The 52,707-nt window shown below is 69.2% G+C and carries 46 protein-coding genes (1 of these 46 cut by a window edge); 34 read left to right on the forward strand and 12 right to left on the reverse strand.

Annotated features, from left to right (window positions below; translation table 11 throughout):
- The 7 genes from F4X11_24255 to F4X11_24285 form a co-directional block, all read left to right on the forward strand.
- Positions 1–1,134 carry the 3' portion of a GGDEF domain-containing protein gene (locus tag F4X11_24255; GenBank protein MYN68090.1) on the forward strand. It extends 21 nt beyond the left edge of the window, so only the last 1,134 of its 1,155 coding nucleotides appear in the window; its start codon lies off the left edge, out of view; the stop codon is at positions 1,132–1,134.
- Positions 1,135–1,145: 11 nt separating this feature from the next.
- A complete protein-coding gene (locus F4X11_24260) occupies positions 1,146–2,156 on the forward strand; it encodes a rod shape-determining protein (protein ID MYN68091.1) in 1,011 nt (336 codons plus the stop codon).
- Positions 2,157–2,252: 96 nt separating this feature from the next.
- Positions 2,253–3,089, forward strand: a complete 837-nt coding sequence (gene mreC, locus F4X11_24265) for a rod shape-determining protein MreC (protein ID MYN68092.1) — start codon at positions 2,253–2,255, stop codon at positions 3,087–3,089.
- Positions 3,086–3,622 carry a rod shape-determining protein MreD gene (gene mreD, locus F4X11_24270; GenBank protein ID MYN68093.1) on the forward strand — a complete coding sequence of 179 codons (537 nt, stop codon included), beginning with the start codon at positions 3,086–3,088 and terminating at the stop codon, positions 3,620–3,622. The genes mreC and mreD overlap by 4 nt, the downstream gene beginning before the upstream one ends.
- Complete coding sequence (gene mrdA, locus F4X11_24275) at positions 3,550–5,520, forward strand: penicillin-binding protein 2 (protein ID MYN68094.1); 1,971 nt, start codon at positions 3,550–3,552, stop codon at positions 5,518–5,520. Before mreD ends, mrdA begins: the two co-directional genes overlap by 73 nt.
- Positions 5,520–6,620, forward strand: coding sequence for a rod shape-determining protein RodA (gene rodA / locus F4X11_24280; protein ID MYN68095.1), 1,101 nt, complete (start codon positions 5,520–5,522; stop codon positions 6,618–6,620). Before mrdA ends, rodA begins: the two co-directional genes overlap by 1 nt.
- A 152-nt stretch (positions 6,621–6,772) precedes the next feature.
- Positions 6,773–8,353 carry an Rne/Rng family ribonuclease gene (locus F4X11_24285; GenBank protein MYN68096.1) on the forward strand — a complete coding sequence of 527 codons (1,581 nt, stop codon included), beginning with the start codon at positions 6,773–6,775 and terminating at the stop codon, positions 8,351–8,353.
- A 4-nt stretch (positions 8,354–8,357) separates the two neighbouring features.
- On the opposite strand, the gene F4X11_24290 is transcribed toward F4X11_24285, so the two are convergent.
- The 4 genes from F4X11_24290 to F4X11_24305 form a co-directional block, all read right to left on the reverse strand.
- Positions 8,358–8,831 (reverse strand): hypothetical protein, encoded by a 474-nt coding sequence (locus F4X11_24290; GenBank protein MYN68097.1) that lies wholly within the window; start codon positions 8,829–8,831, stop codon positions 8,358–8,360.
- 8 nt (positions 8,832–8,839) lie between these two features.
- Entirely contained in the window at positions 8,840–9,169 is a 330-nt protein-coding gene (locus F4X11_24295; protein MYN68098.1) for an MGMT family protein, read from the reverse strand.
- Positions 9,170–9,223: 54 nt separating this feature from the next.
- Positions 9,224–9,727, reverse strand: a complete 504-nt coding sequence (locus F4X11_24300; GenBank protein MYN68099.1) for a DinB family protein — start codon at positions 9,725–9,727, stop codon at positions 9,224–9,226.
- An 80-nt stretch (positions 9,728–9,807) separates the two neighbouring features.
- Positions 9,808–10,260, reverse strand: coding sequence for a hypothetical protein (locus F4X11_24305; protein ID MYN68100.1), 453 nt, complete (start codon positions 10,258–10,260; stop codon positions 9,808–9,810).
- Between the two features lie 100 nt (positions 10,261–10,360).
- Between F4X11_24305 and F4X11_24310 the strand changes: the two genes are divergently transcribed.
- The 14 genes from F4X11_24310 (at position 10,361) to ypdA (ending at position 23,913) form a co-directional block, all read left to right on the forward strand.
- Positions 10,361–11,683: a hypothetical protein gene (locus F4X11_24310; protein ID MYN68101.1), complete on the forward strand. Its 1,323-nt coding sequence runs from the start codon at positions 10,361–10,363 to the stop codon at positions 11,681–11,683.
- A 69-nt stretch (positions 11,684–11,752) separates the two neighbouring features.
- A complete protein-coding gene (gene mtnA / locus F4X11_24315) occupies positions 11,753–12,799 on the forward strand; it encodes an S-methyl-5-thioribose-1-phosphate isomerase (GenBank protein MYN68102.1) in 1,047 nt (348 codons plus the stop codon).
- Positions 12,800–12,813: 14 nt separating this feature from the next.
- Complete coding sequence (gene tsaD, locus F4X11_24320) at positions 12,814–13,944, forward strand: tRNA (adenosine(37)-N6)-threonylcarbamoyltransferase complex transferase subunit TsaD (protein ID MYN68103.1); 1,131 nt, start codon at positions 12,814–12,816, stop codon at positions 13,942–13,944.
- Between the two features lie 76 nt (positions 13,945–14,020).
- Entirely contained in the window at positions 14,021–15,367 is a 1,347-nt protein-coding gene (locus F4X11_24325) for a dicarboxylate/amino acid:cation symporter (protein ID MYN68104.1), read from the forward strand.
- Positions 15,364–15,933, forward strand: a complete 570-nt coding sequence (locus tag F4X11_24330; protein MYN68105.1) for an HD domain-containing protein — start codon at positions 15,364–15,366, stop codon at positions 15,931–15,933. Before F4X11_24325 ends, F4X11_24330 begins: the two co-directional genes overlap by 4 nt.
- 127 nt (positions 15,934–16,060) lie before the next feature.
- Positions 16,061–16,969 carry an ABC transporter ATP-binding protein gene (locus F4X11_24335; protein MYN68106.1) on the forward strand — a complete coding sequence of 303 codons (909 nt, stop codon included), beginning with the start codon at positions 16,061–16,063 and terminating at the stop codon, positions 16,967–16,969.
- A complete protein-coding gene (locus F4X11_24340; GenBank protein MYN68107.1) occupies positions 16,969–17,808 on the forward strand; it encodes a hypothetical protein in 840 nt (279 codons plus the stop codon). The genes F4X11_24335 and F4X11_24340 overlap by 1 nt, the downstream gene beginning before the upstream one ends.
- Positions 17,805–18,731 (forward strand): ABC transporter ATP-binding protein, encoded by a 927-nt coding sequence (locus F4X11_24345; GenBank protein MYN68108.1) that lies wholly within the window; start codon positions 17,805–17,807, stop codon positions 18,729–18,731. The genes F4X11_24340 and F4X11_24345 overlap by 4 nt, the downstream gene beginning before the upstream one ends.
- On the forward strand, positions 18,731–19,591 hold the full coding sequence (locus F4X11_24350; protein ID MYN68109.1) for an ABC transporter permease subunit: 861 nt from the start codon (positions 18,731–18,733) through the stop codon (positions 19,589–19,591). Before F4X11_24345 ends, F4X11_24350 begins: the two co-directional genes overlap by 1 nt.
- 49 nt (positions 19,592–19,640) lie before the next feature.
- Complete coding sequence (locus tag F4X11_24355; GenBank protein MYN68110.1) at positions 19,641–20,618, forward strand: hypothetical protein; 978 nt, start codon at positions 19,641–19,643, stop codon at positions 20,616–20,618.
- A gap of 169 nt (positions 20,619–20,787) precedes the next feature.
- Positions 20,788–21,636: a 3-hydroxybutyryl-CoA dehydrogenase gene (locus F4X11_24360; GenBank protein ID MYN68111.1), complete on the forward strand. Its 849-nt coding sequence runs from the start codon at positions 20,788–20,790 to the stop codon at positions 21,634–21,636.
- Between the two features lie 11 nt (positions 21,637–21,647).
- Positions 21,648–22,274, forward strand: coding sequence for a GTP cyclohydrolase I FolE (gene folE / locus F4X11_24365; GenBank protein MYN68112.1), 627 nt, complete (start codon positions 21,648–21,650; stop codon positions 22,272–22,274).
- The gene (locus F4X11_24370) at positions 22,271–22,894 is read left to right on the forward strand and encodes a hypothetical protein (protein MYN68113.1); all 624 of its coding nucleotides are present in this window, start codon (positions 22,271–22,273) and stop codon (positions 22,892–22,894) included. Before folE ends, F4X11_24370 begins: the two co-directional genes overlap by 4 nt.
- Positions 22,895–22,920: 26 nt before the next feature.
- Entirely contained in the window at positions 22,921–23,913 is a 993-nt protein-coding gene (ypdA, locus tag F4X11_24375) for a YpdA family putative bacillithiol disulfide reductase (protein MYN68114.1), read from the forward strand.
- Positions 23,914–23,932: 19 nt separating this feature from the next.
- Here the strand turns inward: ypdA and F4X11_24380 are convergent, their stop codons facing one another.
- The 3 genes from F4X11_24380 to F4X11_24390 are packed head-to-tail and all read right to left on the reverse strand — an operon-like array spanning position 23,933 to position 27,355.
- Complete coding sequence (locus tag F4X11_24380) at positions 23,933–24,574, reverse strand: Lon family ATP-dependent protease (protein MYN68115.1); 642 nt, start codon at positions 24,572–24,574, stop codon at positions 23,933–23,935.
- Entirely contained in the window at positions 24,575–25,846 is a 1,272-nt protein-coding gene (locus tag F4X11_24385) for a VWA domain-containing protein (protein MYN68116.1), read from the reverse strand.
- Positions 25,847–25,855: 9 nt separating this feature from the next.
- The gene (locus tag F4X11_24390) at positions 25,856–27,355 is read right to left on the reverse strand and encodes a magnesium chelatase (protein MYN68117.1); all 1,500 of its coding nucleotides are present in this window, start codon (positions 27,353–27,355) and stop codon (positions 25,856–25,858) included.
- Between the two features lie 176 nt (positions 27,356–27,531).
- Between F4X11_24390 and F4X11_24395 the strand changes: the two genes are divergently transcribed.
- Both F4X11_24395 and F4X11_24400 read left to right on the forward strand, forming a co-directional pair.
- A complete protein-coding gene (locus F4X11_24395) occupies positions 27,532–32,238 on the forward strand; it encodes an oxidoreductase (protein MYN68118.1) in 4,707 nt (1,568 codons plus the stop codon).
- 8 nt (positions 32,239–32,246) lie between these two features.
- Positions 32,247–32,492, forward strand: a complete 246-nt coding sequence (locus F4X11_24400) for a hypothetical protein (protein ID MYN68119.1) — start codon at positions 32,247–32,249, stop codon at positions 32,490–32,492.
- 80 nt (positions 32,493–32,572) lie between these two features.
- On the opposite strand, the gene F4X11_24405 is transcribed toward F4X11_24400, so the two are convergent.
- A complete protein-coding gene (locus F4X11_24405; GenBank protein ID MYN68120.1) occupies positions 32,573–34,153 on the reverse strand; it encodes a hypothetical protein in 1,581 nt (526 codons plus the stop codon).
- A gap of 124 nt (positions 34,154–34,277) precedes the next feature.
- On the opposite strand from F4X11_24405, the gene lpdA reads away from it, so the two are divergent.
- Positions 34,278–35,711, forward strand: a complete 1,434-nt coding sequence (gene lpdA / locus F4X11_24410) for a dihydrolipoyl dehydrogenase (GenBank protein MYN68121.1) — start codon at positions 34,278–34,280, stop codon at positions 35,709–35,711.
- Positions 35,712–35,744: 33 nt separating this feature from the next.
- Here lpdA and lipA read toward each other — a convergent pair whose 3' ends face one another.
- A complete protein-coding gene (gene lipA / locus F4X11_24415) occupies positions 35,745–36,674 on the reverse strand; it encodes a lipoyl synthase (GenBank protein ID MYN68122.1) in 930 nt (309 codons plus the stop codon).
- A 149-nt stretch (positions 36,675–36,823) separates the two neighbouring features.
- Here lipA and F4X11_24420 point away from each other — a divergent pair, with 149 nt between their 5' ends.
- The 4 genes from F4X11_24420 to F4X11_24435 all read left to right on the forward strand — a co-directional run bounded on the left by F4X11_24420 (position 36,824) and on the right by F4X11_24435 (position 39,837).
- Positions 36,824–37,087 (forward strand): ferredoxin family protein, encoded by a 264-nt coding sequence (locus F4X11_24420; protein MYN68123.1) that lies wholly within the window; start codon positions 36,824–36,826, stop codon positions 37,085–37,087.
- Positions 37,088–37,139: 52 nt separating this feature from the next.
- Entirely contained in the window at positions 37,140–37,676 is a 537-nt protein-coding gene (locus F4X11_24425) for an NADH-quinone oxidoreductase subunit B (GenBank protein ID MYN68124.1), read from the forward strand.
- Positions 37,677–38,153: an NADH-quinone oxidoreductase subunit I gene (locus F4X11_24430; GenBank protein MYN68125.1), complete on the forward strand. Its 477-nt coding sequence runs from the start codon at positions 37,677–37,679 to the stop codon at positions 38,151–38,153.
- A 97-nt stretch (positions 38,154–38,250) separates the two neighbouring features.
- Positions 38,251–39,837 (forward strand): tetratricopeptide repeat protein, encoded by a 1,587-nt coding sequence (locus tag F4X11_24435; GenBank protein MYN68126.1) that lies wholly within the window; start codon positions 38,251–38,253, stop codon positions 39,835–39,837.
- Between the two features lie 6 nt (positions 39,838–39,843).
- On the opposite strand, the gene F4X11_24440 is transcribed toward F4X11_24435, so the two are convergent.
- Positions 39,844–43,557: a hypothetical protein gene (locus tag F4X11_24440; protein MYN68127.1), complete on the reverse strand. Its 3,714-nt coding sequence runs from the start codon at positions 43,555–43,557 to the stop codon at positions 39,844–39,846.
- On the opposite strand from F4X11_24440, the gene F4X11_24445 reads away from it, so the two are divergent.
- The 3 genes from F4X11_24445 (at position 43,331) to F4X11_24455 (ending at position 45,317) form a co-directional block, all read left to right on the forward strand.
- A complete protein-coding gene (locus F4X11_24445) occupies positions 43,331–43,894 on the forward strand; it encodes a TlpA family protein disulfide reductase (protein ID MYN68128.1) in 564 nt (187 codons plus the stop codon). The genes F4X11_24440 and F4X11_24445 overlap by 227 nt on opposite strands.
- Before the next feature lie 389 nt (positions 43,895–44,283).
- Positions 44,284–44,529, forward strand: coding sequence for a hypothetical protein (locus F4X11_24450; protein MYN68129.1), 246 nt, complete (start codon positions 44,284–44,286; stop codon positions 44,527–44,529).
- A gap of 77 nt (positions 44,530–44,606) precedes the next feature.
- Positions 44,607–45,317, forward strand: coding sequence for a DUF72 domain-containing protein (locus tag F4X11_24455; GenBank protein MYN68130.1), 711 nt, complete (start codon positions 44,607–44,609; stop codon positions 45,315–45,317).
- Positions 45,318–45,338: 21 nt separating this feature from the next.
- Here the strand turns inward: F4X11_24455 and F4X11_24460 are convergent, their stop codons facing one another.
- Entirely contained in the window at positions 45,339–46,607 is a 1,269-nt protein-coding gene (locus F4X11_24460; GenBank protein ID MYN68131.1) for an alpha/beta fold hydrolase, read from the reverse strand.
- Positions 46,608–48,041: 1,434 nt separating this feature from the next.
- Here F4X11_24460 and F4X11_24465 point away from each other — a divergent pair.
- Entirely contained in the window at positions 48,042–49,016 is a 975-nt protein-coding gene (locus F4X11_24465) for a YvcK family protein (GenBank protein ID MYN68132.1), read from the forward strand.
- 3 nt (positions 49,017–49,019) lie between these two features.
- Here F4X11_24465 and F4X11_24470 read toward each other — a convergent pair whose 3' ends face one another.
- Positions 49,020–49,739 carry a hypothetical protein gene (locus F4X11_24470; protein MYN68133.1) on the reverse strand — a complete coding sequence of 240 codons (720 nt, stop codon included), beginning with the start codon at positions 49,737–49,739 and terminating at the stop codon, positions 49,020–49,022.
- Positions 49,740–49,761: 22 nt separating this feature from the next.
- Between F4X11_24470 and F4X11_24475 the strand changes: the two genes are divergently transcribed.
- A complete protein-coding gene (locus F4X11_24475) occupies positions 49,762–51,198 on the forward strand; it encodes a sodium:solute symporter family protein (protein ID MYN68134.1) in 1,437 nt (478 codons plus the stop codon).
- Positions 51,195–52,529, forward strand: coding sequence for a radical SAM protein (locus tag F4X11_24480; GenBank protein ID MYN68135.1), 1,335 nt, complete (start codon positions 51,195–51,197; stop codon positions 52,527–52,529). Before F4X11_24475 ends, F4X11_24480 begins: the two co-directional genes overlap by 4 nt.
- Positions 52,530–52,707: the final 178 nt, after the last annotated feature.

The raw sequence follows: 52,707 nt of genomic DNA on the forward strand, positions 1-52,707 counted from the left end.
GGCCCCGGGCGGCCCCCCCCGCCCCTCCCCGCCCCGCCCCCGCCCCCCCCCCCCCCCCCCAGCGCCCCCCCCCGCGCCCGCCGGGCCGCGCCCCCCCCCCCCCCCCCCGCGCCGCTTCTGGTCCGTCGTCTGGGTCGCGCGACCACCGTCGTCGAGTTGATGCGGGCGGCCGGCGCGGCTCCGGACCCGAGCCGCGTCGCCGACGTGGTGACCGCGCGCGCTGACGCCTGGCTGCCTGCGCCGTGCTGGGCCGTGGTGGGTCCGCAGGCGGGGGGGGCGCCGGTCGTGCTGGCCGGGCGCGGGCTGGGCCCCCGGGAGGCGCCGGCGGTCCGGGCCCTCGGCTCGTGGGTGCTGCGGCGATCGCGCGTTGCGAGCTCGGCCGATCTCAGCCGGGACGCTCGCGTGCCGCATGGACCGGCGGCGGCGGCGGTGGCGCTTCCGCTCGCGTGCCGTGCGCGTACCGTGGCCGCGCTCGTGGGTCTGGACAGTGGGGTGGCTTCGAGGGCGCCCCGCCTGCCCGGCGCACTCCGGCGCGCGTTGCGGCTGGTGCTCGAACCGGCTGCGTTCGCACTCGACGACGCCCGCCGACTCGAGCAGGCCGAGCGACTTGCCGGCACGGATGATCTGACGGGCCTCTTTAACGTGCGGGCACTAACTGATACGCTTCGCAGGGAGTCGGCGCGTGCGTCTCTCACCGCTCGGCCGCTGTCCGTGCTCGTCATCGACCTCGACGGTTTCAAGAAGGTCAACGACGAACATGGTCACTTGTGCGGCAGCCGTGTGCTCATCGAGGTGGCCGCGCTGCTCCGCGACGGCCTGCGGGAGACCGACGCCGTTGCCCGCTGCGGTGGCGACGAGTTCGCCCTCGTGCTCCCGGAGACTCGCGCGGAAGGCGCGGTCGCGGCCGGCGAGCGCCTGCGTGCACGCATTGCGGGCCATGTATTCCTGCGGCGGGCGGGGCGCGCCGTCCGGCTGACGGCCTCGGTGGGAGCGGCGACGACGAACGGCGCGGCCATGTCCGGAACCGGGCTTCTGGATCTGGCGGACAGGGCCTTGTACGACATGAAGGCGGCCGGGGGAAACCGTACCGGAATGCGGCCCGTCGGCTGCGTGGACGTGGAGCGGGCGAAGTGAGCCTGCGGTCGATGCTCTCTTTTCTGTCGAGCGATCTCGCCATCGATCTCGGAACCGCGAATACGTGCGTCTACGCGCGTGGGCAGGGCATCGTCATCAACGAGCCTTCCATCGTCGCGGTGAATCACGTCAGCGGACAGATCGAGGCGGTCGGGCTCGAGGCCCGGGACATGGTGGGGCGGACGCCGGGGAACATCACGGCCATCAAGCCGATGAAGGACGGGGTCATCGCCGACTTCGACGCCACCGAGAAGATGCTGACGTACTTCATCAAGAAGGCCCACAACCGGACCGTGTGGGTACGTCCGCGGATTATCATCGGCATTCCGTCCGAGGTCACCCAGGTGGAGAAGCGGGCGGTGAAGGACAGCGCCTACCGGGCCAAGGCCAGCGAGGTGCACCTGGTCGAGGAGGCGATGGCCGCCGCGATCGGCGCCGGAATGCCCATCACGGAGCCGTTCGGCAACATGATCGTCGACATCGGCGGCGGCACGACGGACATCGCGGTCATCTCGCTGGCCGGCATCGTCTACAGCCGGGCCGTGCGCGTGGCCGGCAACGAGATGGACGACGCGATCACCCAGTACATCAAGAAGGCCCATAATCTGCTCATCGGGGAGCGGACCGCCGAGGAGATCAAGACGAAGCTCGGGTCCGCCGCCGAGCTCGACGAGTCGTTGAAGATCGAGATCCGGGGCCGCCATCTGATCGAGGGCGTACCCAAGACTGCTATCGTGACCGACGGGGAGATTCGGGAGGCGCTCGCCGACACGGTTTCCGTTATCGTCGACGCGGTGCGCGTTGCGCTGGAGCAGACGCCGCCGGAACTGTCGGCCGACATCTTCGAGCGCGGCATCGTCATCACGGGTGGCGGGGCCCTGATGAAGAACATGGACAAGCGGTTGCGGGAAGAGACCGGCGTGCCGGTCGCGATTGCCGAGGATCCGTTGCACTCGGTGGTGCTCGGGACGGGCAAGATGCTCGCGGACTTCACGCTGCTGCGCAGGATTGCGATTGACTGATTGCCCGACAGTTCGCATGCTTGCGGGCGAAGCCGGCAGTCGGACGCTGCGCGCGGACGGCGCTGTCCGGTTGCCCGGGATCGGGGTACGTGCAGCATGAAGAGACAACGTGCCGGCTACCTGGTGCTGGGCGTGCTCGTGGCGCACCTCGTCGTCATCTCGGTGCAGGTGGATACCTCTCCCGGTACGAGTGTCCTGCACGCCGTCACCTTCGGCCTGCTGTCCGAGGCGCAGCGGCTGGTGAGCTCCACGGTGGCCTCCGGACGTGACCTGTGGGACGGCTACGTCTCGCTGCGGGGCGCGCACGAGGAGAAGATCGAGCTGCAGGAGCAGGTCGCGAGGCTCCGGTTGCGCCTGCAGGCGCAGGACGCCCTGGTTCAGCAGGCCCACAGCCTCGAGCGACTGCTCGAGCTCGACCGGACGGTCGAGCTGATGACGCTCAGCGCCCGCGTCATCGGCATCGACGCGACGCCCTGGTTCCGAACGATTACGGTCGACCGCGGCCTCCGTGACGGAGTGGAGGCCGAGTTGGCGGTGATCGCCCCCGGCGGCGTCGTGGGACGGGTGGTGGGCACGCCCGGAATGCGGGCGGCCAGGGTGCAACTGATCATCGATCGGAACGCCGCAGCCGGCGCGCTCATCGAGCGGACGCGCGTGCCGGGCGTGGTCGTCGGGACCGGCGACGGCGTGTCCCTGCGCATGGAGTACGTATCGAACCTCGAGGATGTGCAGGTGGGGGACGCCATCGTCACGTCCGGGGCCGACGGCATCTATCCGCACGGACTCACTTTGGGGACGGTCACCTCGGTGCGGCGCGGCCCCAGCCTGTACAAGACGATCGACGTCGAGCCGGCAATGGAGTTCGACCGCATGGAGCATGTCCTGATCGTCACCCACGACGAGCGGCTCGCGGCCGCCGGCGATGTCCGATGAGCCCCGCGCAGGTAGCGATCGCCGCTGCGGCGGCGGTGACGGTGCAGACCACACTGGCCTGGTCGGTCAGCGGCACCGTCGTCAACCTGGATCTGCCGCTGGTGGTCGTGGTCCTGGCCGCGCTGTCCGGTGGACCGCTGGCCGGGCTGTGGACCGGAACCGCGACAGGGCTCGCGCAGGACGTGCTGTCGGGCGGAATCGTCGGCGTGAGCGGCCTGTGCAAGTGCGTGGCCGGCGTTGCGGTGGGGCTGGCGGGTGAGAAACTGCTCGTGACGACCACCTGGCAGCGGAGCCTCGTGGCGGCGGGCGCGACCCTGCTCCACGCCGGTTGCTTCTTCGGGGCCTATGCCTTGATCCCCACGGCGACCCTGATCGGCGGGTGGACGGAGGTGGCGGCTCAGGCAGTCGCGAATGCGGTGGCGGCGAGCATCGTCATCGGCGCCGTGGGACCCGTGCGCCGATGGCAGAGACCCGCGCAGCGCCGGCGTCCGGGGCCGGCCGCCGAACGCTGGCGGAGTCGGTACGCGCCATGATGAGCATCCCGCCGCCGCCGTCGCGCGACGCGCTCAGAGCTCGATCGCTGCTGGGGTTGCTCCAGCACGCCGTCGTCGTGATCTTCGCCGCGCTCCTCGTCAGTTTCTGGCACGTCCAGATCAGCCAGCACGAACGGTTCCTGGCGATGGCGGAGAACAACCACCAGCGCCGGCTGTTGCTGCGTGCGCCGCGCGGCGCGGTCCTGGACCGCGACGGCGAGGTGCTGGTGGAAAACCGTCACTCGCTGAACATCTCGTTGGTGCGTGAGCAGGTCGAGGACGTCGACGCCTGGATTGCCCGGCTGGCGCGCACCACCGGCGCCGATGAAGCGGCGATCGCCGGCATCGTCGAGCGTCAACCGCCCGCATCCGCATCGCGTCCGGTAGTCGTCATCAGGGACGCCCCGCTGTCCCAGGTGGCTGCCGTAGCAGCCCGCAAGCCGGAGCTGCCGGGGCTCGTCGTCGAGCAGGTTCCCACGCGCCATTATCCGGGTGCGACGTTCGGCGCGCATGCGCTGGGTTACGTCGGAGAGGTCACCGACGTGCAACTTTCGCTGCCCCAGTTCGAGGGGCTGCGCAGCGGCGCGATCGTCGGCCACGCAGGCATCGAACACGCCTACAACGATCGGCTCATGGGGACCGACGGCGCGCGCCACGTCGTCGTGAACAGCGTTGGCCGGGAGATCGAGACGGTTCGCGAGGTCGCGCCGATCGAGGGTGCGCCCCTGGAGCTGACGATCGACTACGACCTCCAGCGGGCTGCCGAGGAAGGGTTCCAGGCGGCCGGGTTCGACGGCGCCGCCGTCGTGCTCGATCCGCGCTCGGGCGAGGTGCTGGCCCTGGTGAGCCGGCCGGCTTACGACCCGAACGACTTCGCTTCCGGAATCGACGCCGCCGCCTGGGGCGAGTTGCTCGCGGATCCGCTCAATCCACTGCAGAACCGGGCCCTGCGGGGTCGCTATTCGCCCGGCTCGACGTTCAAGATCGTCATGGCGATAGCGGCCCTTGAAGAGGGGGTGGTGGATCCGCACGACGAGATCGTGTGCCGCGGCGGCGGCGTCTTCTACGGCCGGTTCTTCGCGTGCCACTCCACGCACGGCAGCGTCGACATGGCGCGGGCGCTGGCGCAGTCGTGCAACACCTACTTCTACCGGCTGGGGCAGTCGCTCGGCATCGATCTGATTCACAAGTGGGCCACCGCGCTCGGCCTGGGGAGCATGAGCGGCATCGACCTGCCGCACGAGGTGCAGGGACTGGTGCCGTCCCGGGAGTGGAAGCGCGCCACGCACGGCGAGCGCTGGTATGCCGGCGAGACGATCTCGGTCGCCATCGGACAGGGCCAGGTGTCCGTGACGCCGCTGTCGATGGCCGTGATGATGGCGGCGGTGGCGAACGACGGGCAGGTCCCGACGCCGCGGGTGCTCCGGCCGGCGTTCCCCGGTCGGGGTGCGGTGGAGGAGGTCCGCGCGGGGGCGGGTCTGCAGCTTGCGCCGGAGACCCTCGCCACGGTGCGGCGCGGACTCTGGACGGCGGTCAACGGCGTGGGAACAGCGCGGCGCGCGCGCCTGCCGGGACGCGACGTGATCGGCAAGACCGGTACCGCGCAGGTCGTGTCGCTGTCCGGCCGCAGGGCCGCGACGGATTCCGAGGCGGACTTGCGGGACCACGGGTGGTTCGTCTTCGCCGCTCCGCGCGACGACGCCCGCATCGCCGGCGTGGTCTTCGCCGAGCACGGAGAGCACGGCTATCTGGCCGCCCCGATTGCCCGCCACGTGATCGAGACCTTCTTCGCCAAGGAGGAGGGGCTTCCGCTGCCCGCTTCTCCGCTGCCGGCGAGTCATCCCGTGACGACCGTGGCGGACGCGGCGCAGCCGGAGGCCGCGGGCGGAGGCCAGTGATGTTCGAGCATCGCCTGGCCGTCTACATCGACTGGGCGTTGCTGGGCGCAATCGGGATACTCTGCGCCATCGGCGCGACGATGGTGTTCAGCGCCACTTACGACCCCGCCAGCGGCAGCGTCGGCGCCGAGTTCTATCGTCACCTGGTGGCGCTTGCGATTGGCGCGGTCGCGCTCGTCGGCTGCCTGGTGGTCGACTACCGCACCCTGGCGGATCGTTCCCTGTTCATCTACGCCGGTCTCGTGGCCGTCCTGGTCCTCACGCTGTTCGTGGGTACCGAGCAGGGCGGCGCCCGGCGCTGGGTCGGCATCGGTTCGCTCTCCGGCCAGCCGTCGGAGCTCGCGCGCCTCGTTCTGGCCCTCGTTCTGGCTTCGGTTTACACCCGGAACAGCCCGGCCCGGCGCGCGTTGCGCGACTGGATCGTGGGCGGCGCGGTCGTGGCCCTGCCTTTCGTGCTGATCGCGCGGCAGCCGGATCTCGGGACCGCGGTCATCCTGTTGCCGGTCTGCCTGACCGTCATGGTGTTCGCGGGCCTGCGAATCCGGGTCCTCGCGGTCGTGGCTCTGCTCGGCGTGCTCGCGACGCCTCTCGTCTGGGCCTACGGGCTAGAGGAGTATCAGCAGCGTCGCATCTCCAGCTTCCTGGACCCGGAGCAGGATCCGCAGGGCGCCGGTTACCAGCAGCGGCAGGCGCGCATCACGGTCGGCTCGGGAGGGATGACGGGACGCGGGTTCCTGCAGGGCACGCAGAACCAGTACAACTTCCTGCCGGTCGCGCACAACGACTTCATCTTCTCGGTGCTGGCGGAGGAGCACGGGTTCGTCGGCGTATCGGTCGCGCTGGCCCTGTATCTGTTCGTCATCCTGCGTTCGCTCGATGCGGCGCGGGTCGCGCGGGACAGTACCGGCATGTACCTGGTCGCCGGCGTCGCCGCCGGGTTCACGTTTCAGGTCGTATACAACATCACGATGTCGGTGGGGCTGGCGCCGGTCAAGGGACTGACCCTGCCGTTGATGAGCTTCGGAGGCTCGTCGATCATCGCGACACTGATGGGATTCGGGCTCATCCTGAACGTCCGGATGCGCCGATTCAGAAACTGAGATCATGGTCCGGAAGGGCAGCGGCGCGAGGCGTTGCGAAGGCGTCCGGATGGCGGCCCGACCGGCGGGCGCGCCGCCGTGCGATCGCGCACGCGCGCGACGTGCGCGCGCCTGGAGCGCTGCGAGCCCGGACCGGCGGGAGATCGTTACGCATGAACAAGGAATTGATCGTCTCCTCGAACCGCCACGAGACGATGGCGGCCATTCTCGAGGACGACCAGGTGGCCGAGATCCACATCGAACGCGAGCACCAGCGCGGCGTCGCCGGCAACATCTACAAGGGGCGTGTGAACAAGGTCCTGCCCGGGATGCAGTCGGCCTTCGTCGACATCGGTCTCGAGCGCGACGCCTTCCTGTACGTCTCCGACGTCGTCGACACCATCGAGGAGTTCGAGCGTCTGGAGTCGGGTGACGGCGACGACTCGCCCGCGGACGGCGGCGAGGCCAACGGCGACGCCGCACGCCCGCGCGGCAACGGTCGGAGCCGGTCGCCCCAGCGCTCCGCGCAGAGGCCGACGCAGCAGATCGAGGATCTGCTGAAGGCCGGGCAGGAGATCCTGGTGCAGGTGGTCAAGGAGCCGCTCGGCACCAAGGGCGCGCGGGTCACCTCCCACGCCAGCATCCCCGGGCGCTTCCTGGTGTTCATGCCGACCGCCGACAACATCGGCGTGTCGCGCAAGATCGACTCGCGCGAGGAGCGCAGCCGCCTGCGCGGCATCGTGCGACAGTTTCGCGACGAGCACGGTTTCACCGGCGGGATCATCATCCGTACGGCCGCGGCCAGGCGCCCCAAGGAGGATATCGAAGGCGACTTGCGGTACTTCCACGAGCTCTGGTCCGAGATGCGCGGCAACATGGAGTCGTTGCGGGCGCCCGCGGTCATTCATCACGAGGAGAGCCTCGTCGCGAAGCTCATCCGCGACTTCCTGAACGACGATTTTTCGGCGATCCGGATCGACGACCGCGACGAGCATGCACGCGTCCTGCGGTTGGTCGAGCGCATCATGCCGGGCATGGTGGAGCGCGTGCGGCACTACGCGAAGGAGTTTCCGATCTTCGAGGAATACGGCGTGCAGGCCGAGATCGACAAGGCGATCCGGAGCAAGGTGTGGCTCAAGTCGGGCGGTTACATCGTGATCAACCAGACGGAGGCCCTCGTCGCGATCGACGTCAACACCGGGCGCTACGTCGGCAAGCGCAGCGGCGGTCTCGAGGACACCATCGTCAAGACCAACCTGGAAGCGGCCAAGGAGATCGTCCGGCAAGTCCGGCTGCGGGATCTCGGCGGCATCATCGTGGCCGACTTCATCGATATGGATGATCGCAAGAACCGCCAGAAGGTCGCACAGGCGTTCGAGCGAGAGCTCCGGCGCGACCGGGCGCCGTCGAAGACCATCCAGGTGTCCGACTTCGGCCTGATCATCCTGACCCGAAAGCGCGTCCGCAAGAGCCTGGAGCGGCAGTTGACCGACCCGTGCCCGTACTGTTCCGGCAGCGCGGTCATCAAGTCGTCGTCGACGATCTGTTACGACCTGCTGTCGGAGGTGCGCAAGATTGGCCCCGAGCTCAACGGGCACGCCGTGCAGTTGCGGGTCAATCCCGACATCGCGCGGGTCCTCGAGCAGGAGCAGCGCGGGGTGCTACGGGACCTCGAGCGCGTGCTCGGACGCGGGGTCACCGTGCAGCCGGACGTCCGGCTGCACCACGAGCAGTTCGACGTGATGGCTACCTGAACGGTCAACCCGCGGCGAGGTGAATCAGATAGTGCGTGCCGTCCCGGTTGATCCAGACGCGCACGTAGTCGTTCCCGCGCAGAACTTCGACGCGCGCACTGCCGTTCGCCGGCGGGGCGGCCCCGGCGACGTCGCCGATCTCCGCCGCGGGGACGATGGAGGCCAGCTCGCGTCCCATGACCGCGTCGCCCTGCCGGAACTCCACCCAGCGTTCGAGCTCCGCGAGCGCCCCGGTGGCTTCCGGGCTCGCCGTCAGGCTCGTCAGATGCACGCTGTAGGCGCCGGGCGACAAGGCCTGACCGTTCGCCAGCACGCGCCGGGGCAACTCGATCGTGCCGAGCGCCAGCTCCCCGGGCGGGACGCTGACGCTCCCCGGGAGCTGCCCGGAAGCTCCCGGCAGCGAGCTGCCGGCGACGAAGAGGAGCGCGGCGGCCAACGCGCGCAAGCGGTACGACCCCTTCATGGACGGCTGATTCATGACTGAAATCATAGCATCGGGCCCTGCCAGCGCACCGCGGCGAAACGGTGCAGCCGGTCCCCGGTCACGCGGATCCCTTCCGCAACGAGCAGGCCCCGCTTGACGGCGCGATCGCCGTAGCCGCCCAGCCGCCCGCCGGCGCCGACGACACGGTGGCACGGCACCCCGGGTCGCGTGCATCTCCGCATGACGTTGCCCACCGCGCGGGAGGCGAGCGGCCGCCCCGCCAGGGCGGCGACATCCCCGTACGTCGCGACGCGCCCGGGCGGGATGCGGCGCACTATGGCCAGCACACGCCGCGCGAACGGCGTCGCCGGTCGCCTGGTGTCGCTGTTCACGCCGTCCAGCCGATCCGCCGGTCCGGTCGTTCCGAGAAGGAGATCCTGCAGCGCTCAGTGTCCCGGTGTCGTCCGCCAGATCTCGTGGATGGCATGGGCGTCCATCAGCTTCGTGGCGTACGCAATCTGCCCGGCGTGGAGAGCGTAGTGCGTCAACTGCAGGCTGATGGCTTCGAGCAGCGTCATGGGTTTCGGCGTCCGCTCGGTCGTGGCGATCAGGTCGGCCGGATCGACCTGCGCCAGCACCTCGTCGGCCTCCTCGATGGCCATGTCGAGTCTGGCCCGCAGCTCCGCGGCCGGCAGCTCGCGCCGCTCCGCGAACTCGGCGGCCCGATCCCGTACGAACTCGCGTTTCCCGACGACGTGTCCGATGTAGAAGCGGGTCGATCCGACGCAGTGCAGGACGAGGTTGCCGATGGCGTTCGACGATTCGTTGGGGCGCCACCAGATCTGCTCTACCTTCAGCGCGTCCAGGCAGGTGCGAATCTGCCCCGTCAGGTGGATGCAGAGGCGCGTGCGGGCAGACTCGATGAACGTGGATTCGATGGTGCGAGTCATGCGCACAGCTTAGCAGCCGGCGATGGAGGGGGGAGCGCCGTGCCGGGCTGCCCGCGTCCATCCCGAATCCGTGTTCCGTTTCAGCGTCGGAGGACCGGCAGGTAGCAGAGCGCGGCGATGAGCAAGTCGTACGTCGCAGAGGCTGCCGGGTACCAGTGCGGGACCATCTCCGGCGGGAGCAGCCCGGCGCCATGCGCAAGGCCGGCTGCCGCGTGCGCGCCCCAGGCGGCGGCCAGCGCCGTCAGCGCGCGAACCGGTTCCCACGTGGTGACCAGGGCCGCCACCGCGAAGCAGCCGGCGGCGATGGCCACGACGAGGCCGGCGCCGGGGACGTCGTCGTGCCCGAGGGCGAAGCCGATGGGGACGGCGGCGGCCAGCGCCAGCAGCAGCGCCGCGAACTGGGCGAGCCGCAACTCGGCTACGAGCCGTTGTCCACTGGTCGGATCCGCGCGCCGGGCGCCGAGCGACAGCCACGCGGCGGTCGTCCCGAAGGCGAGAAAGACGACGGCGAACGAGAGTACTGCATCGGTCACGGGATTCCCGTCGCGGGGCGCGCCGCTGGAGGCTCGCGAGTATAGCAGCCGTCTCGGGTAGGCTTGTCGCGCGGGCGGAAGAGGAGGACGCGTGGAGAGTATGCACGATGCCCGGCGGATTCGCGCCGCGGCGGCCACGACCGCCGTCCTGCTGGCGTTGGCGGCGTTCGCGTTTCAGGAGCTGCTGCCGGGACGCCTGCGGGCGCTGATGGGCATGGCGGCGTTCATCCTCACTGCCATCGCCTGCTCGGCGAACGTGGCCGCCATCCGCTGGCGCACCGTCGCCTGGGGAATCGGTCTGCAGGTGTTCCTGGCCGTGGCGATACTGAAGCTCGCGGTCGGCGGCGTCCGGCCGGGCTACGCCCTGTTCTCCGCGCTGGCCGCCGTCGTCACGCGCTTCCTGGAGTTCACCAGCGTCGGGGCGCAGTTCGTCTTCGGGGTTCTTGCCGATCCGGTGGCGATGGGGGAGCGGTTCCCCAACGGCCTCGTGCTCGCCTTCTCCGCGTTTCCAATCATCATCTTCGCGTCGTCGGTCTTCACCGTGCTCTACCACCTGGGCGTCCTGCAGGCGGCCGTGCGGCTGCTGGCGCGCGTGATGATGCCGCTGATGGGCACCAGCGGGGCGGAGACGCTGTCGGCGGCGGCCAACGTTTTCATGGGGCAAACGGAGGCGCCGATCATCGTCCGCCCGTACATCGCGCGGATGACGCAGTCGGAGCTGCTCGCGTTGATGACGGGCGGCCTGGCGACCATCGCCGGCAGCATGTTCGCCATCTACGTCAACCTGGGCGCCGATCCGGTGGCGATGCTGACGACGAGCGTCATGGCGGCGCCCTGCGGCCTGTATCTGGCCAAGATACTGCTACCGGAGACCGGCGAGCCGGTGACCGCCGGCCGGGTGGTCGTCAATCCGGCGCGGGAGCACGTCAACGTGGTCGATGCAGCGGCCGCCGGCGCGTCGAGCGGTATGCAACTTGCCTTCAACGTGACGGCGATGCTGATCGCGTTCCTGGCGTTCATCGCCATGTTCGACTACCTGCTGGGCTTCCTGCGGCCGGGCCTGTCGATGGCCGGCATCTTCGCGGTGGTCTTTGCGCCGGTCGCCGCGCTCATCGGGACGCCGGCCGGCGACGTGCCGGCGGTTGCGGATCTGCTCGGCACGAAGCTCGTCACGAACGAGTTCGTCGCCTACCTCAAGCTGAGCGGCGAGTACGCGGACTCGATCAGCGACCGCGCGCGGTCGCTTTCCGCCTTCGCGCTCACCGGCTTCGCCAACTTCGGCTCGATCGGCATCGTGCTGGGCGGGATCGGCAGCATGGCGCCCGAGCGCCGCGGCGATCTGGCGCGACTCAGCGCCCGCGCGCTCCTCGCCGGCTTCATGGCGACGCTGATCAACGCTTCGGTGGCGGCCGTCCTGCTCTAGCGCACACCCCCCGGCGGCGTCGCGTCGGGGCGGCCGGGCGCCGACGACCGGGTTGTATGATTCCCCTCGATGTTGCCGACCGTTGCGTGGAAGGACGACCGCGTCGTCATGGTCGACCAGCGCAAGCTGCCCGGCCGGGAGGTCTACGTGGAGCTCCGCACGGCCCGCGAGGTGGCTCGCGCCATCGAGAAGATGGTGATCCGGGGGGCGCCCGCGATCGGCGTCGCCGCGGCGATGGGGCTGGCGCTCGGCGTGACGAAGAGCCGGGCGAAAGGGAGCGCGGCGCTGGCCGCCGAGTTCTACCGGTTGTGCGACACGATGGCCGCGACGCGCCCGACGGCGGTGAATCTCTTCTGGGCGATAGACCGCATGAAGGGGGTGTTCTCCGCCGCGGCGCGGGCCGGGCGGTCGCCGGCGGAGATCAGCGCGATCCTGGTGGCCGAAGCCGCGCGCATCCACGACGAGGACGTCGCTTGCTGCAGGGCGCTCGGGGCGCACGGCGCTGCGCTGCTGCCCGACGACGGCCGCGTGCTGACGCACTGCAACGCCGGCGCGCTGGCGACCGGCGGCTACGGAACCGCGCTCGGGGTGATACGGGCGGCGGTGGAGGGGGGCAAGCGGATCGCCGTCTACGCCGACGAGACCCGGCCGTTCCTGCAGGGCAGCCGGCTGACCGCCTGGGAGCTGCTGCGGGACGGCATCGATACGACGATCGTGACCGACGGGATGGCCGGCTCCCTCTTCAGCGGCGGCACGATCGACGCGGTGGTGGTCGGCGCCGACCGCATTGCCGCGAACGGAGACGTCGCCAACAAGATAGGCACCTATACCGTGGCCGTGCTCGCCCGTGAGCACGAGGTGCCGTTCTATGTCGCCGCGCCGACGTCGACGATAGACTTGGCGACCGCCGACGGCGGCGGCATCCCCATAGAGGAACGGAACAGTCGGGAGGTCACCCACGTCGGATCTTCCCGCGTCGCTCCCGAGGGCGCGGGCGTCTGGAATCCGGCCTTCGACGTCACTCCGCACCGTTTCGTGGCCGGCATCATCACGGAGCGCGGCATCTGTCGTCCGCCCTACGGCGAGAGTCTGGCCGCGGCCTGCGTCGGGGCCTGAATCGAGTCGACCCGATGGATGTTCTCGCCATCGAGACCTCGTGCGACGAGACGGCCGCGGCGGTCGTGGCGGACTCCGGCGACCCGGCGCGGCCCTGGACCGTGCGGTCCAACGTGGTCGCCTCGCAGGCGGAAATCCACCGCGAATGGGGCGGCGTGGTGCCCGAGCTCGCGTCCCGGCAGCACGTGCGCGACATCTGCGGCGTGGTGGAACGCGCGCTCGGGGATGCCGGCGCGGACTGGCCCGACATCGACGCCGTCGCGGTGACGCAGGGGCCCGGCCTCGTCGGCTCGCTGCTGGTGGGCGTCGCCTTCGCCAAGGCGCTGGCCGTATCGCTCGACCTGCCGCTGGTCCCGGTGCAGCACTTGGCCGGGCACATCGAATCGCTCGTGGTGGAGGGCGGCCGGATGCCGCTGCCGGCGGTGGTGCTGGTCGTCTCGGGAGGTCACACCAACCTGTACCTGACGACCGCGGCGGGCGCGGAGGGACTGTCGCATCGCCTGATCGGCCGTACGCGCGACGACGCCGCCGGCGAGGCCTACGACAAGGTCGCCTCGCTTCTGGGCCTCGACTATCCCGGCGGGCCGGTCATCGATCGCATCGCGCGCACCGGCGACGACCGCGCCGTCGATTTTCCTTTCGCCAGGATGACCCACGACGACCGCAACGCCGGTCCGGCGATGGTCCGGCCGGCCGGTCTGGCCGAGACCCGCAGCGGCCGGCAGCTCGAGTTCAGCTTCAGCGGGCTGAAGACGGCGGTCAAACGTCACGTGCAACGGCGGCGCGCCGCGCTCGCCTGCGACGGCAGGCTGCCGGAGGAAGAGACCGCGGGCATCTGCGCCAGCTTCCAGCGGGTGGTGGTGAGGACGCTGCTCGACCGGACTTTCCTCGCGGCGCGCCGTTTCGGGGCGCACAGCGTCGGCATCTCCGGCGGGGTGTCGGCCAACGCCAGGCTGCGGGCGGACGCCGCGGCGCGGGCGGCACGCGCGGGGCTGCCCCTGTTTCTGCCGTCGCTGGCGCTGGCGACCGACAACGCCGCGATGATCGGCGCGGCGGGGTTGCGGCGGCTGCACGCCGGCGTCACCGCGCCGCTCGACCTCAACGCGAAGGCGTCGCTGCCGCTGGACGACGGGCCCGGCGTGTAGCGCGAGCCGGCGCATCCGGCCGGAGAGGCCGCCTGTCGCTGCCGCGTTTCGTCCCGGGCGCGGTAGAGTAGACGCCATGGCTTGGCATCAGCAGACACACTGGCGGATCCTCATCGCGCTGGGACTCGGCATCGTCTACGGCATCATCGCGGCGCTCGCCGGCTGGGGCGGGTTCACCGGCGACTGGATCGCGCCTTTCGGGACGATCTTCATGCGCCTGCTGCTCCTGATCGCCGTTCCCCTGGTGTTGGCGTCGCTCGTCACGGGCGTCGCGTCCCTGGCCGATCTGCAGAAGCTGTCCCGGATCGGGGGCAAGACGATCGCGGTTTATCTGGCTACCACCCTGGTGGCCCTGCTCATCGGTCTCGTCCTGGTGAACGTCATTCAGCCGGGGGGGTCGATACCGGAGAGCCTCCGTGCGAGTCTCCAGGAAACCTATCGGGGAGATCTGGCCGACCGGCAGGCGGCGATCGACCAGGCGATGGACGCCGGACCGCTGCAGCCGCTCGTCGACATGGTGCCCGAGAACATCCTGGGCGCGGCCACGAACAACCGCGCCATGCTCAGCGTTGTCTTCGTGGCCTTCCTCTTCGGCGTGGCGCTCATGCAGATTCCCCGGCCGCGGGCGCAGCCGCTCCTCGACCTGTTCGAGAGCCTCAACGCCGCCATCATCGCGATCGTGGGGCTCATCCTGAAGGTCGCACCGATAGGAGTATTCGCGCTGATCGCGGGAACCATCACGACGGTGGCGGGCGACGACCCGGCCGACGTGGCGCAGCTTCTCGGCGCGCTCGGCCTCTACAGCTTCACGGTGCTCCTCGGCCTGGCCATCCACGCCTTCCTGACCTATCCCATGCTGCTGCAGTTCCTCACGCCCATCACGCCGGTGCGTTTCCTGCGCGGCATCGTGCCGGCGCAGCTCGTGGCCTTCTCCACCTCGTCGAGCGCGGCGACCCTGCCGGTGACCATGGAAAAGGCCGAGCACGACCTGGGGGTGTCTGAGGAGGTCGCCTCGTTCGCGCTGCCGCTCGGGGCCACCATCAACATGGACGGCACCGCCGTGTACATGTCGGTGGCGGCCGTCTTCATCGCGCAGACTCTCGGCATTCCGCTCGATATCGGGGCGCAGGCGACGATCGTCTTCACCGCGATGCTGGCGTCGATCGGGACCGCCGCGGTGCCGAGCGCCGGCATCGTGATGCTGGTCATCGTCCTCGAGGCGATCGGCGTGCCCCCGGCCGGTATCGCCCTCATCTTCGGCGTGGACCGGATCCTCGACATGTGCCGCACGGCGACGAACATCACCGGCGACGCGGCCGTCGCGACGGTCGTGGCCGCGAGCGAGGGGCAGTTGCGCCCGACCGCCCTCAATGGTCTCGCCGGCGCGGCGGCCGGCGGTGCATCTGCCGGGGCCGGATCATGACGCCGACGCGTGCCGATGCCTGGGCGCTGCTGACCGAGTTCACTGCCGGTGACAGCTTGCGGAAACACGCGCTGGCCGTCGAAGCCGCGGTCCGCGGCTACGCCCGCCGGTTCGGCGAGGACGAGGAGGCGTGGGGCATCGTCGGCCTGATTCACGATTTCGACTACGAGCGGTGGCCCGATGCGAAGGATCATCCCTTCCGCGGCAGCGAGATCCTGCGCGAGCGGGGCTGGCCGGAGTACATGATCCGCGCCATCCTCTCGCACGCCGACTACAGCGGCGTCCCGCGGGAGTCGCGGCTGGAGCACACGCTCTTCGCCTGCGACGAGCTGGCCGGCTTCATCACCGCGGCAGCGCTCGTGCGGCCCACGAAGAGCGTCCTCGATCTGGAGGCGCGCTCCGTGAAGAAGCGCATGAAGGACAAGGCGTTCGCCCGCGCGGTCAGCCGCGACGACCTGCGCCTGGGGGCCGACGAGCTCGGGTTGCCTCTCGACGAGCACATCGCCAACGTCATCGGTTTCCTGCGCGCGGAGGCGGACGCGCTGGGCCTGCGGGGCTCGCTGTGACCCCGGCGCGGGGCGGCCGCAGAACCTGCACGGCGCCCATTCCGTATAGTCGTTCGACGTGGACGCGACGACGCAGGATGCGGTGACGGAGGCCGGGGCGGCAGGTCGGGGAGACGACGCCCCGCCGGTGGCCCGGCTCGCGGCGGTCACCGTCTCCTATGGTCGGCGCCACGCCCTGCAGAGCGTCGACGCGGTCTTTCCGTCCGGTGCGGTCGGGTTGCTCGGCCCGAACGGCGCCGGCAAGAGCACGTTGCTCAAGGCGTTGCTCGGATTCGTCCGTCCGGACGGCGGCCGGATGCAGGTGCTCGGCATGGACGTCGTCGATCGCCCGCTCGACATCCGGGCGCGGCTCGGCTACATGCCCGAGTCGGACGCCCACATTCCGGGCGTCAACGCGGTCACCTTCGTCGCCTACTGCGGGCGGCTTGCGGGGCTGCCGGCGGCCGACGCGATGCAGCGCGCGCATGCCGTGCTGCAGTACGTCGGGCTCGGCGAGGCGCGCTACCGCGCGGTCGACACCTACTCGACCGGCATGAAGCAGCGCATCAAGCTGGCGCAGGCGCTCGTGCACGATCCGGATCTGCTGTTCCTCGACGAGCCGACCAACGGCATGGATCCGCGGGGACGCGAGGAGATGCTCGCGCTGATTCGGGATCTGGCGCAGCGCAAGGGCGTCAACGTCATCGTCTCGTCCCACGTGCTGCCGGACGTGGAGACGGCGTGCGAGCGGGTCGTCGTTCTGCACCAGGGGCGCGTGGTCGCGCAGGGGCCGATCGCCGAGTTGAAGGGGCGGAGCCGCCGGGCCTTCGAGCTCCGCGTGAAGGGTGACGTCGCACGTTTCGTGAGCGGCCTCCGCGACGCGGGCGTCGAGTGCCACGACACGGACGAAGACGTGATGCGCGTGTTGATCGGCGAGGACCGGGGCGCACGGGATCTGTTCGCACTCGCGGTGCGCCACGACGTGCAGGTGCGGCATCTGCGTCCCAGCGTGCAGACCCTGGAGGACGTCTTCGCGAAGGCGATCGGCGAGTCCTGATGCCCATTCACGATCACGGTTACGCCCGCTACCAGGGAACGCGCACCCCGCCCGGCCGGGCCTGGGCCGTCATCGCCGGCGCCGGCATCCGCGGCATGCTCTCGTCGCGCCCGTTCCTGCTCGTCCTGCTGTTCGCGTGGCTGCAGTTCTTCGTGCGTGCGGTCCTGCTGTACCTGGCCGCCAACGTGCCGCAGGCCGACGTCATCGCGCCGTCGCCGGCGACCTTCCGCGAGTTCTTCGATCAGCAGGGGTTCTTCGTCTTCGTGGTGGCCGTCTATGTCGGCGCCGGGCTGCTCGCCAACGACCGGCGGGCGAACGCGCTGCAGATCTACCTGTCCAAGCCGTTGACGCGGATCGAGTACATCGCGGGCAAGCTCGCCGTCGTGATGGCGTTCCTGGCGTTCGTGACCTGGGTGCCGGCGCTGCTGCTGCTGGGACTTCAGGCGATGTTCACCGGCAGCCTGGCGTTCGTGCGGGAGCACGCGTTCCTGATCCCGGCGATCACCCTCTTCGGATTCCTGCAGGTGCTGCTGGCTTCGATCACGATGCTGGCGCTGTCGTCGCTCTCGACCAGCGCGCGCTACGTCGGGATGCTCTATGCCGGGGCCGTGATCTTCAGCGAGGCGGTGTTCCAGACGCTGCGCGGCGTCACCGGCGGCACCGGGCTGTCCTGGGTGTCGTTCAGCGCGAGCCTCGCGCAGGTGGGGGACGTCATCTTTCGCGCCGAGCCGCGCTACGACACCCCGTGGGGCGTCTCGCTGCTGGCCGTCGCGTCCGTGATCGCGCTGTCGGCCTGGGTGCTCGCCCGGCGCGTGCGGGGCGTGGAGATCGTCACGTGAGCCGGCCGGTGGTCGTCGCCGACCGGATGTCGAAGTGGTACGGGCAGGTGATCGGTCTCAACGACGTGACCGTCTCGATCCCGCCGGGCATCAGCGGGCTGCTCGGACCCAACGGCGCCGGCAAGTCGACCTTGCTGAAGCTCGTCACCGGCCAGCTCAAGCCGAGCAAGGGGCACGTGGAGGTGCTCGGCGAGCCGGTCTGGGGCAATCCGGGGACCTACCGGCGCATCGGCTACTGCCCGGATCACGACGCGTTCTACGAGCGGTTCACCGGGCGGGAATGGCTGACGGCGCTGCTCGGTCTCAGCGGGTTCGAGGGCGACCGGGCCGCCGGCGCCGCCGAACGCGCCCTCGAAACGGTCGGGCTCACGACCGCCGCCGACCGGAAGATCGGCGGCTACAGCAAGGGCATGCGGCAGCGGATCAAGCTGGCGCAGGCGATCGCGCACGAGCCGGAGCTGCTGGTGCTGGACGAGCCTCTGGCCGGGCTCGACCCGATCGGGCGCCGCCGCGTAATCGACGTAATCAAGGCGTGGAGCCGCGACGGCCGCAGCGTCGTCGTCTCCAGCCACGTCCTGCACGAGATCGAGTTGATGACCTCCAACATCCTGCTGCTGCACAACGGGCGCATCCTGGCGGAGGGGAACGTGCACCGGATTCGCGAGCTGATCGACGAGCATCCGCACACCGTACGCATCACGGCGGACGATCCCCGGCGGCTCGCGCGCCATCTGCTCGGCTACCCGCACGTCATCGCCATGCAGTTGCAGGACGGCGCCGTGGTCGCGCAGACGAGCCGGCCGGACGCCTTCTACAGCGAGCTCACTTCGCTGGCGGCGGGCGACGAGGCCGGCGCCGTGCGAGAGGTCACATCGCCGGACGACAATCTGCAGGCGGTCTTCTCCTATCTGGTCGAGCACTGATGGCCGATTCGCATGCCGCCCCCGCTTTCGGCCCCGCGGCGCTGAGGGTCTTCGATCTCGGCCTCGGGCAGATGCTCTGGTCGCGGCGAACCGTCTTCATGGCGCTGGTGGCGGGCGGACCCGTCCTGATTGCCGTGCTGCTGCGGGCGCTGGCCTCGCTGGCGGCCTTCGACGAGGGAGCGGGACAGATCGCCGGGCGGCCGGTGAGCCTGGCCGGGCCGGACATCTTCGGCCTCATGATCTGGACGTTCTACCTGCGCTTCACCGTGCCGGTGCTCGGCGTGTTCTACGGCACCGCGCTCATCGCGGACGAGGTCGAGGACCGGACCGTCACCTACCTGTTCACCCGTCCCGTGGCGCGCGGAGCGGTTCTGGCCGGCAAGTACCTGGCCTACCTGGTCTGTACGGCGGTCGTGGTACTGCCCTCCGTGGTGCTGGTCTACTTCCTGGTCGTGCCGCTGCTGGGGGGCGACATCGGCCGCAACTTTCCCGCTCTGCTGGTCGACCTCGGCCTGATTGGCGCCGGGCTCGCCGTCTACGGCGCGGTCTTCGCGCTCGTGGGCGCCTGGTTCCGGCGCCCCCTGCTGACCGGCCTCGTCTTCGTCTTCGGATGGGAGCCGCTGGTCGTCGTTCTGCCCGGGTACATGAAGCACCTGAGCGTGGCGTACTATCTCCAGGGGCTGGCGCCGCACGCCATGCCGCAGGGCGACGCGCTCAGCGTGATCCAGGCCCTGTTGACCTCGGTCCAGACGCCGCTGGGCACCTGGGTGAACCTGTTCGCGTTGGCCGTCATCTGGGTGGCTGCGCTGGCGGCGGCGATGCGCGTAGTCGAGCGGCGCGAGTACGTTCTCGGACAGTGAGCGAGGCGGAACTTTTGGCCGACCCCGCCGGTATACTGGTTACGAACTCATGACCATGACGACGCGCACGCGGTATGTCCTGCTCGGCGGCGCCGGCGTGATGGCGGTCGGGCTCGCGGGAGGGCTCGCGGCCTGGGTGGGCAGCAGGCTGCCGCCGCTCGTCGCGCAGGAGCGGCCCGACGAGTTGCGGTACGTTCCGCCGGAGGCGACGATTCTCTCCTTCGCCAACGTGCGCGAGGTGATGGATTCGGATCTCCGGCGGCGCCTGCACGAGATTCAGCCCGAGCTCGACGGACAACGCGAGTTCCAGGAGCGGACCGGCATCGATCTCGAGCGGGACATCGATTACGTCGTCGGCGGGCTGGTGCCGGACGGGGCGGACGCCACGCGCGGGATCGCCATCCTCGCGGGCAGCTTCGATGTGGATCGGCTCGAGACGCTGGCGCTCGAGCAGGGCGGCGCAGCGTCCGACTACCGGGGGCGCAGGCTGATAACCATCCCCGACGAATCCGTGGCGATGGCGTTCCTCGAGGCGGGGGTGATCGCCGTCGGATCGGAGCCGCTCGTCAAGCGGACCATCGACCTGCCGTTCGCCGAGGGCGGCGTCGACGCGAACGACTCGTTGATGAGGCTGTTGCGACACGTCGAACGCGGGAGCACCGCGTGGACCATCGGCCGACTCGACGATCCGCGCAGCGGCGAGTGGCTTCCGGACGAGGTCGAATCGCAGGTGTCGCAGGTCGCCGCGTTCGCGGCCGGCGCTCGCGTCAACGGCGGCGTGAGCGGGACGTTGACGGCGGAGGCGCGGGACGAGGAGACCGGGCGGAATCTGCGTGATCTGCTGCAGGGTTTTCTCGCCCTCGCCCGCCTGCAGGTCGGTTCGCGCCCGGAGTTGCGCGGGCTGCTCGATTCGATTCAGCTCACCGCCGCCGGTACGAACGTGACTCTGACCTTCGATCTGCCTTCCGACGCGGTCCTGGAGCTGTTGCCGGACCGTTCGGACGCGGATGTCGCCGCCGCCCCGTAGCGCCCCGAAGCGTCTGCCGGCCCTCCACGTCTACAATCGATCCGTTGCCGCGGCCGAATTCGTGGTGGGCGGCGACTATCGCCGGTGCATTGCATCGCGCGGTCGCGCGGCAGGGTCTTTGCTATGATCCGGGTTTGCGTGCGCTCCCGGAGCAGCGCGCAATCAGCACATGGATTATCGGACTATCGGCGTCGTCGGATGCGGCCTCATGGGTTCGGGCATCGCGCAGGTTGCGGCGCAGGCCGGTTACCGCACGATCGTGCGCGAGGTCGACGATTCCACCGTGGCGGCGGGAATCGGGCGCATCGAGTCGTTTCTGGCGGCCGGCGTGGAACGGGGCAAGCTGACCGCAGCCGATCGGGACCGGACCCTGGCCAACCTCGGCGGCACCAGCCGTCTCGAAGACCTGGCGGACTGCGATCTGATCATCGAGGCGATCGTCGAGCAGGTCGGCGCGAAGCGCGAGGTGTTCGAGACGCTGGAAGCGGTGGTCGGGCCGGAGACCGTCTTCGCGAGCAACACGTCGTCGCTCTGCATCACGGAGCTGGCGGCGGCGACCCGGCGGCCCGAACGGTTCATCGGGTTGCATTTCTTCAGCCCGGTGCCGGTCATGAAGCTGGTCGAGGTCATTCGGGGCCTCGCGACCAGCGATGAAACCTGCGAGAACGTGTTCGCGTTCGGCCGCAGCGTCGGCAAGGACCCCGTGACCGCACCGGATCGGCCCGGGTTCATCGCGAACCGCCTGCTCATCCCGTACCTGCTGGACGCCGTTCGCGCCCATGAGGAGGGAGTCGGGACAATAGAGGACATCGACAAGACCATGTCCCTCGGGTGCGGCTACCCGATGGGTCCCTTCACGCTCCTCGATTTCGTGGGCCTCGATACGACGTGCTACATCGCCGGCATCATGTACGACGAGTTCAAGGATCCGCGGTACGCGCCGCCGCCGTTGCTGAAGCGGATGGTGCTGGCAGGCCGGCACGGCCGCAAGACGGGACGAGGGTTCTACACGTACTGATGTCGCTGCCGATGAACGAGGAACGCGTGAAGGCGGCGGTGGAGACGCTGCTGGCCGAGGTCGGTGAGGACCCGACGCGCGAGGGTCTGGTCCGCACGCCGGCCCGTGTCGCCGAGGCGCTCAAGTTCCTTACCAGCGGCTACGGGCAGGATGTCGATGCCGTGCTGAACAACGCGCTCTTCACGGTCGAGTGCAGCGAGATGGTGATCGTCAGGGACATCGACTTCTACAGTCTCTGCGAGCATCACATGCTGCCGTTCTTCGGCAAGTGCCATATCGCGTACCTGCCGCGCGATCGGGTCGTGGGGCTGAGCAAGCTGCCGCGTCTTCTGGACGTCTTCAGCCGGCGGCTCCAGATCCAGGAGCGGCTCACCAACCAGATTGCGGAGGTCATCTCGAAGGCGCTCGACCCGCTGGGCGTCGGCGTCGTCATCGAGGCGACGCATCTGTGCGTGCTGATGCGGGGCGTGGAGAAGCAGAACGCGTTTGCCCTCACCAGCGCCATGCGCGGCGCGTTTCGCTCCGACGCCCGCACGCGGATGGAGTTCCTCGAGCTTCTCAAGCTGCGCGGCGACATGCGCGCCGCGCTCGATCCGGCGCGGCTCGTGGCCGGGGCCGGGGAGGTGGCGCCGACATGAACGGATTGCGTAGCCGGCGGCGTTCGTGGCCCGTGCTGATCGGCCTCCTGGCGGGCGTCGTTCCGGCGTCGGCCGCCGGGCAGGGGCGTCTGGTCGAATCGGTGGAGGTACGCTGTCCGTCGGTCCTCGGCATCGGTGTCGAAACCGATCTCGTCTTCTGCGACGTCCTCGCGCAACAGGACCCGGCGCTGGGCGTCATCGTCGTTCTTCCGCCGCGCCGGGGCGAGGCGAACCTTTCCTTCAACCTGCACAATCGGCACATGTACTCCGAGGACGACGTCCGTCGCGGCCGCGCCTACGCCCGGTACCTGGCCGAGGTGGCGGTGGCGTCGCCGGCGGGCGACGTGCTCGGACGGCGCTACGTGCTCAACGAGTTCAGGACCGGGGAAGACCTCTTCGATCGCGTTACCGGGGGCGCCGGTCCAGAGGGCGTCAAGGCGATCGCGCCGACCGGTCTGGAGCGGGTCTCGGTGGCGATCCCGGGCAATCTGAATCAGGTGGTCATCGTCGGGCAGACGCTGGAGGTGACCCTGTTCGACGGCAATCTGGAACGCACCTGGTCGCCGGGCCGGCCGGTCGCGGTCATCAGCGAAGTACAGCTCGAGTACGCATCCCGCTAGCGAACGAGCGCACAGGCAAGACGCCAATGCACGATCTCATCATCGTCGGGGCCGGACCGGCCGGTCTCGCCGCCGCGATCGCCGCCAGACAGGCCGGTCTCGACTTCCGTACGTTCGAGAAGGGCGTGCTGGTCAACGCCCTGTTCCATTTTCCTCCGCAGATGGTCTTCTTCACGACGCCGGATCTGCTCGAGGTCGGCGGCCTGCCGTTCGTGACGCCGCACGGGAAGCCCACGCGCGACGAGACGCTGCGCTACTACCGGCGCGTCGTCGACACCTACGACCTGGCCATCGACTTCGGCTACTCGGTGACCGGGATCCGCCGCGGCGACGATGACGCGTTCACCGTGCGGACGGCGCACGAGGCGCGCGGCGCGGAGACGTGGCGCGCGCGGGCGGTGGTCGTCGCCAGCGGTTGCTACGATCACCCCAACCAGCTCGGTGTTCCGGGCGAGGATCTGCCGCACGTCTCGCACTACTACACGGAGCCGCACGAGTTCTACCGGAAGCCGGTGGTCGTCGTCGGCGGGAAGAACTCCGCGGCGGAAGCAGCGCTGGATCTCTACCGCAGCGGCGCGCACGTCACTCTCGTGCACCGGCGGGCCGAGCTCGGGGCGTCCATCAAGTACTGGGTCAAGCCCGACATCGAGAACCGCATCAAGGAAGGCTCGATCGCGGCGCGCTTCGAGACCCGCGTCGCCGAGATTCGGCCGCGGGAGGTGGTCGTCGAGCGCGACGGCGTGCGCGAGACGCTGCCCGCTGAAGGCGTCTTCCTGTTGACCGGCTACCTCGCCGACCTCGAGTTTCTCCGCGGCGTCGGCATCGAGGTCGCGTCGAACAACGTGCCGCGGCACGATCCGGAGACGTTCGAGACCAACGTGCCGGGCCTCTATCTTGCCGGCGCGGTTGTCGCCGGCGCCAATCGGGGCGAGGTGTTCATCGAGAACGGCCGGTTCCACGGCCGGGTCGTCGTCGAGCACATCGCACGCCGCCTGGGGCGCGAGCCGGTCGGCGCGTGATTGCCGGTCGGAGGTTCCGCTACTGCACGCCGTCGGCGGAGAACGGCCTGCCGCTGGTCATCAGGCGCATCTCCAGGAGATCGATCAGCGCCGCGCACCGTTCGCACGGGCCGCCTTTCTCGAGTAGCGCCTGCTTCTCGATCGGCTCGAACGCTAGGTACTGGGACAGGACGTTCACCAGCTCGGCGTCGGCCATGCCCGGGGGAATCCGGGCTGCCGCCCCGACGGTTGCCTGCCGGTCGAGAAGGTCCTCTATACGTTGCCGGCCCGCCTGCAGATGTTCCTGCCGTCCGGCCGTGGAGCCGTCGGCCAGCAGTTCGATGACGCCGATCCGGTACGCCCGCGACTGGTCCTCGTCCCGAACCCGAAAGCGATCCACCCCCCGCAGCACGATGTTGTAGCGCCCGTCGGGCAGCGAGGCGACGTGGGTGATCCTGCCGGCGCAGCCGATCGGGAAGATCGGGGGATTCGGACCGGCGTGCCGCTGCCAGCCCTCGCGGAGCAGCGTCATCCCGATCAGCCGGTCGCTGTCGATGGCGTCGGCCACCATCTCGCGGTAGCGGGGCTCGAAGATGTGGAGCGGCAGGAAGACCTGCGGGAACAGCACGACGTTCGGGAGCGGAAAGATCGGGATCCGTTCCGGCAGGCTCTCGCTGGACACTCAGTGCACCGTCCTGGTCTTCTTGTCCATGTAGTCCATCAGCACGTAGCGGCCCAGGGTGTACGGCGTCGTGAAGTACGCCTTGCCGCGGCAGATGGCGGCCACGCGCCGCACGAAGCTCATCAACTCGTAGTCGCGGGCCAGCATGAACGTGTTGATCATGATCCCGGCGCGGCGGCAGTTGGCCACCTCGGCGAACGTCTCGCGGATGATCATCGGGTCGAGACCGAACGCGTTGCGGTAGATGCGCCCGTCGGGCTGCGTGAGGGCCGACGGCTTGCCGTCGGTGATCATCACGATTTGGCGCATGTCCTTGCGCTGGCGTTCGAGTACCCGTCGCGCGAGGCGCAACCCCTCGCGGGTGTTGGTGTAGTAGGGGCCGACGCGCACGCGCGCGAGGTGCTTGAGCGGGATTTCCTCCGCCGAATCGTGGAACAGCACGGCGTTGAGGGCGTCGCCCGGGTACTGGCTGCGGATCAGATGGGCCAGCGCCAGCGCCACCTGCTTGGCGGGCGTGAAGCGATCCTCGCCATAGAGGATCATGCTGTGGCTGCAGTCGAGCATGAGCACCGTCGCGCACGAGCTCTGGTACTCGCCCTGCGCCACCATCAGATCCTGGTACCGCACGTCGATCGCGCCGCCTTCGCCCGCCGGCGCGCGCCGCACGGCGTTCAGGATCGTGCCGCTGGCGTCGATGTTCAGGGTGTCGCCGAACTCGTAGGGTTTCGAGGCGCCGCCCGCTTCCACCCCGGTGGCGAGCTCGCGCGTGTCGTGCCGGCCGACGCTGCTGCGCCCGCTCGAGCCGAGCAGGTCCCGCAGCGCACGATAGCCCAGGAAGTCGAGGCTCTTGTCGGTGACCTGGAAGCGCGCGGGAGAGGTGTCCTGTCCCCGGCCGGCGCCCGCGTCCGCGCCGGGTGCTTCGTCGGAATCCAGGGAGATGTACCCCTGGTCGGCCAGTTGCCGGATCAGTTCCTGGATCAGCTCCTCCAGCCGCGACTTTCCGCCGGCCTGGTCCGCGTCGGCGGGGTCGCCGAGCAGGCGCTGCACGGCATCGTCCGAGAGCAGGCCGCCGTTGAGGAGCGCGTCCAGAATGGCGTCGTGCAGCGACTGCAGGCTCCGGTCGCCGTCATCCTGATCGGCGTTGCCGTGGTACTGGCCGTAGGGTTCGTCGAATCCGCTGGACAGCAGGAGCCGGGAGAGCTTCGAGACCAGCTCGTCGAGGTCGATGCCCTCCAGGCCCTCGCCGGTGTAGCGCGTGTAGCGATAGCGCATCCGCCCGTGTCAGTTGTAGTACTTCTTCTTGTTGCCGGCGCGCGGCATCGGCCGCCGGGGATCGAAGTCCGGCTCGGAGGGTTGCACCGGCGTGCGCGGCTTCTCGACCGCCTCGTAGCCGCCGCCGTCGCTGCGACTGATCTTGCGCTGGGCGCAGAGCCCCTCGAGAACGAAATCCACTCCCGCGGCGATCTGCGCCGGCGGGTCGCCGGCTGCGATGCCGGCGTGCGCGGCCAGCTCCAGCAGCCCGTGGATCTCCGCGACGTCGGCGAGGAAAGACGCCGACGATGTCGTGTCGCTCTCCTGCAGCGTGCCGCCCATCTCGAACCACTCGACGACCTGATGCGTGTCGACGCCGTCGAACCAGCCGCCGAAGACGACGCCGACGGCGGCGCGTATCAACTCGCGTCCCACGGCGTCGGCCCCGCGCAACTCGCCTTCGTACTCCAGCTCGAACTTGCCGGTCATGGCCGGCAGCGCGGCGTATACGTCGGTGACGCGGGCCGCCGGCGCCTCGCCGGACGCCAGGGCGCGGCGCTCCGCGTTGGACACCACGTTCTCCAGGCAGGTGATCGGCATCCGCTGACTGACGCCCGAGCGGCCGTCGATCTTCTTGTTGATCCGCGCCTGGAAGGCGATCTCCTCGACCACTTCGCGTACGTAGAGCGGGACGGCGACGTCGGTTCCGGCGTCGCGCGCGACCCAGGCTTCCTGCTCGGTGATGGCGATGGCTTCGTGGCGGGTCCGCGGATAGTGGGTCCGGATCTCGGATCCGATGCGGTCCTTGAGCGGGGTGACTATCTTGCCCCGCGCCGTGTAGTCCTCCGGGTTCGCGGTGAACGCCATCGCCACGTCCAGCCGCAGGCGAACGGGGTAACCGCGGATCTGGATGTCGCCTTCCTGCAGAATGTTGAACAGGCCGACCTGGATCTTGCCGGCCAGGTCGGGCAGCTCGTTGATGGCGAAGATGCAGCGGTTGGCGCGCGGCACCAGCCCGTAGTGAACGGTGAGCTCGTCCGAGAGCCGGCGCCCCTCCGCGGCGGCCTTGATCGGATCGATGTCGCCGATCATGTCGGCGATCGTGACGTCCGGGGTCGCGAGCTTCTCGACGTAGCGCATCGAGCGGTCGAGCCAGGCGACGGGCAGGTCGTCGCCTTCCTCCCGGAGGCGGGCGCGGCACGCGCCGCAGATCGGCGCGAGCGGGTCGCAATTGATGCCGCATCCGGGCACGACCGGGACCGATTCGTCGAGCAGCTCGGCGAGCCCCCGGATCAACCGTGTCTTGGCCTGCCCGCGCAGCCCCAGCATGACGAAGTCGTGCTGCGACAGGATGGCGTTGACCACCTGCGGGACGACCGAGTCGTCGTAGCCGACGATGCCGGGGAAGAGCGGCCCGGTGCTGCGCAGCCGGGCCATGAGGTTGTCGCGCAACTCGCGCTTGACGCTCCGGCGGGGAATCCTGCCCTTGTCGACCGCGCGGCGCAGGCTTCCCAGGGAGGTGGGCCGCATGAACGGATCTTACCCGAATCGTTTCGGGCCACCCCCGGTGGGCGGCCCGCGGGATTGCCGCGCGGCCCCGCCGTCGCTACAATGCGGGTGGACCGTGGGCCGGTGCGCCATCCGTCCGTCGGGCGCGCGGTCGTGCAACGCGGTCCGACCGGTTCCGAAATCCCTGGAGAACTCGCATGAGCACTCTTCCGAAGTATCCCGGCGAGCGGATCACCGCCAACGGCAACCAGCTCGTGTCGTACCACACCGAGGCGCGGGTCGCCGACGCGGGCATCTTCTATCCGATTACGCCGTCTACCGAGGGGGGCGAGCTGTACCAGCAGTCCTTCGCGGAGGGCCGGCTGAACGTCTTCGGGCGCAACACGCTGGCGGTCGAGGCCGAGGGCGAGCACGCCGCGCAGGGCGGGGCCATCGCCTACTCGGTGTGCGGTCGCCGCGTGGTCAACTTCACCTCGGGGCAGGGCATCGTCTACGGCGTCGAGCAGTACTACCACGCGCCGGGCAAGGCTTCGACGATGGTGGTCGAGGTGGTGGCGCGGGCGCTGACCAAGCACGCCCTGAACGTGCACTGCGGCCACGACGACGTCTACGGAGCCCTCGACGTGGGCTGGATCATCCTGTTCGGCAAGGACGCGCAGCAGGCCGCCGACCAGGCGCTGATTCTGCGCCGCGTCACCGAGCTCAGCCTGACGCCGGGGATGAACGTGCAGGACGGGTTCCTGACCTCGCACCTCGAGCGGACGTTCTACCGCCACGAGTCGGAGCTGATCCGCGAGTTCCTCGGGGCCCCGGACGACATCATCGAGTGTCCGACCGAGGCGCAGCGCACGCTCTTCGGAGCGACGCGCCGCCGCGTGCCCCGCATGATCGATCTGACCAACCCCGTGCTCCTCGGACCGGTGCAGAACCAGGAGCACTATATGCAGGGCGTCGTGGCCCGGCGCAACAACTTCGTCGAGCCGATTCTGACGTTCCTCGAGGAGGCCCATACCGAGTTCGGCCGGCTGACCGGCCGCTACTACGGTCTGGTCACGCAGTACAAGGCGGACGACGCCGATACGGTGTTCCTGTCGCTCGGCTCGGCCGCCGAGAACTGCGAGGCGGCCGTCGACCACCTGCGGCAGACCCGTGGCGCCAAGGTCGGGTCCGTCCACCTGAACGTCTTCCGGCCGTTCCCGGAGCGCGCGGTGGTCGAGGCGCTGGCCGGCAAGAAGAACGTGATCATCATCGAGCGCACCGACGAGCCCCTGGCCGGCGACAACCCGATGGGGCGCGACACCCGCACGGCGCTGAACAAGGCGCTGAAGCTCCGCGGTCGCCCGGTCGAGGCCGGCTTCCCGGAGGTGACTGCCAGCCGGATGCCGCGGCTGTTCAACGGCATCTACGGGCTGGGCTCGCGCGACTTCCGGCCCGAGCAGATCATCGGGGCTTACGAATACGTCAAGAGCGGGCGGGCGCGCACGGACGGCAAGACGGCGGCGGACGGCGAGTCGTTCATGGTGCTCGGCGTCCCGCATCCGTACGAGGTGAAGTCGGACGAGACCCCGTCGCTGCTGCCGGAAGGGGCCATCGCGGTGCGGTTCCACTCGATCGGCGGCTGGGGCGCCATCACCACCGGCAAGAACCTGGGCGCCATCATCGGCGACTTCAACGACTTCCTGTCGGAGCGCAGCACCGACGTCGACGAGTTCGGCCGGCCGAAGGAGGTCATCCACGTCAGCGCCAATCCGAAGTACGGCTCCGAGAAGAAGGGGGCGCCGACCTCCTACTTCCTGGTCGTGGCCCCGGAGCGGATCCGCGTCAACTGCGACCTGCGCCACGTGGGCGTCGTGCTCTGCTGCGACCCGAAGGCGTTCACCCACTGCAACCCGCTCGAAGGCATCTCCGAGGGCGGCGCGTTGATCTGGGAATCCGACGAGGAACCGAAGGACGCGTGGGAGCGCCTCCCGCTCTGGGCGCGCTCGCAGATCATCGAGCACAAGATCCGCGTCTACACGCTGCCCGGCTTCGACATCGCCCGCAAGGCGACCAACCGGCCCGACCTGCAGCTCCGCATGCAGGGCAACGCTTTCCTCGGCGCCTTCTTCGCCGTCTCGCCGCTGCTCGAGGAGTTCGAGATCAGCCGCGAGCAGTTCGAGGAGGTCGTCCACAAGCAGTACAAGAAGAAGTTCGGCCGGCTCGGCGACGCCGTCGTGCAGTCGAACATGGAGGTCATGACCCAGGGCTTCGGCCGGGTGCGCGAGATCCCGATCGGCGAGATCCAGGCGGCCGACCGGTCGACGCTGCGCGGCCTGCCGATTCTGCCGCTGGCGGCGACCCCGACCAACGGCGGCGGAGCGGGCTGCGCGACCTGCCGTTCGCACGATCTGCCGGAAGGGCAGGAGGAACGGACGCCGGTCACGCAGGTCGCGAGCTTCGACGACGAGTTCCGGTCGGACTACGGCTACGATCAGCCCGCCTCGCCGCTCGCGGCGATGGGCGTGATGGCCGCCGGCAGCGGCGACACCGCCTCGAAGTACGTCGCCCGGCGCGAGACCCCGCTCTTCATCGCCGAGAACTGCACGCAGTGCATGGAGTGCATCTCGGTCTGCCCGGACACGGCCTTGCCGAACTGCTCGCAGGACATCGAGACGGTCCTGCGGACCGCCATCACGAACTACGTTACCGACGAAGGCGAGCGCGGCAGGATGCTGGCCGCCGTACCGGAGATGGAGGAGCAGACGCGCGCGGCGATGAACGCGGCGGTCAAGGCGAAGGAGACGGTCCCGCTGCCGCAGATCATCCGCGACGTCACGAACGGCCTGAACGGCTTCTCGGAGACCGCCAAGGCGGAGTTCTTCGACGTCATCGACAAGCAGCCGCTGGCCTACAACAAGGTGAACGCCATCTTCAAGTCGGCCGAGCGTAAGAACCCCGGCAGCGGCGGGATCTTCTCGATCTTCGTGTCCGACCTCTGCAAGGGTTGCGCCGCTTGCGTGACCGCCTGCGGCGACCACGATGCGCTGAGGATGGTGCAGGAGACCGAGCAGGTCAACGCCGATCACGAGACCGGCACGGCGTTTCTCGACCTGCTGCCCGACACCTCGCAGAAGTTCCTCGGCCTCTACAACAACGAGAACCCGACCGACTCGAAGACCGCGACGCTGCGCAACCTGATGATGGTCCGACGCAACTACGATGCGTTGGTCTCGGGCGACGGCGCGTGCGCCGGCTGCGGCGAGAAGAGCGTCCTGCGCGCGGTCGCCGGGGTGACCGAAGCGTATCTGCGGCCGATCTTCCACGAGAAGGCGGGGCGGCTCCGCCGGGTGGCGGACGAGCTGGACGCGAACGGCGCGGCGCGGCTCGCGGCGCTGGCCGAGCGCGACCCCGAGCAGCACAAGCTGTTCGTGCGCACCGTGGCCCACGTGCTGATGGGGCTCGGCGGCGACACCGACGAGGACACGACGGCCCGCCTCGAGGCGCACGGTCCCATCTCGAACCAGGACGTCGTGGGCGCCATCACCGCCATCATGCGGCAGGAGGCCTTCAACCACCAGGAACTGCAGGCGCTCGACGGGAGGCTGCCGAACGGCCAGTCCGTCATGGCGATGGCCGCGCACACCGGCTGCAACACGGTCTACGGCTCGACCCCGCCGAACAATCCGCATCCCTATCCCTGGATGAACTCGCTGTTCCAGGACGGCTCGACCATCGGCTGGCTGATCGGCGAGAGCTTCATCATGGAGCACGGGCGCCGGTCGGTCATTCCGGAGCGGCTCGGGACCTGGCTCCTGGAGCGGGACGACGACATCATCGACGAGCAGCGCTACTACGAGTTCACCCACTTCTCCGACAACCTCATGACCGACGCGGAGATCAACGAGATGCCGCGGGTCTGGATCATCGGCGGCGACGGCGGGATGGGGGACATCGGCTACCAGAACGTCTCGAAGATGATTCTGCAGAACCGGCCGAACGTGAAGGCGCTGATGCTCGACACGCAGGTCTACTCGAACACCGGCGGTCAGAACTCCGACTCGACGCCCATGCTCGGCGGCGGCGACATGAACGCGTTCGGCGCGGCCAGCCAGGGCAAGTGCATCGAGAAGAAGACGGTTGCCGAGACGTTCCTCGCCGGCCACGGCTCGCCATTCGTCGCGCAGGTTTCCATCGCGAACGCGCCGAAGCTGTTCCGGTCCATCCTCGACGCGCTCGACTATCGCGGCACCGCGTTCCTGCAGTGCTTCACCACCTGCCAGCCGGAGCACGGCGTCGGCGACGACATGGCCCTCGACCAGGCGCAGCGGGTGCGCGACTCGCGCGGCGCCCCCGAGTTCGTATTCAACCCGCGCATGGGCGAGACCTACGAGGAGGCGCTCGACCTGAAGGGCAACCCCAACCTGCAGGGGGACTGGTACAAGACGAAGTTCAAGGCCACGGGCGAGCCCTACCGCTACACCGTGGCCCACTGGTGCGCGACCGAGGCGCGCTTCCGCAACCACCTCAAGAAGGTCAAGGAGGAGGAGGCCGCGAAGCTCATCCCACTCGAGAACATGCTGGCGCGTCTGACCCAGAACGACGTCGTGTACCGGCGCCACCTCGATCCGGAGCACCGCGCCTACGTGCCCGACTTCGGCGTCTACATCAAGACGCTGCCGGCGAAGGGCAACAAGCCGGTGACGATGAAGCTCTCGCGCCAGCTCGTCCTGTTCTGCGTCGAGCGCCGCAAGGCGTGGCGCCTGCTCCAGAGCAAGGTGGGGATCCAGAACACCGAGTACGCCGCGCAGCGCGCCATCCTGGCCGACGTCGACGCCGGGATCATCTCGAAGGAGGATCTCTTCTCCCGCGCCCAGGAGCTGATGGAAGAGCGCGTGCTCGGGCCGGCGGCGACGAAGACGGCGTAGGGGCGGATGTGGTGTGGTTCAGGTCGCCGGCACAGACGCTGGCCGACCCCGTGCTCTTTCTGAGCCACGTGATGACCTGCGGTACGGTCGATGATCTCCGGGTGGTCCGGGCGCACTTCACCGACGATCAACTGAGGCAGGCTTTGCACGACGGTCTGCCGGGCATCTTCGATGCGCGCTCCTGGGCGTACTGGCACGCCGTGCTCGGCGTCGATCCCGTACCGCCGCTGCCGGCGAGGCGCCTGCCCGGCTGACTCGAGGCGCGGCGGCGGTTTACGTCGAAGCCGCCCGGAGCCGGCGATCGATGGCAGCCGGGCATTCCGAGCCTCATGCGCTACCTGCGGTCCCCGGCAAGTTCTTCCGCGGTGACGTAGCGCGGCTGGATGTCGATGGGCACGCCGGCCAGCCGGTCGAGCACCCGCTGCACCTCCGGCCGCACCACGCCGAGCGTCTCCAGCACGCGATTCGCTTCGTCGTAGTCGCCCTCGGCCTGGATGGTCATCAGCCGCCGCGTCAGCTCCTCGACCGCGTCCCGGATGCGCGCGTGATCCACCCGGAACCGGCCGTCCACGCCGACGATCACGGCGCCGGCGTCGAGGAAGGTGTTGAGCTGGATCGCCACCCCGCGACCGTGTGCCCCGCCGATACCGAAGCGAATCGAACGGAACGTCGAGGCGAGAAAGGTCGTGTAGATCTGCCGCTCCAGAGAGCGATCGATGACGCCCTTGTCGATCAGGAAATGGAGTGCCCACAGACCCGAGACGTCGGCCTTCGCCTCCTCGATGGTGCTGTAGGTCTCGCGGAGGGCCTGACGGACCGTGGTCTCGCCCCCGTCGCCCGCGACGGTGTGCGGTCCGAGGCCGTGCATCAGCTCGTGCATCAGGATGTGGGTGAAGAACGCGTCGAAGGAGACGTCGACCCGCTCGTTGAACGCCAGCGCGACGGCGGCGATGGGCGTCAGCACCTGTCGGAACTTCGCTTCCTGGACGTTCTTCAGCATGACGCGCTTGGAGCCGTGGTCGCGGATGACCCGCTCGTCGTTCGGCAGGTTGAACGCCGCCGTCTGCACGCCGCTGTTGGCGTCGCCGGCGGTGAAGACGACGTTGACGACTCGAATCGGCGCCAGGGCGCCGAGCTCCGGATCGCGGTAGGCGGGATCGATCGGCAGGTTGTCCTCGAGGCCCTGCAGCTCCGCCCCGAAACGGGCGAGTTGCGCGGTCTCGGCATCGTCGCGGATGGTGACGAAGGCCTCGAAGGCCGCCTTGTAGTTGAACCACTCGTCCTCGTACACCTCGTACGGGCCGATCGTCGGCTCTATCGCGGCGTCGAGCTCCATCCACGCCACGTCGCTCTCGTAGTATTCGTTCGACGCGAAGGCGTCCGCGCGGGTCCGCAGGTAGCGCGCCAGCGTCGGCTCGGCGGTCAAATCGGCCGCGGCCCGCAGGTGTTCGGCGGCCACGGCGAGCGGTCCCTGGTACTCCAGGCTGTAGGGCACTGCCCGCAGTCCGCCGTCCGGATCCCGGCGGATGACGGTGAAGAAGCCGGTGGCGGTCGCCCGCTCCTCTGCGGACAGTCCATCGATCCATGCCGCGACCTCGTCGCGCGTGGCGTCGGGTGGATAATAGGCGGCGCCTTCCGGCTTGGGAGGGACCCCGGGTACGAACGCCCGGTTCTCCTCGACGCGGGACCAGGGTCCCTTGTTCACGAGAAAGAAGGCGAGCTGCGCGCGACGGGCCGGACCTCGATCACCCTGGAGCGCGAGCAGCAGGGAGGGGTTGCCGGGCCAGACCTGCTCCAGGAACAGGGCATCCATGACGCGGGCCGCGTCGATGGTCCGCGCGAGCGCCGCGCGTTCCGACCGCGGCAACGAGGAGATGTCGGCGCCGATGTCGACCGGGGCGAACAGAGGCGTCATGGTGGTTCCGAACTGCCGGCCCTGCGCGGAGCTGATGGCGGCGAACAGGACGGCGAGGCTGACAGCGACGAGGGCGGCTCTGATCATCTCCCCCGACCTCCTACAATTAGTGTAGACGAGCCTGATGACCGAAGAGACGCAGCTTGCCGTCATCGGTGCCGGTCCGGGCGGCTACACCGCGGCCTTTCTTGCGGCCGACCTCGGACTGCGCGTCACCCTGATCGACGAGGCCCCGCGGCCCGGCGGCGTCTGCCTCTACCGCGGCTGCATGCCGTCGAAGGCGCTGCTGCACGCCGCGAGGGTGGTGACCGACGCGCGCGCCGCAGCCGCCTGGGGCGTGTCGTTCGGCGACCCGACCATCGACGTCGCCCGACTTCGGGCCTGGAAGGACGACGTGGTCGCGAAGCTGACCGGCGGGCTGGCCTTGCTGTCGAGGCAACGGAAGGTCGCCTTCGTGCAGGGCCGCGCATCGTTCGAGGACGCGCACGCGCTGCGCGTCGCTCCGACCGGCGAGGATGCGGCGGACGGCGTCCGGACGATTGCGTTCGAACACGCCATCGTGGCGACCGGCTCGCGCCCCACCCGTCCGGCGGCGCTGGCCCTCGACGATCCCCGGGTGCTCGACTCGACGCGCGCGCTCGATCTCGATGGTGTTCCGGGGTCGCTGCTGGTGGTCGGGGGCGGCTACATCGGACTCGAGCTCGGGACCGTCTACGCGGCCCTCGGATCGGCCGTCACGATCGTCGAGTTGACCGACAGCCTGCTGCCGGGTGCGGACCCGGATCTCGTGCGGGTGCTGGCGCGGCGGATCGCCGGCACCGTCCACGCGGTGCACCTGAAGACGGCCGTGAACGGGCTGGCCGCCTGCCCTGACGGGATCGAAGTGATGCTCGAACCGGCCGGCGCCGCCGTGCGGACGGAGCGGTTCGACCAGGTGCTGGTGGCGGTCGGTCGGTCGCCGAATTCGGAAGTGCCCGGTCTCGTCGAGCGGACGCGGGCGGAGCTCGACGCCCGCGGGTTCATCCGGGTGGATGCGCAGCGGCGCACCGCCGAGCAGTCGATCTTCGCCATCGGCGACGTCGCGGGAGAACCGATGCTCGCGCACAAGGCCTTCGCCGAGGCCCGCGTCGCGGTCGACACGATTGCGGGCAACGCGGCCTCGTTCGCCCCGCGGGCGGTGCCGGCGGTCGTCTTCACCGATCCGGAGGTGGCGTGGTGCGGGCTGACCGAAGCCGCCGCCGCGGCGTCCGGCCGCGCGGTGACGGTGGCCCGCTTTCCCTGGGGCGCCTCGGGGCGGGCGCTCACTCTGGACCGGCCCGATGGCGCGACCAAGCTGGTGCTCGATCCCGAGTCGGGCCGGGTGCTCGGGGTGGGACTGGTCGGCGCCGGGGCAGGAGAGCTGATCGCGGAAGGCGTGGTCGCCGTGGAGAAGGGCCTGACCGCGGCCGACCTCGCCGGCGCCATTCATCCCCACCCGACCGTGTCGGAGACCTTCGCCGAAGCCGCCGAGGTCTTCTTCGGACGCAGCACGCACGTCTACCGTCCGAAGCGGCGTTGACTCCCTTTCCCGCTCTCCACCCGCAGAGTCGCGCTACGAGGCGCAGCGGTCGAACGCTTCGGCCTGCTCGTGCGCGTGGTAGGAGCTTCGCACCAGCGGTCCCGACTCCACGTGCCCGAATCCGAGGCCGAGCGCCTGCGACTTGAGGTCGGCGAACTCGTCGGGGTGGTAGTAGCGGGCCACGGGCAGGTGCGCAATGGACGGCCGCAGGTACTGGCCGATGGTGAGGATGTCGCAGCCCGCGCCCCGCAGGTCCCGCAGCGCCGTCAGAACCTCGCCGCGCGATTCGCCGAGGCCCACCATGATCCCGGACTTGGTCGGTGTGTCGGGGCGGTGACGGCGGGCATGCTCGAGCAGTCGCAATGCCAGCCGGTAGCGCCCGCCGGGCCGGGCGCTGCGGTAGAGCCGCTCGACGGTTTCCAGGTTGTGGTTGAGCACGTCCGGGCCCGCGTCGAGCACCCACTCGAGATCGCGGGCGCGGCCCGAGAAATCGGGAATGAGCACTTCTATGCGGCAGTCCGGCTTCCGCCGCCGGATCGCGCGGATGGAATCGGCGAACACCGCGGCGCCGCCGTCGGGCAGATCGTCGCGGTCGACCGACGTGACGACCACGTACTCGAGGTCGAGGGCCGCCACGGCCTCGGCCAGACGCTCGGGCTCGGTCCGGTCCACGGCGCCGGGCGTGCCGTGGACCACGTTGCAGTAGCCGCAGGATCGCGTGCAGACGCTGCCGAGGATCATGAACGTCGCCGTGCCGTGCTGCCAGCACTCGCCGATGTTCGGACAGCTCGCCTCCCGGCACACCGTGTTCAGGGAGAGACCGCGCGTCAACCGCTCGAGCCGCAGGTAGCCGGGGCTGCCGGGCGCCTTGACGCGGAGCCAGGGAGGCTTGGGGCCGCGCGGCGATTCTGCGAACCGTGGTGGGCGTCCGCGTACGAGCGTGACGGGAACAGGCTCTGCCATGCCGAATCCGATGGTACCGCGGGTCCGTCGGCAGCGTCCACCGCGGGCGCCGGGGCCCGCCCATGGTCGCCCCGCTTCGCCTTGATCCCAGGCGGGCCAGCCTGTATTCTGTGAGCGGGAAACTGGTTGGCGTAGTTCGGAGGAAATGAATGGCCTATTCGATCTGTGAGCCGTGTGTCGGGACGAAGGACACTGCCTGCGTCGACGTGTGTCCGGTCGATTGCATCCACCCGCGCAAGGACGAGGAAGAGTTCGAAGCCGAGACGATGCTCTACATTCACCCGGACGAGTGCATCGACTGCGGCGCGTGCGTGCCCGCGTGCCCCGTGGAGGCGATCTTCGCCAACGACGAGGTGCCGGACGAGTGGGAGAGCTTCATCGAAACCAACGCCCAGTGGTACGAGGGCAAGTAGCGGTCGTCCATGGCCGCCGGCCGGTTTGCGGCCGGCAGCGGAATCCATCCAGATGGGTCTCATCGATCATCGCTTCGAAGACAACTTCATCACGACCAATCTCGATCGCGTCCTGAACTGGGCGCGGCAGTCCTCGCTCTGGCCGATGGGGTTCGGCCTCGCCTGCTGCGCGATCGAGATGATCGCCACGTCGACGTCGCGCTACGACATCGCCCGGTTCGGCGCCGAGGTGTTTCGCGCATCGCCGCGCCAGTCGGACCTGATGATCGTGGCGGGTACCGTCACGAAGAAGATGGCGCCCGTGCTGCGGCGGCTGTACGACCAGATGCCGGAGCCGAAGTGGGTCATCTCGATGGGTAGCTGCTCGAACGCGGGCGGTCCGTTTCCGACCTACAGCGTGCTGCAGGGCGTCGACAAGATCGTGCCGGTCGACGTCTACGTCTCCGGCTGTCCGCCCCGTCCGGAAGCGCTCCTCTACGGATTGATGCGGCTGCAGGACAAGATTCGCAAGGAGAACACGATCCTCCGCAAGGAGCGGGTGATCATGGCGGGGCAGACCGAGCCTGTCATCGTCGAGGATCGGGGGTAGGTGGACGTGCTGTTCCTGGCCAAGTTCTTTCGGACGGTGTTCCTGGTGGACCTGCTCAAGGGACTCTGGGTCACGCTCAAGTACACCCCGCAGCCGGCGTTCACGTTTCAGTATCCGGAGGAGCGCCGGCCGGTGGCGCCCCGGTTCAGGGGGGTGCTGCGCCTGCAGGTGGAGCCCGAGACCGGCGCCCAGACCTGCATCGTGTGCGATCAGTGCGCCAAGGTCTGCCCGGACGAGCTGATCAATCTGGGTGGGCACCGGGAGCCGGGACACAAGATCAAGGTGCTCGACTTCTTCGACTTCAACCTGTCGCGCTGCTCCTTCTGTGGCCTCTGCGCGGAGGTATGCCCGACCAAGCCGGTGAAGGCGCTCATCATGAGCGAGGACTACGAGCTGGGCACCTACAGCCGGAACGCCCAGATCCTGCGCGTCGACGAGATGTACGACGGCGTTCCCATCGAGCACTACACCCGGTAGTCCCACCGGCGACGGTTTCTCGATCCCCGAATCCCCGGACTCGGCAAGAGCGCCGGAACGCGGTCCTCATGACGCCGATCTTGTCTTGATCGGGGCGATGAGGCATAGTTGCATTCGCTGGTCCGAGCCGCGGGGCGGATGCAGGCGGCGCGGGGCGGTTCTTGTGCGGGAGGAGCTGATGCGGGTCCGAGGAATCATCGTTGCACTGACCTTCTGCGTAGCGGCGCCCATCCTCATCGGCGCCGAGTCGACCACCGACTCCGCGCGCAGCGAGGTGCGCCTCCAGCTTGCCGAACTGCTCTATGGAGATCAGCGCTACTGGGAGGCGCTGTCCGCCTACGAGAACGCGAAACAGGGGGCTCGGAACGATCAGCTCCTGCGTGCGTCGAGCGGGCTGCTCAGGTCGCTGTTGCACATCGCCGAGTTCTCCCGTGCGCAGCAGGAGGCCGACTTCCTCTACAGCCTCGACCCCGTCGAGCCGGAGTACCGGGCGCTGTACGCCGACGCATTGTGGGCGTTCGGTCTGTTCGAGGAAGCCGAGCAGGTGTACCAGGAGGTTCTCGCGAGGAGCCCGGACAGCGCCATGGCCCGCCATGGGCTCGGCCGCAGCCTCGCGGCGCGAGGCCGGCTGGAGGAAGGGCTCGTCGAGCTGCAGGCGGCCGTAGCCCGGGACCCGCGCGGCGAGTTCTACCATTCCATCGGGTCGGTCCATCGCCGCATGCAGCGTTACGATCTGGCGGCCGACGCGTTCGAGTCGTACGTCGAAGACCTGGTCGGCACGCGGATGGATCAGAAGATCGAATGGGCCCGATCCGAGATCCGCTTCCTGCGGTCGTTCGGTGAACGCATTCCCGTCTACGTGTCGCCGGAAGGGTTGGACACGGCCCACACCATTCCGTTCCGACTCGAGCGCGACAAGGTAATCGTTCGCGGGCGCGTGAACGGTGACGAGATCGATCTCGTCGTGGACACCGGCGCCGAGCAGATGGTGCTGTCGCAGGAGACGGCGCAGCGCGTCGGCGTCCGTCCGATCACGAACACCCTGAGCGCCGGCGTCGGCCGGGTCGGCATGCGCGGGCTCGAGCTGGGGCGGGCGGATACGCTCGAGATCGGCACGCTGCGCGTGGAGAACGTTCCCGCGCTCATCAAGAACCCGCCGCTGACCGGCCTGCCCGCAACCCGCAGCGAGAACAGCTTCTCGCCCCTTGCGCTGGGGATGTCGGCCATCGTCGACTACCAGCATCATCGCATGGTGGTGGCTCGCGAGCTGCCGCCCGGGCCGCCCGCGGACGTCGAGCTCCCGATGCGCTTCCATCGTCTGGCGCTGGTGCGGGGTGTATTGAACGGATCGGTCCAGAAGAGCTTCATCGTCGATACCGGCGGCGAGGTCATCTCTATCAGCTTGAGCACGGCCAACGCCCTCGGGATGGTGCCGGTTCGCCACATCCCGTTGCGCGTCTACGGCACCTCGGGCTGGGACGACGACGCGTTTCTGCTGCCCGGCGTCAACCTCGGATTCGACCGCATCCGGTTCGACAACCTCGCTGTCGTCGTTCTCAATCTGCACCGCCCGAGCGCCCTGCTCGGGTTCCACATCGGCGGCATCATCGGCCACATGTTCCTGGGCGACTACCGCGTGGCCCTCGACCTGCAGGACAGCGTTCTCCGACTCTCCGAGATCTAGCGCCCCTTAGAAGTCGTAGCCTATCCAGATCGACATGCGCACCTTGCGGAAGTAGTCACTGCCGCGCAGGAAGCCGGCGAACTGCGCCTCGGTCGCGAAAACCGTGTCTTCCCACTCCCGATTGAAGAGCGTCGGCCATGTCCAGTCGATGTGGACGGGGAAACCGATGGCGAACGTCGTGAGACCGAAGCCGTACGAGGCGCGTGCGTTGTTGAGACGGAACCCCTTGATCGGGACGGGCAGACCGAAGACCGGCTCCGAGGCCTGCCCCTCGACGTTCGCCAGGTAGTTCGCGCGGTAGCCGGTGATCGGTCGCACCCATTCGTCGCCCGTGGACCACAGGTTCCAGGGCTGACCGGCAATGGCCGCCGCGCCGATGTTGAAGAAGAAGGTGCCCCGGATGCCGCCCAGGATGCCGATGGGCGTCGCCATCGCCTCGACGAGGGGAAAGCGCAGCTCGACGTTGCCGAAGAACGCCTTGTGGCCGAGGAAGTGCAGGTAGTCGTAGCCGCGCATCTCGGACTGGCCGCCGAAGAAGATGAAGTCGGGGAAGTCGCCCCAACTGTTGAACGCGCGCCCGCGAAACGCCAGGACCCCGTTCTCGGCGACCCGCAGGTAGTAGCGGGCATCGAGATCGACGGTCTGGCGCGACAGAAACCCGCCGAACCCGGGCGCGTACTCGTAGCCGGCCATCACCGTGTTGCCGGCGACCGGGCCGTACTCCCGGAAGACGGTCGTCTCCTGGAAGAAGCGGGTGCCGAACGGCATGAACGAGCCGTCGCGGAAGAGCGTGGTTCCGAACTGTTGTTGTTGAAACGCGTCCGACTGCGCCTGCAGCGCCTCGTTGGCGAACGTCTCGTTGAAGTTGTAGACGCCCGCGGAGAACTCGACCCGCCGGAAGCGGTCGAGCGGATAGATGCCGATGGCGCTGCCGCCGTTCGACCGCCGCGTGGCGATGGCGTCGTCGCGGCTCAGGAAAGCCAGGCTGGGAGCGAAGTACGCCCCGAGACCGTAGAAATACTGCTCGGACGAGATGCCCTGCAGGGCGTACTGCAGCCGGCCGGCCAGGTTCACGTATGACGCACCGTAGGTGCGGTAGGTCTGGATGGAGTAGGCCTGGATGTTGAACACCTGGTCGCCGAGCACGTCGGCAAAGCTGATCATCGTGCCGCCGAGCACGTCGCCGCTATTGGTCAGGCCGACGCCGAAGTTCGGCCGGCCCTGCATGTACATGTTCTCGAACCGGCCCTTGCGCCGCGAGTTGGCGGGATTCAGGGTGTGGGTCAGCGGCGCCTGGAAGTCGATCAGCGGGCCCGGCCCGCCGAAATCGGTGGCGTCGGCCGTATAGAGCGGCTCGTCGTACTCGATGGTGTACAGCCCGTACTCCGCCCTGAAATAGGTGATGAACCCGATGCGTGGCAGGTCGGATTCTTCATCCGGCGAGAGGACGACCGGATTGACCACGCCGGTCGCATTGTCCGTGAGCTGGTGCAGCGCGCCGTTCTCGAGATCGAGTGTCCAGAGATTGAAGATCTCGCCGTCGCGGGCCGTCTCCGGGTCGATCGGCTGCGTCGGATCGACCGCGGTCGAGGCGAACACGATGGTACGCTCGTCGATGAACTGCCCGCCGGCTTCGTCATGCGTTCCGAAGGTCAGTTGCCGGCGCTGTCCGGTCTCCCGATCGAGCCGGAACAGCTTGTTGTTGCCGCTGACGCGCGCCAGATAGACCACCGAGCGGCCGTCCGGCGAGTAGAACGGCGCGTAGTCGGCCAGCGCGCTGTTCGTCAGGTTGGTGATCTCCTCGGTCTCCAGGTCGATCTCGTAGATGTCGCCCACGGCGCGGTTCAGCGCGGCGAAGACCACCGAGCGGCCGTCCGGCGAGAAGTCGGGCGATTCCGGCTCGTCGACCACCTCGAGATCGATCAGCCGCTCGATCTCGCGCGTGACGATGTTCTGGACAGCGAGCGCCTTGCCCTTGCCGTGGCGCACGATGTACGCGATTCGGTCGCCGTCCGGCGACCACGACATCCAGGGCACGGTGTTCCAGCGGGGAGTCTGGGCGATGTAGTCGAACCCGAACTCCTGGTCGAATCCCTCCGTCAGGTTCAGGATGACCTCACCCGTCCGGGACGACAGCAGCACGATGTCGGCCTCCCGGTCCTTCCGGTTGACCGCAATCGCCGCGATCACCTCGCCCGAGGGAGACGCCTCGAGCGAGTAGACCACCGGATAGCGGCTCCGCAGGGGATCGGGAGCGAGATTGCGCCCGTAGTCGGTCGGGCGCTCCTTGTCGCGAAACGCCTCGAACCGGTCGTCGAGATAGGACTTGAACGCGTCGTCCCATTCCTCCGCCTCGAGGTCGAACGCTTCCTCGTAGGGGTCCTCGCCGCCGCCGATCGCATTGCGCCGGAGCGCGAAGAGGAACTGCCGGATCCCTTCGAGTCCCCAGCGCTCGTCGATGAACTCGAAGACGGCGTGGCCCAGGTTGTAGACCACGCGTCCGCTCGCGAAGCCGCCGTAGCCCTGGAACTCCGTCATGGACGGCACGATGTCGGCGACCGCCACGTCCCGGACCTGCATCAGGTCGAGCGGACGCCAGACGCCGGCCATGAACTCGGCGAGTCCTTCGTCGACCCACAGCGGGACCGTCTGCCGGATCATGGACCGCGGGATGATGTCGAACTCGAAGATGTGGGTCAGCTCGTGCGTGATGAGGCGGTAGAGTCCGTCGGGCGGCTCGTCGATGGGCAGCGCGATGCGGTTGCGGTAGGGCTCGGCGAACGCCCCGACCCCTTCCGGGCTGGCGCCGGGGAAGATGTTCTGCTGCTCGAACTCGCTGTGCGTCTTGAAGACCACGAGGGGGACGCTGAACGCCAGATCGTGACGCAGGTCGGCGCTGAGCTGCTGGTACGCGCTCTCGGCGTAGGCGGCCACGCGCTCGAGGTGCTCCTCGAGCTCCGGGTAGTAGTAGATGTCGAAGTGGTCCGTCGTATAGATGTGCCAGTCGAACTTGTCCCACTTGACGCGGTTCTTGCCGTAGTACGGCGCAAACTGCTGAGCGGCGGCCGGCGCGGCGATCGCCGCGATGAGCAGCGCGACCAGCGCGGTCATCCACCGTCGGGATTGGCGTTCGGGGTGGTTGCGGATCATGTGAACCTCACGGCGGCCGGCGGGCCGGGTGGCTTGGCCGATGGACAGCACCTTCAGCCATCTTATCCCCTGGTCCGGCCGCCGGCAATTGCAGGAATCTTCGGAAGCAAGGCGCGTGCCGCTCTTGCGCGCGGGGGGGCGGACGAGACTGTCGCCTGCCGGTGACGCCGGCGCACTCGCAGGGGGACACTGCGCGCGGAAGCGGGTTCGCCGGGTCCCTTGAGATTCACCCGTCGCAGGCGTTAATCTGGAGGTGGGCGACGGGTGGCGCCGTCGCTTACCCGCCCGTGAAGGCCGGACGCGGTCCCGGGACGGGCAGGGCGCCGATTCAGCAGGAGAGGATATGACAGCCAGGCGGTGGATCGTAGCAATCGGTGCGGCGTTCGCCCTCGCGTTCCTGACGCTGCCGGCGGTGCGCAGCGCCCCGTTGCTCTCGTTTGCGCCCTTCGAGCGCGGCACGACCCAGGAGGGACGCTGCGACGCCGACGCCAAGCCCGCGCCGCTCGACTTCACGCTACGCGACATCGACGGCAACGCGGTGAACCTGGCGGAGCTCAAGGGCAATGTCATACTCTTGAACTTCTGGGCCACCTGGTGCGGTCCCTGCAAGATCGAGATTCCCTGGTTCGTCGAGTTCCAGCGCCGGTACAGGGACGACGGGCTCGTCGTGCTCGGACTCTCCGTGGACGACACTCCCGAGCAGATCAGGCCCTTCGCCGCCCAGTTCCAGGTCAACTACCCGATGCTGGTGGGGCTCGGGCGGGAGGATTTTCACCAGGAAGCGTACGGGCCGATCTGGGGCTTGCCGGTCACTTTTTTCATCGATCGGGACGGTACCCTGTGCCGTACGCACATGGGCATCGCCACGCGCGAAGCGTTTCAGCGAGACATCGAGGCGTTGCTGTAGCGGACGGCCGACGGCGCGGCGTGCCGGACGCGGTTCCGGCCGGGAATTCCGCGCGGCTGTAGTATCATTCCGTATGCTCAAAGGATTCGAGCACGCTCGGCTTGCGTGCGGGTGCCGTGTCAGCTTTCGTGATGGTGTCGAGGGCAGTCCGGTGACCGTGGTGATCGACCGCAAGGGGCCGGCGTGCCGGGTCCCCGTCCACGTGGGCGGTTTGCCGGTCTACGACCACCGCGAAGCGCTCCGCCCGCCGACCAGGCTGATTCCGCCCATCGAGGGCGACTACGAAGAGGAAGGTTAGGCGAGTCGCCGCGGAGCGCCTGCCGTTGAGCCCGATGTCGCAGCTCTCCTCCGAGTTCGAGTTCGGTTGTCCTTGTTGCGGCGCGATTCTGGTGGTCGACGCCAAGCTGCGGCGTCTGATCTCGCATCGCCAGCCCCCGCGCGAGGACGTACCGGAACTCGGTGACGCGCAGCGCATTCTGGCCGCCGCCGCCGCGCGCCGGGAGGCGATCTTCGAACGCTCGGTCGCCGATGAGAAAGGGCGTAGCGATGCGCTGTCGAAGCGCTTCGACGAGGCGCTGAAGCAGGCGCGCGCCGAGCCGGTCTCCCGGCCGGCGCGAGATTTCGACCTCGACTAGAGCCTGGCCGCAGAACGCAGCGGCGCGAAGTCTGTCGCGCCCGAAGGAGCGCCCGCGGCCGGCCGGCCCTTCCCCGAATGCCTCGCTACCGGGTCGGTACCTCCGGCTACAACTACCCCGAGTGGAAGGGCTCCTTCTACCCGGAGAAGTTTCCGCAGAAAAAGATGCTCCCGTACTACGCGGAGCGGCTGGACACGGTCGAGATCAACTACACGTTCTATCGCCTGCCGACCCAGCGGCTACTCGCGGGCTGGTCGGCCGTGACGCCGGCCGGCTTCCGCTTTACGCTCAAGGCGCCGCGCCGCATCACGCACGAGGCGCGGTTGGCCGACTGCGCCGAGATCACGCGCGCATTCTGCGGCGCCGCGGCGACCCTCGGCGACAAGCGCGGGGCGCTGCTGTTCCAGCTTCCCCCGTGGTTCCGCAAGAACGTCGACGTGCTCGCGCGATTCCTCGACACTCTGCCGCCGGACGCCCGCGCGGCCTTCGAGTTCAGGCACGCCTCGTGGCACGACCCGGCGGTCACGGAGCTTCTGGCCGCGCACGGGGCGGCGCTGTGCATCGCCGACAGTGAGCGACTGCGGACGCCGATTCACGTGACCGCCCGGCACGGCTATTTCAGGCTGCGTGACCAGGGGTACGGCGACGCCGACCTCGCCCGGTGGGCCGAGACGATCACCGGCAGCACCGGTGATTGTCAAGAGGTCTACGTCTACTTCAAGCACGAGGAGCGCGGGGCGGGACCCGACTTCGCGAAGCGTCTGCTCGAACGCCTGGCTCCGGGCTGAGCGCGGGTGCGAGACCCGGCGTCAGCGGAGATGGCGGCGCGCGAAGTCGATCGCCGTCCGTTCGGCCCAGTACCCGTCGAAGCCGGGGGTCGGATCCGCGTAGTAGCCGCAGTGCCCGCCGTGGCGCGTGATGGCAGTGGTGAGGTTCGGATTCGCGGCCGCCGCCGGGTCCCGAAACTGCTCGGGAGGCACGAAGGGGTCGTCCTCGGCGCTGATGATCAGCGTCGGCGCCGCGATGCGGTCGACGACCCGCAGGCTGCTGGCCCGGTGGTAGTAGTCCGCGGCGTCCCGGAACCCGTGGTGCGGCGCCGTGAACGCATCGTCGAACTCGCGGACGGTGCGGATTCGGTCGAGCGCGCCGAGGTTGAACGCGCCGGGCAGGACGTTCGCCTTTCGCCGCATGCGGCGCTTCAGGTTGCGCACGAAGTTCCACTGATAGATGGCGTTCGGCCGTCGCTCGAGCGCGTCCACGCACCGTCCCAGATCCATGGTCGGCGAGATGGCGCAGACCGCGCGCAGGGCGGGCGGGGGCGCCGTGCCGGCCAGCCGCAGCCCGAGGTTGCCGCCCAGGGAGTACCCCACCACGGCGATGGCCGGCAGGCGGTCCACCTCGGTCAGCTCGCGAATGACCGCGGCGGGATCGGACGAGAGTCCGGAGTGGTAGAGGCCTTGCGACAGATGCTCGGTATCCCCGCAGTTGCGCTGGTTGAGCAGCACCACGTTGAGGCCGGCGGTGAACGCCTTGTCCGCCAGCCCGCGCATGTAGTGCGCGTTGCTCGAGCCCTCGAGACCGTGCAGCGCCAGCAGCGTGGGCCGCGCCGACGGCGACCGCTGCCAGTGACAGTGCGCCAGCACGCGTGCGTCCGGGGCGACGTCGAAGTAGCGCCGCACCGGCGCCGGCAACCGCGGAAAGTGCCGCGGTCTGGCCCACGTGTAGAGGGTCATCCTGTGCCCGCCGTCGAGACCGCGGGCCGGTAGGAACGCACGAGGGATATCCACGTTCATGCGCGCCGGTTCAATCCCCGTCGCTCCGGGAATCGCGCCGCGCCATCCGGGCGTCGTCGCGCAGATCGTACACCGCGAACCGATCGTTCCGGTGCACCAGCGGCAGGTCGATGGCGTGCTCCGTGATGAGGTAATCGAGGTCGTGGCGTTTGGCGAGCCAGCGCGCATGGGCCGCCTCGAGCGCTGCGAAGTCGCCGAGCTCGGCGATGCGGCTGCTGATGCGTGCGGCGATGGCTCTCGAATATATGGCGATGCCGATGTCCTTGACCGATTCGAGGTAGACATCGCGACTGGCGGCCGCCCGGACGCTCGATCCGTAGCGCCAGGCGTGCCCCGGATCGGTCAGGAAGTTGGTGCCCACGGGGCGTTCGCCGGCCCATCGCATCACGTCGGTCCACTCCGACGCCGGCAGGTCGATCTCGATCAGCGGGTGGTCGGCGCGTTCGACGAACGTCACGTAGCCTCCGCGCGCCAGGGACGCGAGAACGATCAGGACGATGGCGGCGCGGCGCACGCGCGGCTGGAGCAGACGGGCGGCCGTCGACCGGAGGAGCCCGTGCCCGCGAACTGCCAGGGGGCTCTCGACCACGAGCCACGCCGCGTAGGCGATGGCAACGACGTCGAGCAGCCAGAAGATCCGGCTGAACTGCAACTGGACGACGAGCGCCACGCCGATGGAGGCCAGCGGAACCGAGACGAGAAAGAGCGCCAGAAGCACCAGGCAGCCGGCGACGATTCCCGTCTCCCGACGGGTGGCCACGCCGAGCGACAGGCGATAGTCGTAGACGGCGGCGATGATCGCCGTCAGGCCCAGGTTGGCGAACCAGGTCATCATCGGCCACTGCGTCGCCAGCAGATAGTCCTTGGATTCCAGCAGCGTGCTCCAGGCCGGGCTCATCACGTCGAGTTGCTCGCGGAACCCGCCGACCAGGAGCACGACGGTCACCGGCAGCAGCGCGGCGACCACGATGAGGATCGGCCGGCGGGCCGCGGGGTCGGCCACCAGGCCGGCCACGCCGACCAGCATCACGAACCACAGCGCGGTCGTCGGATGGAACAGGCAGGCGCCGGCGACGGCCGCCACTGCGCCGACCATGTGGCCGCGAAGGAAGAGGCCCACCGCCAGCAGCCCGACGGCGAAGCCGAGTTGCCGGGGATGCAGGAACGCCTCGATCGAGTTGACGGCCGTGTCCGGAATCCGATGGCGCAGCGTCAGAGCCGCGGCGAGCGCGGCAACGCCCCACCAGGTCCGATACAGCGAACGTCCCAGGACCACGCACGCGGCGTAGAGCAGAGCCAGCCCCGCCAGGTAGGCGGCGAAGAATGCGACCGGCAGACTCTGGCCGCTCAGCCTGACGAGGGGCGCGAACCAGTCGTCGAATGCGAGCAACCGGTTCTGGACGGCGAGCAGCGCCGCATCGTGCGGAAAGAGGCCCGGCTCGAGGTTCTGCAGGACGATGGGAATGTAGAAGGCCTGGTCGGAAACGCCATAGCGGTAGCCGCCCACGTTGAGCAGCGCCAGCAGGCAGAAGGCCGGAGCACCCAGGGAGAGAGCGACGCGGCGGACAGTGGTCGGTTGCATGTCTCGATGGTCGGCGAGGGGACATAGGGCTTATCGACACGACACGAAGTTTCGTGCAGGGACGAATTTTGCCGAATCCCGTCGCGCGGCCGGGCGGCGTTCGTTGCCGGGCGGGCTCCGGCGGGGTGTGTGGCATAATGCGCCGCGTGCGGCTGCGGGAAGTCAATGTCGGGTGCTTCGGCGGCGGAACCGGGCTGCCCAGCCTGCTCGGCGGCCTCAAGCAGAACCCGTGGCTGCGGGTGAACGCCGTCGTCACGATGTTCGACAGCGGCGGCAGCTCGGGTCAGCTTCGCGACGAGCTCGGCGTGCTGCCTCCCGGCGACGTGCTGAAGTGCGCGCTCGCGCTCGCCAGGAACGAGGGCGAAGCCCGGCGCCTGCTTCTCTCGCGCCTGCCGGCCCTGGAGAACGGCCGGCTTCGCGGGCATACCGGCGGCAACCTGCTCCTCTCGATGATGGAGCAGTACAGCGGCGATTTTCTCGCCGCCGTGGACGGCTTGCGGACGCTGCTCGACTGCAACGGCCGCGTCCTGCCGGTCAGCGTGGAGCAGTCGACCCTCTACGCGGAGTACGAGGACGGCTCGCGCGCGGTCAGCGAGGTCGGCGTGGACCGCGAGCAGACCGATGGGCGGCGAATCAGGCGGATCTGGCTCGATCCGGAGCCGAACGTGCACGGAGCAGCTTCGGAGGCCATCCGCGGGTTCGACGCCGTGGTGATCGGGCCGGGAAGCTTCTACACCAGCCTGATGCCGATCCTCCTGGTCCGGGGCGTGGCGGAAGCGGTTCGCGCGACCGCGGGGCCCATCGTGCTCGTCACGAACATCCTGACCGAGGGACGGGGAATGCACGGTTTCTCGGTGGGCGAGGCGGTGCGCCGCGTCGGAGACGCGATCGGCCGGCCCGTGGACGTCGCCATCGCCAACAACGCCACACCGCCGCCGGACGTGCTCGCCCGGTACGCGAAGGAGCACAAGGAGCTGCTGCCCGTCGGCGACATTCCCGCGGCGTGCGAGCTGGTCACCGGTCACTTCTCCCAGCGCCAGATCGCCCGTCATTCGCGCCGGCGCCTCGCCTACGCCGTCTGGAGCGTCCTGGCGCAACGGCTCCTGCAATAGCCGTCAACCCCGGCGGGCGAGGATCTTCCTCGCGGCCCGCTCGATGACCTCACGGGTCAGGGCGGCGGCGCGGCCGTTGCCGGCGGCCGTTGCCGGACGGCCGGTGATCCAGAGCTCCGGCATGTCCGCGGCCAGGATGTCGTCGAAGTCTCCCTCGCTCTTCACGCTGAGGGGCGCGACCGCCGTGATGTCGATCGGCCCCGACCAGAAGTCGGCGTGCTTGATGAGCAGCCAGTTGCGGCCGCGCTGCCGCGGCGCGGTTCCGGCGCGGTCTCGGGTGCGCACCAGCGCCCAGGAGCCCTTGAGCTTGTAGCCGTCGAGCGAGAACTTCAGGTCGCCCTTCTCCAGGGCGGCGCCCACGTCGTCGACCTCCGGCTTCCAGGCGCCGTGGTCCCACAGCATCACGATGCCGGCCCCGTAGCCCTCCGGGATGACGCCCTCGAAGCTTCCGTACTCGTACGGATGGTCCTCGGTCCGCACCGCCATCCGCTTGTCGGCCGGTTGCAGCGACGGACCCTTGGGTACGGCCCACGAGAGCAGGACGCCGTCGTGCTCGAGCCGCAGGTCGTAGTGGAGATGGCTGGCGAGGTGTTTCTGGACGCAGAAGTAGCCGTCCGGACCGTTCGCGGTCGCCTGCCGCCGTCGGTTCCGGCGGGCCGCGGCGCCCTCCGGTTCCGGCGTCCGACTGAAGTCCCGCTTGCGCCGGTATTCGTCGAGCGCCATCGACCGCTCATTATGATCCACAATGGCCGGCATGCTGACGGCGGTCATCGTCTACATGTCGGTGCTGGTGCTGGTCGGCGCCTGGCGCAGTCGCCGCGTCCGGACCGGCGACGATTTCCTGGTCGCCGGGCGGCGGCTGCCGGCGCGCGTGCTCGTCTTCACGCTGCTCGCCACCTGGATCGGCTCCGGCAGTCTGTTCGGCGGGGCCGGGCTGGGCTATCGTTCCGGCTTCTCCGCGCTGTGGCAGTCGGCCGGCGCGTGGGTGGGCATCGCCCTCGTCTATTTCATCGCCCCGCGCGTGCGCCGCATCGCGCAGTACACGGTGCCCGACATCCTCGAGCTGCGCTACGGGCCGGCCGCGCGCGTGCTCGGGACGCTGACCACCGTGCTGGCCTACGCCACCATCGCGGCGTACCAGTTCCGCGGCGGCGGTCGCCTGCTGGCTCTGGTGGCCGGGGTCGATCCGGATACCGGCGCCCTGATCACGGCCGTGTTCTGCATCCTCTTCACGTCGCTCGCCGGCATGCTGTCGATCGCCTACCTGGACGTCGGCAACGGCCTGGTGATGACCGTTGCGGTGATGTTCGGCGTCGCGTTCCTGATCGGCGACGCGGGAGGCCTCTCGGCTTCGCTCGCGGCCCTGGAGCCGCACCAGGTGTCGCTGTTCGGGGACATGGGCGCGCAGGCGGCGTTCGCTCTGTTTCTGCCGACGATGTTCCTGCTGCTCGGCGAAGCCAACATGTACCAGAAGTTCTTTTCGGCGCGGGACGAGCGCGCGGCGCGCCTGGCCGTCGTCGGCTGGATCGCCGGCACGATCGTCGTCGAGACCCTGATCGATTCGATCGGCATCTTCGGCAGCCTGTCCCTCGGCGGACTCGGTGTGGCGGAATCGGAGGAGATAGTCATCCGCGTCGCCACCGACGCGCTGCCGCCGGTGCTCGGCGTGCTGTTGGTCTGCGGCGCCGCGGCGATCGTCGTCTCCACCGCGAACAGCTTCCTGCTGACGCCGTCGACGAACCTGATCCGCGACGTCTATCAGCGCTTCGTCAACCCCGCCGTCACGGATCGGCAGGTGGTGCTCTACACGCGCCTCATCGTGGTCGCGGTCGGCGCTCTCGGTTATGTCGCCGGAAGTTTCTTCCCGACCATTCTCGCGATGGCGCTCTGGGCCTACACGATGTACGGGGCCGGCATCACGCCCGCGCTCCTCGGCGCGCTGCTGTGGAAGCGGGCGACGCGGGCGGGGGGCGTCGCGTCCATCCTGGCCGGCATGCTCACGACGCTCGTCTGGGAGATCGTCGGCCTGGCGCGTGCCGTCGACGGGAATCCGGAGTACCTCTTCGGTTGGCAGACCGCCTACCCGGCGCTCGCTCTGTCCATCGCGACCCTCGTGGTCGTCAGTCTCGCGACCCCGCCTCCCACCGCCGCGGAGGTCGAGTTGCGACCCGCCGGGCCATGAGAGTCGCTCTCGTCGCCACCTACGAGCTGGGCCGCCAGCCGTTCGGCCTTGCGTCGCCTGCGGCCTGGCTGCGCCGCGCGGGGATGGACGTCGCCTGCCTCGACCTGTCGCGCGAGCCGTTCGACGCCGGCGTGGCAGAGGCCGGCCTCGTGGCGTTCCACCTGCCCATGCACACCGCGACGAGGCTCGCGATCCCGGTGATGGAGCGCGTCCGACGACTCAATCCGGGCGCCCGTCTGTGCGCCTACGGCCTCTACGCGCCCCTCAACGGCGAGTTCCTCCGCTCGATCGGTGTCGATCACGTGCTCGGCGGCGAGTTCGAGGCCGATCTGGTCCGCCTGGCAACCGAGGTCTCGACCGGCGGAGCCGGTTTCGTCCCGGCGTCCGGTCTCCCGCGGCTGGAGCTGATGCCGCCCTGGCGCGCGGGGTTGCCGCCGCTCGATCGCTACGCGACGCTGCAGCAGGGCGCGGTCCGGAAGATTGCCGGCTATACGGAGGCGAGCCGTGGCTGCAAGCACGCCTGCCGCCACTGCCCGGTCGTCCCGGTCTACGGCGGCCGATTCCGCGTCGTGAGCCCGGACGTGGTGATCGCCGACGTGGCGGCGCAGGTGGAGCAGGGAGCGGAGCACGTCACGTTCGGCGATCCGGACTTCTTCAACGGCGTCGGGCACGCCATGCGGGTGGTCGAGGGGATTGCACGACGGTTTCCCGGTCTCACCTACGACGTCACGATCAAGGTGGAACACCTGGTCGCCCATGCCGACCTGCTGTCGCGCTTGCGCGAGACCGGCTGCCTCTTCGTCACCAGCGCCGTCGAGTCGTTCGACGACTCGATCCTGCGCCGTCTGGAAAAGGGCCACACGCGCGACGACGTCGCCCGCGCCGCGGCGCTCTGCCGCACGGCCGGACTGACCCTGACGCCGACCTTCGTGGCCTTCACGCCGTGGACCACCCTCGACGGCTACCGCCGGATGCTGGCCGAGATCGAAGCGCTCGATCTGGTCGAGCAGGTCGCCCCGATCCAGCTTGCGCTGCGGCTGCTCGTGACGGCCGGATCCGGGCTGCTCGAGCTGGAGGACCTCCGCGGGTGGATCGGTCCGTTCGATCGCGAGCTCCTGGTCTACCCGTGGCGGCATCCCGATCCCCGCGTCGACCGGATGGCCGACGACGTGACGGCTCTGGTCGGCCGGCGCCTCACTGCTTCCCGGCGCGACGTGTTCAACGCCGTGCTGTCGTGCGCACACGAAGGACGCGTCCCGCCACCTGCGTATTCGAGGGCGGCGAGGCGGAGGGCCGAGGTTTCATACCTGAACGAGCCGTGGTACTGCTGAGTCGAGCCCACGACCGGGCAGGTGGCCCTGGTCTGATACCGGCGTGGATCCTCGCTGCTCTGCCGAGGGCTATAGCCGTGGGCGCTACCGCGGACGGCGTGACGCCGGCTGCGGGCTAGGAGTCTGCGCCGCAGAACGCAGCGCAGCGAAGTGCCGCGGCGCAGGGTCATGGAGTGGG

It is taken from the genome of Acidobacteriota bacterium (assembly GCA_009861545.1).
Lineage (GTDB): Bacteria > Acidobacteriota > Vicinamibacteria > Vicinamibacterales > UBA8438 > WTFV01.

Coding starts and splice junctions, on each gene's coding strand:
- F4X11_24440 (MYN68127.1), bottom strand. CDS start 43,557: ATGACATTGCCCTTGAGCTCCGCCAGGTTCACCGCGTTGCCGTCGATG.
- F4X11_24395 (MYN68118.1), top strand. CDS start 27,532: ATGAGCACTCTTCCGAAGTATCCCGGCGAGCGGATCACCGCCAACGGC.
- F4X11_24340 (MYN68107.1), top strand. CDS start 16,969: ATGCCCATTCACGATCACGGTTACGCCCGCTACCAGGGAACGCGCACC.
- F4X11_24285 (MYN68096.1), top strand. CDS start 6,773: ATGAACAAGGAATTGATCGTCTCCTCGAACCGCCACGAGACGATGGCG.
- F4X11_24390 (MYN68117.1), bottom strand. CDS start 27,355: ATGCGGCCCACCTCCCTGGGAAGCCTGCGCCGCGCGGTCGACAAGGGC.
- F4X11_24405 (MYN68120.1), bottom strand. CDS start 34,153: ATGACGCCTCTGTTCGCCCCGGTCGACATCGGCGCCGACATCTCCTCG.
- F4X11_24355 (MYN68110.1), top strand. CDS start 19,641: ATGACCATGACGACGCGCACGCGGTATGTCCTGCTCGGCGGCGCCGGC.
- F4X11_24425 (MYN68124.1), top strand. CDS start 37,140: ATGGGTCTCATCGATCATCGCTTCGAAGACAACTTCATCACGACCAAT.
- F4X11_24455 (MYN68130.1), top strand. CDS start 44,607: ATGCCTCGCTACCGGGTCGGTACCTCCGGCTACAACTACCCCGAGTGG.
- mreD (MYN68093.1), top strand. CDS start 3,086: ATGAGCCCCGCGCAGGTAGCGATCGCCGCTGCGGCGGCGGTGACGGTG.
- F4X11_24460 (MYN68131.1), bottom strand. CDS start 46,607: ATGTCTACCTCGAATCGGTCAAGGACATCGGCATCGCCATATATTCGA.
- F4X11_24480 (MYN68135.1), top strand. CDS start 51,195: ATGAGAGTCGCTCTCGTCGCCACCTACGAGCTGGGCCGCCAGCCGTTC.
- folE (MYN68112.1), top strand. CDS start 21,648: ATGAACGAGGAACGCGTGAAGGCGGCGGTGGAGACGCTGCTGGCCGAG.
- tsaD (MYN68103.1), top strand. CDS start 12,814: ATGGATGTTCTCGCCATCGAGACCTCGTGCGACGAGACGGCCGCGGCG.
- F4X11_24330 (MYN68105.1), top strand. CDS start 15,364: ATGACGCCGACGCGTGCCGATGCCTGGGCGCTGCTGACCGAGTTCACT.
- F4X11_24370 (MYN68113.1), top strand. CDS start 22,271: ATGAACGGATTGCGTAGCCGGCGGCGTTCGTGGCCCGTGCTGATCGGC.
- mrdA (MYN68094.1), top strand. CDS start 3,550: ATGGCAGAGACCCGCGCAGCGCCGGCGTCCGGGGCCGGCCGCCGAACG.
- F4X11_24260 (MYN68091.1), top strand. CDS start 1,146: ATGCTCTCTTTTCTGTCGAGCGATCTCGCCATCGATCTCGGAACCGCG.
- F4X11_24470 (MYN68133.1), bottom strand. CDS start 49,739: ATGGCGCTCGACGAATACCGGCGCAAGCGGGACTTCAGTCGGACGCCG.
- F4X11_24445 (MYN68128.1), top strand. CDS start 43,331: ATGACAGCCAGGCGGTGGATCGTAGCAATCGGTGCGGCGTTCGCCCTC.
- rodA (MYN68095.1), top strand. CDS start 5,520: ATGTTCGAGCATCGCCTGGCCGTCTACATCGACTGGGCGTTGCTGGGC.
- F4X11_24435 (MYN68126.1), top strand. CDS start 38,251: ATGAGGCATAGTTGCATTCGCTGGTCCGAGCCGCGGGGCGGATGCAGG.
- F4X11_24350 (MYN68109.1), top strand. CDS start 18,731: ATGGCCGATTCGCATGCCGCCCCCGCTTTCGGCCCCGCGGCGCTGAGG.
- mtnA (MYN68102.1), top strand. CDS start 11,753: ATGTTGCCGACCGTTGCGTGGAAGGACGACCGCGTCGTCATGGTCGAC.
- F4X11_24475 (MYN68134.1), top strand. CDS start 49,762: ATGGCCGGCATGCTGACGGCGGTCATCGTCTACATGTCGGTGCTGGTG.
- lpdA (MYN68121.1), top strand. CDS start 34,278: ATGACCGAAGAGACGCAGCTTGCCGTCATCGGTGCCGGTCCGGGCGGC.
- F4X11_24465 (MYN68132.1), top strand. CDS start 48,042: ATGCGCCGCGTGCGGCTGCGGGAAGTCAATGTCGGGTGCTTCGGCGGC.
- F4X11_24300 (MYN68099.1), bottom strand. CDS start 9,727: ATGACTCGCACCATCGAATCCACGTTCATCGAGTCTGCCCGCACGCGC.
- F4X11_24290 (MYN68097.1), bottom strand. CDS start 8,831: ATGAATCAGCCGTCCATGAAGGGGTCGTACCGCTTGCGCGCGTTGGCC.
- F4X11_24325 (MYN68104.1), top strand. CDS start 14,021: ATGGCTTGGCATCAGCAGACACACTGGCGGATCCTCATCGCGCTGGGA.
- F4X11_24420 (MYN68123.1), top strand. CDS start 36,824: ATGGCCTATTCGATCTGTGAGCCGTGTGTCGGGACGAAGGACACTGCC.
- mreC (MYN68092.1), top strand. CDS start 2,253: ATGAAGAGACAACGTGCCGGCTACCTGGTGCTGGGCGTGCTCGTGGCG.
- F4X11_24310 (MYN68101.1), top strand. CDS start 10,361: ATGCACGATGCCCGGCGGATTCGCGCCGCGGCGGCCACGACCGCCGTC.
- lipA (MYN68122.1), bottom strand. CDS start 36,674: ATGGCAGAGCCTGTTCCCGTCACGCTCGTACGCGGACGCCCACCACGG.
- ypdA (MYN68114.1), top strand. CDS start 22,921: ATGCACGATCTCATCATCGTCGGGGCCGGACCGGCCGGTCTCGCCGCC.
- F4X11_24385 (MYN68116.1), bottom strand. CDS start 25,846: ATGCGCTATCGCTACACGCGCTACACCGGCGAGGGCCTGGAGGGCATC.
- F4X11_24360 (MYN68111.1), top strand. CDS start 20,788: ATGGATTATCGGACTATCGGCGTCGTCGGATGCGGCCTCATGGGTTCG.